This is a genomic window from Rhizobium sp. BK529 (assembly GCF_014194105.1).
Taxonomy (GTDB): domain Bacteria; phylum Pseudomonadota; class Alphaproteobacteria; order Rhizobiales; family Rhizobiaceae; genus Rhizobium.
The window spans coordinates 56148-113818 of record NZ_JACIAU010000001.1; the positions used below are offsets into that span (position 1 = coordinate 56148).

Sequence of the window (57671 nt, forward strand, 5' to 3'; positions counted from 1 at the left end):
TCGATCAGCGCGCGGATTTGCCGCTCATGCACATGAGGACCGGCTCGCAGCACCATAGCGTGCAGGCTGGTCATCAGTCCGGTATCCAACAGACTGGCAGGGTTTACCATGGGCGGCAGCCACTCGTCGGCCAGGCTCTCCATGCTGCGGTGGCCGAGATCGATCATCTGCTGACGCCTGATTTCCTCGCCCTCGCGTTTCGGGTGGTGGCCGGTGTTGGCGAGCACCAATCCTCGGATACGATCCGGCGCGATGCGTGCCATTTCCATGGCTACACGGCCGCCCATGGAATGGCCGACGGCGATCAGGTTGCCTTCAGTGTCGGCGAGAACGCTCTCCGCCATGCCCAATATCGAGGAAGTGTGGGAAACATTGGCCGCGTGCACTGGCATCCGATGCGCTACGGCGTCGGCAAGCGGTGCCCAGACAATGCCGTCAGACACGAGCCCTGGAATGAGCACGAGCGTTGCCATTATTTTTCCTCCCGTAAATCAGACATCATAAATGTATACATCATGTCAAGAGACGGCTGCGTTCTGTTGCGATAAATACTGTTTTGACAGGGGGGTGTTGCTATGATGCATACAATTCTGTGATAGCATGCTGATTTAGGCTGGGGTTTTGTATGCGTTCGCGCTGCTATATACATTTAGCCGGGGATTGGGAGGGCGCTGATGAAGCAGAGTGAAGCCGCAACGCATGGCCGTCGCGCTGTTATCGAGTTGCGGGAAAAGATTTTGAGCGGCGAATTGCAGGGCGGTACGCGGCTCTTCGAAGTTCCGTTGGCGGAGGCGCTCGATATTTCGCGTACGCCGGTGCGCGAGGCGATGTCGCGACTGACTGAGGAGGGGCTGCTGGATCGTCTGCCGAATGGCGGGTTCGTGGTTCGTCGTTTCGGTTTTGCGGATGTGGTCGATTCCATCGAAGTGCGCGGTGTGATGGAAGGCATGGCGGCAAGACTTGCGGCCGAGCGCGGCGTTGCGCCCGATGCGCTAGAAGATATCAAGCGGACCGTGCTCAGGCTCGACGACTGTTTCGGCGAGCAGCTCGACGATGTCGATTTCGACGCCTATTCCGATCTGAACGAGAAATTCCACCATCAGCTCGCCGCGCTCGCCGGCAGCGAGATCATTCGGCGTGAGGTAGAGCGGGCAAGTTCGCTACCCTTTGCCTCGCCATCGGCTTTCCTGCCCGACAAGGCGGATATTGCGGCCTTCCGCCGTTCGCTCCGGTCCGCGCAGGACCAGCACAGAGAGCTCGTCAGCGCGATCGAGGCGCGCGAAGGCAGCCGCGCGGAGGCGATTGCCAGGGAGCATGCCCGCACGGCCCGACGCAATCTTGAATACATTCTGGCGGAAGACCCAGCCCTGATCGAACAGATCAGGGGGCTTGCGCTCATCCATCGCTAATTGCAGGCAAATCGCGATCTGCAGGGGCGGCTTACGGCCGTCCTTTTTCGTTTTCGTCGTATCGATGGCTGCTCGGCCGGCAGAAAATGGACTTGCAATCTGATTGCATTGGGCATTTCATGTATACATTATCGCATACCAATGGGAGGATATCAGGTGGCGAAATCGAGCCTATCAGAAGTTTTGAAGTCGGCCGGTAATACAGTTGAGCTGCTGCGCAATTCCAAAATCGGGATGTATGTCTACCCGGTCGTTGCGGCCGAGTTTTCCAACTGGCGCTCGGAGCAGGCAGCATGGCGCAACTCCGCCGTCCTCTTCGACCAGTCGCACCATATGGACGAACTCACCGTTGAAGGCCCTGACGCGGAGAAGTTTCTTGCCTATCACGGCATCAACTCCTTCTCGAATTTCGATACAAACCGCGCCAAACATTTCGTGCCGGTCACACCAAACGGTCATGTCATCGGTGATCAGATCATCTTCCGCGAGCGTGAGGACAAGTTCATCCTCGTCGGCCGCTCGCCGACATCGAACTGGCTGATGTTCTGCGCCGCTTACGGCAAATGGAATGTCCGGCTGAAATATGATCCACGTTCGCCCTCGCGACCGGAAGGCGAACGTGTGCTGCGTACGCATTACCGCTATCAGATCCAGGGACCGGATGCCCCGAAAATTTTCGAGAAGATGAATGGCGGGCCGATCCCGGATATCAAGTTCTTCCATGTCGATAAGATCAAGGTCGGCTCAAAGACGGTGAATGCGCTGCGCCACGGCATGTCCGGCGCGCCGGGCCTGGAAATCTGGGGTCCTTACGAAGACAAGGCCTATATTCTCTCGGTGATCCTGGAATCGGCGAAGGCAGCCGGTGTCGATCTGGTGCGCTGCGGCAGCCGCGCCTATTCGACCAATACGCTGGAATCCGGCTGGATCCCGTCGCCGCTGCCGGGCATCTATACCGGTGATGGCATGCTGGCGGCCTATCGCGACTGGCTGGGCGCCGACAGCTACGAGGCAACAGGTGCCATCGGCGGCAGCTTCGTTTCCAGCAATATCGAGGACTACTACGTCAATCCGTTCGAACTCGGCTATGATTTCTATATCGGCTGGAAAAAGGACGACTTCATCGGCAAGTCCGCGCTGGAGAAGCTGAAGGGGCAGACAAGCCGCAAGAAGGTGACTTTCGAGTGGAATGCCGAAGATGTCGTCAACGTCATCGCCTCGGCTTTCCGTCCGGGGGAGGATCATTTCAAGTGGATCGATTTCCCGCAGCCGAACTATGCTTCGACCAGTGCCGACAAGATCATGCGTGACGGCAAGATGGTCGGCATGTCGATGTTCAACGGCTACAGCTACAACGAACGCTGCATGCTCTCGCTCGGCATCGTCGATGCCGACGTCAAGGTCGGCGACGTTCTGACGCTCGTCTGGGGTGAACCCGACGGCGGTTCCGGCAAGACCTCGGTCGAGCCACACAAGCAGGCGGAAATCCGCGTGCGTGTTTCACCCACCCCCTATTCCCGTGAAGCTCGCGAGAATTATGCCGACAGCTGGCGTAGCAAGAAGAGCTGAGATTCGACACCACCATCCACGGTGTTCACGACGGCGCCTGGGAGGGCGCCGTTTTTATGCGTTCCTAGGGTAGCCGCCGGTCAATGGCGGCGCTAAAAACAGCCACTCTTTCCCGATCGGCGATCACTTCGATGTCACAATGACAACGCAGATATGCCCTCTGAAAAATCGAATCGAACAAGGATGACATCAGTGGCACAGGCCCAGCCGCATGAGCGAATTCAGTATATCGTTGAAGGCGGGCACCGTCTTGCCGGCGAGATCCAACCGAGCGGCAACAAGAACGCCGCGCTTCCGATTATTGCCGCGTCGTTGCTGACCGACAAGCTCGTGTATCTGACCAACGTGCCGCGCATCCGCGATGTCGAGGCGCTGGTCGAGCTGATCCAGTCCGTCGGCGCGGAGGCACGCTGGCTCGGCCGCAATGAACTCGAAATCGAAGCGAGCGATCTCAAGCCTGCCGATCTCGACCCCGGCCTTTGCGCCCGCATCCGCGCATCCATCCTGCTGGCCGGGCCGATGCTGGCACGCTGCGGCGAGATCACGCTGCCGCCGCCGGGCGGTGATGTCATCGGCCGCCGCCGTGTCGACACGCACTTCTTGGCGCTCGAGCAGCTCGGCGCCGAAATCAACGTCAACGGTTCCTACAGCTTCCGGGCTGAGCGCCTTCGCGGCGCCGACGTGTTCCTGGACGAACCTTCGGTTACGGCGACGGAAAACGCGCTGTGCGCGGCTGTGGCCGCCAAGGGTAAGACGATCCTGCGCAACTGCGCGTCCGAGCCCCATGTTCAGGACCTTGCGCATTTCCTCATTGCCATGGGCGCGAAGATTGAGGGCATCGGCACCAATACTATGATTATCCACGGTGGCCAACCGCTTGCCGGTGCGTCACACCGCATCGGTCCTGATCACAACGAGGTAGGCTCGCTGATCGGCCTTGCTGCCGTCACCGGTTCCGAGATCGTCATTCGTCGGGCAGGTGTGGAGCATCTGCGTTCAACGCTGATGACCTTCGAACGTCTCGGCATCCGCTGCCGCATCGAGAGCGACGATCTCGTGGTGCCGGCCGGGCAGGAGATGAAGATTCAGCCGGATTTCGGCGGGCATATTCCGAAGATCGAAGACCAGCCCTGGCCGGCATTTCCGGCCGATACGATGTCGATTGCCATCGTGACTGCCTCGCAATGCGATGGCGTCGTGCTGATGTTCGAGAAAATGTTCGAAAGCCGGATGTTCTTCGTCGACAAGCTGATCGCCATGGGTGCACGCATCGTGCTTTGCGATCCACATCGCGCGATTGTCGCTGGTCCTTCCAGGTTGCGCGCTGCGCAGGTGGAGAGCCCTGACATTCGTGCCGGCATGGCGATGCTGATCGCCGCCATGTGCGCCGAAGGCACCAGCGTCATCAACAATGCCCAGCAGATCGAACGCGGCTACGAGCGGATCGAGGAGCGGCTGAATGCGCTTGGTGCGCGGATCACCCGCGTGCCGCCGCGCGAGATTTGATTCTTAAAGCGTTGCATGCAACGCTTTAAGCTATTGTTTTCGCATGTTGTTATCGCAAACCGCTGCACACTTTTGCGCGACATGCTTTAGACGCTGAGATGCGCGTCGAGGGTCTCCGGTGAGGCCAGAAGCGCTTCGGACGTATTGCGGTAGGTAACCGCGCCACGTTCGAGCACGATAACCTCATCCGTCAGCGGCAGTACTTTGCGTGCCTTCTGCTCGACGATGATCGCCGACATGCCTTCGCCGGTGACGATGCGGCGAAGTGCGGCCAGAAGCTCGTCGACAATGATTGGAGCGAGGCCTTCCAACGGTTCATCGAGCAGCAGGACTTTTGGATTGAGCATCAATGCGCGAGCAATGGCGAGCATCTGCTGCTCGCCGCCCGAAAGCTGGTTGCCAAGATTGCGGCGGCGTTCCTGCAGGCGTGGGAACATGTGATAGACGCGGGTGACATTCCACGCGCCGGGGCGGGCGCTTGCCGTCAGATTTTCCTCCACCGTCAGCGAACGAAAGATGTTGCGCTCCTGCGGCACCCAGCCGATGCCGAGCGGCGCGCGCTGCTCGGCCCGCAGCCGCGTGATGTCGCGCTGCTGCAGATGAACGGAGCCGGCGTGGTGGGTGGTGACGCCGATGATGGTGTTGAGCAGAGTGGTCTTGCCGGCGCCGTTGCGGCCGAGCAATGCCAGCGAATGGCCTTCTTCCAGCGTGAAATCCACCTTGGCCAGCACATGCGCTTCGCCATAACCGGCGATGAGACGCTCGACCCGCAGCAGTTCGGCCATCAGGCATCCTCCCCGAGATAGATGGCTTTCACCTGCGGATCCCTGGAGATCTCGGCGACGGTTCCCTCGGCAAAAAGCGCGCCGGCGGCGAGCACCGAGATGCGGTCCGCGAAAGAGAAGACGAGATCCATGTCGTGTTCGATCAGCACGACTGTGACATTGGCCGGCAGTTCGCGGACGATGCCGAGAACCTCGTGGCGCTCCTCTTCCGGGACGCCGGCGGCCGGCTCGTCGAGCAGCAACACTTTCGGCTGCATGGCAATCGCCAGTGCGATCTCCAGCAGGCGCTGCTTGCCGTAGGGCAGCAGCGTTGTCTGAGTGCCCATGACATCAAGGAGGCGAAAGCGCTCCAGAAGGGAGGCTGCTTCATCGGCGACCTCGCGGTCCGCTGACAGCGACCGCCAGGCGAAGCGGCCATGGCCTTTGCGCTCGCTGATCGCCAACATGACGGAATCGAGCGGCGTGAAATCGCCGAAGAGCTGGTTGATCTGGAAGGTGCGCGAGAGGCCCTTGCCGACGCGGCGATAGGAAGACAGGCCGGTGATATCGTCGCCGCCGAGCAGGATCTGGCCGCTGTTCGGCGACAGAACGCCGGTCAGCAGGTTGATGATCGTGGTCTTGCCGGCGCCATTTGGGCCGATCAGGGCGTGGCGAGCGCCCTGGCGAACCTGCAGCGAGACATCGTTAGTGGCGACGAAGCCGCCGAAACGTTTGACGAGATGACGGGTTTCGAGGGCGAGCGTCATTTGCTTTCCTCCGCGACGGCGTGCTGTACCCGGGCCTCGCGCTTGCGCGCCGAGCCCGGCAGGAGGGTTTGCCAGCGTGTCAGACGCTCGCGGCCGATCAGAACCATGATGATGAGCACGAGGCCGATCCAGAACATCCAATATTGCGGTGTGATGACTGATAGCCAGTTGCGCAGAATGGAGAATACGACCGCGCCGAAGACGCCGCCATAGAGATAACCGACGCCGCCAATGACGAGCACCAGCAGCACCTCGGCTGAGCGGTGGAAGGCGAGTACGTCAGGCGAGACGAAGCTGGTTGTCTGGGTCAGCAGCGCGCCGGCGATGCCGGCATATACGGCCGAGATCGTGTAAATCGCGACGATGCGACGGGTGGGCGAAATGCCGAGCATGGAGGCGCGGCGCTGGTTGCGCTTGATCGCCTTCAGCGACAGGCCAAAGGGCGAATTGACGATGCGGCGGGCGACATAGATCAGAATGACAAGCACGATCAGGCAGTAAATGTAGCCGGTCCGGCCCCAGAGATCGAATTCGAAATAACCGAGGATCGGGTTCAGCATCACACCGCTCAGTCCGTCGGCGCCGCCGGTGAGCCAGGCTGCCTGATTGACGACTTCAGCGAGCAGCATTGCGACGCCAAAGGTGGTCATGAGGCGCGTCAGATCGGAGCCCCGCAGGATGAGGAAGCTCGTCAGGAATCCGAAGAGGCCACTGGCGAGGCCGGCTGCCAGCAGGCCGATAACCGGCTCGCCGGAGACATGGATGGCAAAGAGGCCGGCCGTATAGGCTCCGAGGCCGAACAAGGCGGCATGGCCGAGTGAAATGATACCGGCATAACCGAGGATGAGATCCAGTGAGATCGCAAAGAGCGCCAGGATAGCTATCTCCGTCAGGATCAGCATTTGCGACGGCAGGACGAAGATTGCGGCAATAGCGACCAGCCAGAGGGCAAATTCCCAGATTTGCCAGCGGTCGGCGCGCATCAAGAGCCCCATGGCTTCCTTGGAGGCGTTGTTGCATTCGCCGCTCATCGGCCGCCCTCCCGGGAGAAGAGGCCATGGGGCCGCAGGATCAGCACAAGGATCATGACGGCGTAGATGATGAAGGCGCCGAGCTGTGGAACGTAATATTTGCCGGCGACATCGGCGATGCCGAGCAGGAGCGCGGCAATGAAGGGGCCAGTGATGGACGAGGTGCCGCCGACAGTGACGACGATCATGAAATAGATCAGATATTTCAGCGGAAAGTTCGGATCGAGGCCGAGCAGTTCAGTGCCAAGCGCACCGCCGAGGCCGGCAAGGCCGGAGCCGAGTGCGAAGGTCAGCGCGAAAATGACGGATACGTTGATGCCCAAACCACGAGCGACGCGCCCGTCATCGACGGCAGCGCGCAGCTGGCTGCCGAAACGGGTGCGGGTGAGCGCCAGTTGCAGCGCGATGGTCAGCACCGCGCAGATAACAATGATGAAGAGCCGGTAGCGGCCGATATCGATGCCCAAAAAGCCAAAGCGGCCGCTGAGTTCCGGCGGCAGATTGATGAGCTGCTGCTGGCCCCCCATGAAATAGTCGATTGCTGCGATCGACATGAAGACGAGACCGATGGAGAAGAGCACCTGATCGAGATGCGATGACGAATAGAGGCGGCGGTAGAGCAGCCGTTCGAGTGCTACTCCGACAAGTGCTGTTACAATGAAGGCGGCTGGCAGGCACCAGTAGAAGGAGATGCCGTAGCGGTTCATCATGATAACGGTGATGTAGCCGCCGGCCATCGCGAAGGCGCCATGCGCGAGATTGACGAAATTCATCAGGCCCAGCGTGACCGACAATCCGCAGGCGAGAACAAAGAGAAGCATGCCATAGGCGATGCCGTCGAACAGGATTGTCAGCATGAGACCTCACTGCATCAAGCGGCGGAATTGCTTCCGCCGCCTGCTTCCTAGGCTTACTTGGAAGCCGTATTCGGATCGTGGATCTTCGGATAAGTCGCGAACTCGACATTGTAGAGCTCGCCATTCTTCTCCTTGACCTCGCGCATGTAAATATCTTGCACGATGTCGCGGGTATCAGGGTCGATGGTGATCGGGCCGCGCGGGCTGACGAACTCCATGCCCTTCATGGCTTCGACGAGCTTGGTTCCGTCCGTATCGCCACCGGTCTTTTCAAGCGCGGCATAGGCGACATGCATAGCGTCATAACCGCCAACCGACATGAAGTTCGGGCGCATGTTCTTGTTGGCCTTGCGGACTTCGGCGACGAAAGCCTTATTTTCCGGGCTGTCGTGATCGGTCGAATAGAAATGACCTGTTATGACGCCCTTGGCCGCCAGGCCCATGCCGTTCAGCAGATCGTCATCAGTCACGTCGCCGGTGGCGATCAGCTTGATGCCGGCATCTGCGAGGCCACGATCGACGAACTGCTTCATGAAGATCGCGCCGACGCCTGAAGGCACGAAGACGAAGAGGGCATCAGGCTTCGCATCGCGCACACGCTGAAGGAAGGGTGCGAAATCCGGGTTCTGCAGGGGGACGCGGAGCGCTTCGACAACCGTGCCGCCTTCCTTCTTGAACTGATCGGTGAAGCCCTTTTCGATGTCGATGCCCGGACCGTAGTCGGTCACCAGCGTGACGACGCGCTTCAGGTTGTTCTGGACGGCCCAGGTGGCGACCGGCACGGCGGATTGCGGGCCGGCCATCGAAGTGCGCACGAAATAAGGCGATTGCTTCATGATGGCGGAAGTCGTGGCCGAGGTGATGATCGCCGGGATTTTTGCCTGGTTGAGAACCGGGGCGACGCCCATGGCAAGCGGCGTGAGGCCGAAACCAACGAGCATCTTGACGCCGTCATTGACGACGAGTTCCTGGGCGATGCGGCGGGTCTGGTCGGCTGTGCCGGCATCGTCGCGCAGGACAAGCTCGATCTTCTTGCCTGCAACCGTATCGCCATTAATTGCCATGTATGCGCGAGCGCCGGCCTCGACTTGGCGTCCGGTCGACGCAAAGGGACCCGTCATCGGCAGGATGACGCCGATCTTCACCGTTTCCTGCGCAAATGCAGGCACGCCGGCAAGCGTTGCGAGTGCCGCGCCGGCTATCAACAATCTTCTCGTAAACGAAATCATGTATACTCCTCCCATTGTTGCGCATCATATCTCTCTCCCGAAGATATGCCCGCGACCAGAACGTTTTTCCTCTCTCCTCCAGAGGAAAAAGCTGATGTCGCGAAATAGCTCAGCAACATCAATGTATACATAAAACTTGACATGGCACAAGCTGCCGCCGCCTGTCAGGTCCGCCATTTGGGTCCGATGAAACGGCCATAAAAGGCCTGATAGGTGGTGTCTTACGCCTCCAGATTTTGGGTTTGGCCGAAGCAAATTTTCGATCGTCGCAACTCTGTCATATAGCTATGGCGAGAACGTGCTTTATCGAGCAAATGGAATAGGGAGCGCGCCATGATCGAAAACACCCAGCTCGACCGTATCAAGAATGAAATTGCCGACAGCTTCGATGAGGAGCTGGAAATGCAGATGGAGGAGGACCGGCTTGACGAGCTCGTTGCCGAGGGGATGTCCGGTCCGGCGGAGCAGACGCTCGACCGCAAGCTCTATTTCCGCGAACTCTTCCGCCTGCAGCATGAACTGGTTCGTCTTCAGGATTGGGTTCAGTACAAGAAGCTCAAGGTTGTCGTCCTCTTCGAAGGTCGCGACTCCGCTGGCAAGGGCGGCGCGATCAAGCGCGTGACCCAGCGCCTCAATCCGCGCGTCTGCCGCGTCGTGGCGCTTCCGGCGCCGACCGAACGCGAGCGGAATCAGTGGTATTTCCAGCGCTATACGCCGCATCTGCCGACGGCAGGCGAAATGGTGCTCTTCGACCGCAGCTGGTACAACCGTGCCGGCGTCGAGCGTGTCATGGGTTTCTGCACGAAGGACGAGCTGGAGGAGTTCTTTCGCTCCGTACCGGAATTCGAGCGCATGCTGGTTCGTTCCGGCATCATCCTTATCAAGTACTGGTTCTCGATCACTGACGAGGAACAGGAATTCCGCTTCAACATGCGTATTCACGATCCATTGAAGCAGTGGAAGCTGTCGCCGATGGACCTGCAAAGCCGAGTCCACTGGGAGGAGTATACAAAGGCCAAGGAAGAGATGCTGGACCGCACTCATATTCCGGAAGCGCCGTGGTGGGTCGTCCAGGCCGTGGACAAAAAGCGGGCACGTTTAAACTGCATCGCGCACCTGCTGACCCAGGTTCCCTACGAGGATGTGCCGAAGGAAGCGATCGTCCTGCCCGAACGCGTGCGCCACGACGATTATCACCGCATTCCGGTTCCGCCAGAAATGTACGTTCCCGAAGTCTATTGATTGAAAAGGCTGCTGCCGGAAACCGGCAGCAGCTTAGACTGAAACGCGTCGCGGTCTTTCAGACTCGCTCGTACGCTCTCTTTTGCGCATGTTCCTATTGCAACGCCGCTGGGCACTTTTGCGACATATACTTCAATGCGCCGACTGTTGCTTGGCGCGGGCGACGATCTGCGTCGGATTGACGAATTGCAGCGCGATGATCAGCCAGAAGAGTGTCGTCACCATATAGACCACAGCCATCGCGTCGATGGACTGGCCGGCCCGCACCCCTGAGGCAAAGACCGCATAATAGAGTGATACGACGAGGGTCTGGGTCTGCGGCCCCGATATCAGGAAGGTCAGCTCGAACATGGCGAGAGTGCGCACGAGCACCAGCAGCAGGGCGGCCAGCATGCCAGGCAGCAGGAGCGGCAGCAGGATGCGGATGAAAAGGCTCGTCGTGCCGGCGCCGAAGACGCGGGCGGCTGCCTCAATCCGTGGATCGATCTGCTCGATGAAGGGGATCATGACGAGCACCACGAAGGGGAAGGACGGCACGAGGTTGATCAGTACCACGCCCCAAAAGGTGCCGCCAAGGCCGAACTGATAGAGCACGGTTGCGAGCGGAATGCCGTAGGTGAGCGGCGGGATCAGCAGCGGCAGCAGGAAGAGCAGAATGATGGCGCGCTTGCCGGGAAAATCGCGCCGAGCCAGCGCGTAAGCTGTCATCACACCAAGAATGCCGGAGATGATGACGACGATGAAAACCATCTCGAAAGTGACGATCAGCACGCTGGAAAGCTGGAACTCGCTCCACGCGCTGAAATACCAGCGGTCGGTCCATCCGCGCGGCAACCATGTCCCGAGCCAGCGCGTTGCGAAGGAATTGAGGATAACGACCGCGATGACGGCAAGCAGATTGAGGACGAAAAGGCTGGCGAGCGCCCAGACGGCGAAGCGCCAGATCTTCGAGGTAAGGCCTTGGTCACGGATCATGGCTCAACCTTTCGTGCCGCCGGCGGGGCCGCGGTAGAAGAATGAACGTGCGCCGAGAACGGCGACGACAACGAAGAGCTCGACTCCACCCATGATGAGGGCGATTGCCGTGCCGTAGGAATGGTCATATTGCTCGAAGGCGGCCTGATAGGCGGCGATCGAGATGACACGCGTCGGACCGGCCGGAGCACCGAGCAGGACTGCCGAGGGGAAGACGGCGAAGGCCTGCACGAAGGATAGGCAGAAAGTCACGGCAAGGCCCGGCACCAGGAGCGGCAGGAAAACGCGCGTGAAGCGCTGCCGCGCATTGGCGCCAAGTGTTGCTGCGGCCTGCTCGATCGCGGGATCAATGCCGGTGATGTAGGAAAGCGTCAGCAGGAAGGCGAAGGGGAAGCCGGTGATCAGCAACGAGGCGAAAACACCCCAGTAGTTGTTGGTGAGTTTGATCGGCGAATCCAGAATTCCGAAGAGCATGAGCGTCTGATTGAACCAGCCTCGTGGGCCGAGATAGGTCAAAAGGCCATCGGCGACGAAGACCGTACCAAGTGTGATCGGCAGCACGAGGATCGTTGTCAGCAGCCGCTGGCGGCGCATCAGGCGGACACGGAAGGCGACCGGGATTGCGAAGGCGAGGTTGACGATCGTCACCGGTAGGGCGAGCCACATGGTATTGGCGATCGTGCCGTATTGGAACTGATCGGAGAAGAACTTCGCATAATTCTCGTACCAGGGCCCGCCATCCTTCGGTATGAGCGAGTCCGCCACCCCATAAACGAAGGGATAGATGAACAGGGCAATCATGAAGATCAGGCCCGGCAGCACGAGCAGCGTCGTGCCGTCGAGGCCCTGCGCGGCGAGCCTGGTTTTCAGGGATGGGCCGCTCATGCCGCTGCCCCCTTGAAGACGAGCGCACGGCCCGCGGCTGGCTGCAGGGTGGCTGAAGAGCCGCGCGGCAGGGCATCATCGGCGCGGAAATAGAGCTCCGATCCATCCTTCGAGCGGGCCATGCCAAAGAAGGCGCGGCCCCGATATTCGGTGCTGGCGACAGTCACCGGGACCCCGGTGCCGTCGATGGTCGCGACGAGGTCTTCCGGACGTACCGAGAGAACGGCGGCATCGCCGACCTTGAGCGTATCGCGCATGGTTCCGCTCAGCCGCGCACCGGCGGCTTCGATTTCGGCTTCGTGGCCGGAGACGGAAATAACGCGACCGGGAATGCGGGTGCGGAAGCCCATGAAGTCAGCGACCTCCAGATTGACCGGACGCTGGTAGAGATCCTGAGGCGTCCCGATCTGCTGGATATGACCCTGGCTCATGACGACGATACGGTCGGCAAGCGACAGCGCCTCGTCCTGGTCGTGAGTGACATAGATGGTCGTCGAGCCGATCTGATCGTGGATGCCGCGGATTTCGGCCCGCATCTCCAGGCGCAGCTTGGCGTCCAGATTGGAGAGCGGTTCGTCCATCAGCACGATCGGCGGGCGGATGACGATCGCACGGGCAATGGCCACGCGCTGCTGCTGACCACCGGAGAGCTGGCCGGGCAATTTGTCCGCCTGGCTTTCAAGCCGCACGAGCGCCAGCGCATCGATGATGCGCTTGTCGGCTTCTGCGCCGCGAATTCCCTGCATGGCAAGACCGAAGCCGACATTTTTGCGCACGCTCATGTGCGGGAAGAGGGCATAGCTCTGGAAGACCATGCCGAAGCCGCGCTTTTCCGGCTCCAATTGGTCGATACGATTACCGCCGAGGCGGATTTCGCCGCCGGACAGGCCAAGCAAGCCGGCGATGCAGTTCAGGGCTGTTGACTTGCCGCAGCCCGAGGGGCCGAGAAGCGCGATGAATTCGCCTGGTTCGATCGCGAGATCGATGCCGTCGAGGGCATTGTAGGCGCCAAAGGATCGCCTGATACCATCAAGCTCAAGTCGCGCATTCTTCCGCGATGACAGCGCTGCTGCGTTTTGAACCGGCAAAGTCAATACAATCTCCATTTATCGGCGGTCATAGCCGATAGAGCCTCTCCGTCTTTTTGAGTGGCGGAGATGCTCCATCTCTTTTCAAGCAATTCCGGATGCAAGACCGCTGCACATGTTTGCCGGAACTGTTTCAGAAATCCGGCGCCGGAAGCCGGCGCCGGGTCGTTTCGACAATCAGCCCTTCTTGGCGCCTATCTTTTCGTCCCAGATGCGGAAAGCCTGGACGAGCTGTTTCGGCTCGAGCGGCACTTCCAACGGGCTGCCGGCAATCCAGTCAGCATATTCCGGCCGGCCGAATTCCTTGATGGTTTCCTGGCTTTCTGTCGGTGCCATTTCGAGCGTGACATCCTTCACCGCCGGGCCGGGATAGAAGTACCCGGCGTCATAGGCGATGGCCTGCTGTTGCGGCTGATAGATAAAGTTCAGCACATCGAGCAGAACGCCGACCTTCTCGTCGGAGACACCCTTCGGGATCGCCGCATAGTGAGCGTCGGTAACCCAGTGGAAGCCATCAAGCTTGCCGACCTTGGCTTCCTCGGGAACGATCCCGAGCGCGCGCGGATTGATATCCCAACCCGTCGTGGTGGCGACGATGTCGCGTGTGCCTTCGCCGAGTTCCTTGAAGACCACAGCGGTGCCGGTCGGATAATATTCAATGTTTTCGCCGAGGGCTGCCAGATATTCCCAGGTCTTAGTCCAACCGTTGACCGGGTCGCGCGGGTTACTGTCGCCGAGGAGATAGGGCAGACCCATCAGCAAGGTGCGGCCGGGGCCGGAGTTTGCGGGACGGGCATAGAGAAACTTGTTCTTGTTCTGCTTCGTCCAGTCGAGCAGTTCCTGCGCGGTCTTCGGCGGGGTTGCCACCTTGTCCGGCATATATTCGATCAGCGGGCCGGACGGGTAATAGGTAATGACAACGCCCTGATCCTTGGCGAGCGCCTGCATCTTGAAGGCCTGTGGCAGCAGGATGCTTTCGAGGTTCGGAAGGGCGGATTTTTTGCTGGACATGTCGATCCAGAGACCCTGGTCGACACCAGCGGACAGTGCGTCCGTGCCGGTCAGAACGAGATCGATATCGACCTTGCCGGCAGCCTGTTGGGCCTGGATCTTGGCCGGCAGTTCAGGGGCGGGGGCCTTGGTAAAGGAAAAGCTGGAAACGAATTCCGGCTTGGCCTTGGCATAATTTTCGAACATGCCCTGTGTCAGCGCCAGATTGCCGGCGACATCGACGATGGTGATGGTCACCGGGCTTGCAGGCGCCTTCGCCTGGGCGAAGGCGCGGAGCGGAAGCATTCCGGCCGCGGCGACGCCGGCAGCTCCGCCGACAAATGTTCTGCGTGTGATCTTCATTCTATCCTCCTCTTTTGCGGCGGTGCCGGCCTTTGCCCCGAGCGCCCGCCCGTTTGCATCGAAATGCACGTCTCAAGTCTCGACGCGCCGGTTTCTCGGCGACATCAAAATGCCCGCAGCTGGAAGCTTTTCCTCCGGGTGCAATGCCGGGCCGCTGTTCTCCTCCGCGGCGTCTCTTGGCAACAGAATTCAATTGATATACTAGTATGCACGAAAGTGTCAACGTCCTGAGACTATGCATGCAGCACGCTTCCGACTCTGAAATCCTCGCTTTCCCGGCGCCGCGCGACGCCGCCGGGAAGATCCGCCGCGTGACGACGGCGGCGGCTATCCACGAGCGGCTGCATGCCGATATCGTGTCGCTGAGGATTCCACCGGGAACGGCGCTGCAGGAAAAGCGGATTGCCGAGGATTTCGGGGTCAGCCGCACGCCGGTGCGCGAGGCGCTGCTGAGGCTTTCCGAAGGCGGGCTCGTCGATATTTATCCGCAATCAGGCACAGTGGTTTCGCGGGTGCCGGTTTCGGCTATTCCGGAGGCGGTGGTCGTGCGCAAGGCGCTCGAAGGGACGACGGTTGAGACTGCGGCCGGCATTGCGACGGAAGCTGATATTGCGCGGCTCGATGTGATCATCGCCCGGCAGAAGACTTATGCGGCCCTCGGCGATGCCTCGAGCTTTCATGAGGAAGACGAAGTCTTTCATGAAGCGATCGCGCAGATTGCCGGTTATCCCGGCATCTGGACTATTTTGAAAACGGTGAAAGTGCAGATCGACCGGGCGCGGCGCCTGACGCTGCCGGTGCTCGGCCGCATGGACAATGTGGTGCACGAGCACATGGTGATCCGCAACGCTATCGCGGCGCATGACGTCGAAGCGGCGCGCGAAGCCATGATCCATCACCTGGGGGCCGTTATACCCGATGTGGCGGAGCTGCGCTCGCAGTTCCCCGACTATTTCTGCTGAGAACACGAGAGATCAAGGGAGAGAGACGAAATGCGGCAAGGTTGGAGATGGTTTGGGCCGGAGGCGCCGGTGACGCTGGACGAGGTGCGCCAAACTGGCGCGACGAACATTGTTTCGTCGCTGCATCAGGTGCCGATCGGCCGCGCCTGGACCGAGGCGGAAGTGCGCGAGCGTCAGTCACTAATCGAAACGACGCCGGCCGGCCGCTCACCGCTGATCTGGAGCGTCGTTGAAAGCATTCCGATTCCCGATGCCGTCAAGCGCAAGGGTGGACAGGCCAAGGCCGAGATCGAGGCCTGGATTGCCAGCCTGGAAGCTGTTGCGGCCTGTGGCATCCCGATCGTCTGTTACAACTTCATGCCCGTCGTCGACTGGACCCGCACCGACCTTGATTATGTGACGCCGACCGGCGCAACCGCGATGCGCTTCGACCATGAGCGTTTCGCGGCCTTCGAGCTCTTCGTGCTGCAACGCCCGGGCGCCACCGAAGAATATTCGGAGCAAGACAGGGCGCGGGCCAAGGCCGTCTATGAGAGCATGACGGAAGCAGAGATTGCGGAGATTACCCGCATTATCACTTCCGCCCTGCCGGGCTCGACAACCGAGCCGCTGACCATTCCGGCTTTCCGTGAAAAGCTCATCGCTTATCAGGGTATCGATGCGAAGAAGCTCCGCCAGCATCTCATCGAATTCCTGGAAGCCGTTGTACCGGTCGCAGAAGCACGCGGCGTGAAGCTGACGCTGCATCCCGACGATCCGCCGCGTTCGCTTTTCGGCCTGCCGCGTATCGCTTCGACGGCTGAGGATTATGCCGCGCTTTTCGATGCCGTACCGGCGGCCGCCAATGGCATGTGCTACTGCACCGGCAGCCTCGGCGTGCGCGCCGATAATGATCTGCCGGCGATTGCGCGTCGCTTTGCCTCGCGCATCTATTTTGCCCATTTGCGTGCTACGACCCGCGAAGGCGATGGCCGCACCTTCCACGAAAGCGCACATCTGGAAGGTGATGTGAACATGGTTGCGGTGCTGAAGGAGCTGGTTGCCGAGGATCGCCGCCGCAGCGCGGATCTGTCAATCGTCTTCCGCTCGGACCACGGACACCGCATGCTCGACGACCTGCAGAAGAATGTCACGCCCGGCTATCCGGCGATCGGCCGTCTTCGCGGCCTCGCCGAACTGCGCGGCATTTTGTATGCACTCGACGCAGTGCCGACCTGATTTCCTTATTTTGATGCAATTCCGGCAAAGCCTGCGTGCTTTTGCCGGACTTGTTCAGTCTCGGCGGCTTGCCGCCGAGAGCTGCCACAGCGCTTCGACGGCCCGTTCGGCATCGGCTGAGGGCTGGTATTCGCAGACAGGATTTTTCAGCTCCAGGCGCAAAAGCGCGCAGCGGAACTTGTAATCGGCGCCGGTTGAGTAAGCAATATCCGGAGACCACGTGGTGGGATCTTACGGCTTCAAAGCGATTTCCAGATAGTTGATGAGGGAATCGAATTCGACTGGCTTGCCCAGAAAGGCCAGCGCACCGCCTTCCATGGCCGCCGTGCGGGTTCGCTCGTCGCGATAGGAGGTCATGAAGATCATCGGCGGCTTCTCAGGTTCGCCGTTGAGGATTTCCTGCAATTCGATGCCGCTGAGGCCGGGCATCTTGACATCGACCAGCATGCAGTCGATTGCCGCCCTGTCGTCAAAGGCCAGAAATTCTTCCGCCGAGGCAAAAAGCCTGCTCTGGTAGCCGCAGGACTGGATCAGATCATCAAGAGCCTCCCGGATGGCCTGGTCGTCATCGACGACCGCGATTGTGGATGTATGTGACACGAGATTAGTAGCCTTGCTTATTCTTGCATTATGCTGCGTTCATTATGGAGGGCCGTACCGTCTCGCGGTACCATACAAGGGTCTAGGTTCCGCTATCTGCCTTCCAGCATTTCGGCCTTGCGAACCAGATCGGCCACCGAGCGGACCTGCATCTTGCGCATGACATTGCCGCGATGCAGCTTCACGGTGATTTCGCTGATGCCGAGATCATAGGCGATCTGTTTGTTCATCAGGCCCTTGACGACGGCGGCCATCACTTCCCGCTCGCGCGGGGTCAGCGTATCGACCAGCGAGGCAACGGCATCGCTTGCCGCCATTTCGCGCCGGCGGGTCATGTCCTTTTCGATCGCGACGCCAACGGCATCGAGAATATCCTGGTCGCGGAAGGGCTTGGTCAGGAAGTCGACGGCACCGGCTTTCATGGCGCGCACGCTCATTGGAATATCGCCGAAGCCTGTCATGAAGACGATAGGCATCCTGCTGCCAATCCGTTCCAGATGAAGCTGGAAATCCAGGCCGCTGAGGCCGGGCAGGCGCACGTCGAGGAGGATGCAGCCAGGTCGGCGCAGATCGGCTTTGTCGAGAAAGGCGGTCGTGGTGGCGAAGGAAGCGGCCTCCATCTGGATCGACCGGAAGAGGTCGACCAGCGACTCGCGGATGGATTCGTCATCATCGACAACATAGACGATCGGCATTGTGGACTGAGCGGCTGCCTTCGATGCGGCACTAGTGTCGGTCATGGTCGTCCTCAATCGGTATGATCATTTCGAAGATGGCGCCGCCTTCAGGATGGTTGCCGGCCGTAAGCTGGCCGCCGCGAGCCTCCAGCGTGCTGCGGCAGATGGAAAGCCCCATGCCCATTCCAGCCGCCTTGGTCGTGAAGAAGGGCGTGAAGAGCTTTGTCATGGCCTCCTCGCTGATGCCAGGGCCAAAATCCCTGACGGAGAGCGTCACGAATATATCATCCTTCCTGGCGAGCGAGATCAGAATCTTGCGCTGGTCGATTGCCGTTTCGCGCATGGCCTGTATGGCGTTGGTGACAAGGTTGATGAGTACTTGCTGCAGTTCGATGCGGATCGCCTTCACTGCGGGCTGCCTTTCGGTCAGGTCGACCTCGAAGGTCACCATGTCGCGCTGGAAATCGTGCTCCATCAAGGTGCGCGTTTCCTCGATCAGCACTTCGAGATCGACATATTCGGGCACGCGATCGGTCTGCGTCAGCATCGAGCGCGTATTGTGAATAATCTCGCTTGCGCGCTGGCTATCGCGGATGATGCGCTCGGCCGAACGACGTACGGCGGCAAGATCCGGCGGTTCGCGGTTCAGCCAACGGAGCAGCGTTTGGGCGTTGACGACGATGGCGCCGAGCGGCTGGTTCAGCTCATGGGCGAGCGAGGCGGAAAGTGTGCCGACGGTTGCGGCGCGCGAGGCGCGAGCAAGCTCATCCTGAGCCTCGCGAATGGCCTTCTGCATCATTTCCCGCTGAGTGATATCCACCATGCCGACGACGACACGATTAAAGGCGGCGGGATCCTCAGGAAAGCTCATGCTTATAATGACAAGTCTGGTCTCGCCATTTTCGGCGATCAGATCGCCCTTGCCCTCGAAATGCCGTTCGCCGCGGAAGATGGCATTCAGCAGGTCCAAAAAGGCGTCGTCGTCAGGAGCGATGTGGCGGCGCATCGTGTGTGAGGGCAGGCCGCCGGCGACATGGCCAAGCAGCTCGAGAGCGGCGTCATTGGAGGCGATGGTGCGGATGAGACCCGTGCACGTGGCGATGATGCCGGGATTGGTGCGGTAGTATTCCTTGAGATCGTTCACGCCTTCTGCCTTCAAGGACATCAGGAAGGCGCGCACTGCGGAATAATCGCGCTCCCAGAGCGCGATGCGGCTGTGTTCGAAAATATAGCGGTAACGTGTCTCGCTGTCGCGGAGGTGCAGGTTGGCCTCGATGAGACCGGCTCGCGCGGTTTCGTTGCGGAGAATGAGAGCGCAGGTGATGGTGATGGCGGCCAGGGAAACCGCAAGGCGCAACTGCGCTGGGACATCTTCCCCCAGGCCGTGGGAGTAGAAATAGGCAAAAAGTGTGAGGGCGGTGCAGATGAGCGCGAGCAGCGTTGTTCCGATCCTCGTCAGCATTTCGGCAGCCAGCAGCAGCACGATGACATAGAGAACCGCGATGGCGCTTTGGATCTCGGTGAAGGCATCGACATAAAATACGGCGGCGCCAAGCACGAGTGCGATCAGGCCAAGTGTGATTTCATGCGAGAGTGTTCCTCGCGGGTTGATCAGCTTCCACAATACCGATGATCGCATGCCCCCTCGCTGGCTCCGGCCTTCACTTCCGCCGACTAATTCTGGCGTAGCTTAATGCGGTGTCTGACGGCGCAAAGCTATACAAAAGTGTTGGAAGTACAGGACAAATAATTCCGACGATCCGAAAGGAAAGACCGTCCCGGGCGGCGGGACGGTCTCTGGCGGATGGGAGGATCCGCGGGGCTTTGGCGGAGGGGAACGCCTGCCCTGAAGGTGGCAGGGGCGGTGCCACCAGCTGAAACCTTGAATGGTCAGGTCGGTTCCAGCTGAGGAGAAGATAGATCCAGGCTTGCTCAGGCAAAACTATACTTAGGTTTCGGTTCGGCCATACAAAGCGGCAGGTCGGTTTCCTGGACGAATGGCTGCGAAACTCGTCTGTGCGGAGGAAGGTACGCCATATCTCATTTTGAGATAGCCGCATCGAATAAACCTATTTGTCACAATAGTGTCGCCACGGCATAGTCCTAACAGGGAGAAACACTTTTAGGACATTGCTGTGGAATATGTGCGCTTTGGCCAGACCGGCCTGAAGGTTTCGTCGCTTTGCCTCGGTACCATGGGTATCGGCTCATCCAAGTGGAAGGGTTGGGTGCTCGATGAGGAGAAGTCGGTGCCGATCCTCAAAAAGGCGCTCGACGTCGGCATCAATTTCTTCGACATGGCAGACTGGTATTCAACCGGCGTCAACGAGCAGGTCGTCGCCCGCACGTTGCTGTCGCTGACGGATCGTGAAAAGCTGGTGCTCGCCACCAAGGCCTTCTATCCGATGAGCGACGATCCCAACGACAAGGGCCTGTCGCGCAAGCATCTGATGGCCTCAATCGACAGGTCGCTGAAGCAGATGGGCACCGACTATGTCGACCTCTACATCATCCACGCCTTCGATCCGGAAACGCCCGTCGAAGAGACGATGAGCGCGCTGCATGAGATCGTGAAGTCGGGCAAGGCACGCTACATCGGCGCTTCCACCATGTATTCCTGGCAGTTCGCCAAGATGAACCATGTCGCCGACAAAAACGGCTGGACGCGGTTCGTCAACATGCAGTGCCAGTATTCGCTGCTCTATCGCGAGGAAGAGCGCGAAATGATGCCTTACTGCCAGGAAGAGGGTATTGCAGTGACGACCTTCTCGCCGCTCGCCCGCGGTTATCTCGCCGGCGGCGGTTCGGCGCCGCGTATCGCACACGACCTCTATCTCGATTGGTTCGGCGACGAGATCGACCAGGAAATTGCCAAGCGCGTCAACGAAGTCGCCGCCAAGCGTGGCAAGACGGCAAGCCAGATCGCCCAGGCCTGGGTCATCGGTTCCGGCAACAGCACGGTTCCGATCGTTGGCACGGAAAGCCCCGAGCATGTCGTTGCCGCAGTCGAGGCTGCGGCGATCGAGTTGACGGCAGAAGAGCGCGCGTTCCTTGAGGACCCCTACCGCCCGCGCGACATGATCAACGACTATAACCCGGTTCGTCGTCCGCGTGCCCTTTCGAAGGCATAATGGGTCGACCCGCATCGTTACTGGAGAATTTAATGCTTTATATCGGTGAAGGCTTCGAGGGTTCCGGCCCGAATGCTGCTCATATCAACCTCTATCTCGGCCCGAAGAACGGCCCGATTTCCGGCGCGCTTGCCGGTGCGGCCGCAAGCCCCGGTCCCGGCCATCTGCCGTTCCAGGCGGTCCTGAAGCCGAATCTGCCGGCCAAGCCCGTGACGCTGTTCATCGCCAAGGCGGTGATGGAATCCGGCTCGTCGCATGAGCTGATGACCTGGGGTCCAGCACAAGCTGGTGTTGCTGCCGGCATTACGGCAGCCCTGCTTGACGGCTCGCTGCCGGCCGCGGCCGAGGATGACTGGGTCGCGATTGCCGCCGTCTGGGTCAATCCGTCGGCAAATGATGCCGAAGAGGTGTATCATAATAACAAGGCTGCGACGCATCTTGCAGCCAAACGCGCGCTGATGAAAGGTTGGCCCTCACGTGCCGAGCTTGCCGAAGGCGTAGCAACGGTCGGCAATCCATTCTTCACGCCTAAGGTCGCCTGACATGAAACTCATCGAAGATAATGCGCTGATCGGCGGAGGCTGGGGAAGTGCGGCTGACAGCAAGCGCTTCACCGTGCTGAACCCCGCGGACGGCAGCGAGCTTGCGACCGTGCCGGATTGCGGCGCGGCGGAAGCTCAGCGGGCGGTCGATGCCGCCGCTAAAGCCTTCAAGACCTGGCGCAAGACGCTCGCCTCGGAGCGCTCTGCGGTGTTGCGCCGCTGGGCCGAGCTAATGATTGCCAATCAGGAAGATCTGGCGCGGCTGTTGACGGCCGAGCAGGGTAAGCCACTTGCTGAAGCGCGTGGCGAAGTCGCCTATGCAGCGGGCTTTCTGACCTGGTTTGCCGAAGAAGGCCGCCGTTCGCATGGTGGCGTCGTGCCGTCTCACAAGGCCGACGCGCGTATCGTCGTAATGAAAGAGCCGGTTGGGGTCGTCGCGGCAGTGACACCGTGGAACTTCCCGCTGGCGATGATTACCCGAAAGGTTGGCCCGGCGTTGGCTGCCGGCTGCACCATCATCATCAAACCGGCCGAGGACACACCGCTTTCGGCGCTGGCGCTTGCCCGTCTCGGTGAGCAGGCCGGTGTTCCCGCTGGTGTCGTCAGCGTTGTGACGACGAAGTCGCCCGCCGATGTCGTCGGCGTCTGGATGAAAAGCCCTGTCGTACGCAAGTTCTCGTTCACGGGATCGACGGCGACCGGCAAGCTGCTGATGCGCCAGAGCGCCGATACGGTAAAGCGGATCAGCCTCGAACTGGGCGGCAATGCGCCGCTGATCGTCTTCGACGACGCCGATATCGATCAGGCCGTTCGCGGTACCATCGCCTCCAAATTCCGCAATACTGGACAGACCTGCGTCTGCGCTAACCGCATCCTTGTCGAGGATGGCATCTATGACCGCTATGCCGAGGCGCTTGCCAAAGCTGTCGCGGCGATGAAGGTTGCGCCTGGCGTGGAGGATGGCGCGGCGCAGGGACCGCTTATCAATGCACCGGCGCTGACCAAGGTCGAGCGGCATGTGACCGATGCTGTCGAAAAGGGTGCCAGGGTTTTGACCGGCGGCAAGCCGCACGAGCGCGGCGGCCTGTTCTACGAGCCGACGGTATTGACTGGCATGACGACCGATATGGCGCTTGCGACCGAAGAGACCTTCGGCCCGGTTGCCGGCCTTTTCCGCTTCAAGGGCGAGGAAGAGGCGATCGCGCTTGCCAATGACACGGAAACCGGCCTTTCCGCTTACTTCTTCACGCAAAATCTCGGCCGCGCCTGGCGTGTGGCCGAGGCGCTGGAAGCGGGTATGGTCGGCATCAACGAGGGCGTGATCTCGACGGAAGTGGCACCCTTCGGCGGCGTCAAGCAATCCGGCCTCGGCCGCGAAGGAGCCAGCGAAGGGCTCGATGAATACCTAGAGAGCAAATACGTCCTGTTCGGCGGGCTTGCGGGATAATGACGGAGGATCGCTCCCCCCAGACGAAGAAGGAGCCGGCAGTCGATCGCCGCCGGCTGCCGCTGAATGCGCTACGGGCCTTCGAGGCGGTGGCGCATCATGGCAGCTTCACGGCGGCAGCTGCCGCGCTCAACATTTCGCAGAGCGCGCTTTCGCGGCATGTCATCGGTCTGGAAGAGAGTATCGGGCGCAAGCTTTTCGAACGTGCGCACAAGGCTACGACGCTGACGGATGCCGGGCGCTCGCTCGTTGCGGGCATCGGCAAGGGCTTCGATCGTATCGAACAGGCGATGCGCGAGGTCTGTGCGCCGGATGAACAGCGCCAGCGAAAGCTGCGCATCAACCTCCCGCCGAGCTTTGCCATGAAGCTCACCGTACCGCTGCTGACCGATTTCCGGCGCAGCTTTCCGGATGTGCTGCTGGAGGTTTCGACGCCCTATGGGGTGCCGGATAGCGAATTCGATGTGGCGGTCGTCTATACGCGACCGGCCGTCGATGAATGGGTCACCGACCTGCTCTGGGAGGAGCGGCCGACGATCCTTTGCCATCCCGATCTGGTCGGGGGAGGGGTTTCGGATATCGCGGCCTTTATCGCCGCAAACGAGATCATCCACATCAAGATCGTCGATATGGAGCCCTATCTCACCTGGCAGCGGTTCCTTGTTCAGAACGGTCTTGGCGGGGTTTCGGTGGCGCGCGGCGTGACCTTCGACAGCGCCAGTCTTGGGGTTCAATACGCATTGTCGGGGCAGGGCCTGGTACTGGCAGATCCGGCGCTGTTTCGGGAGGAAATAGAAAGCGGCCGCTTGGTTGCGCCGGTCACCGCACACTATTACGAAGGCTTCGGGTATTACCTGAAGACCGATGCGGAAGGGCTGGTGGATCCTCTTATTGCAGGGTTTCGATCCTGGATCATCAGCCGCTTCAGCAATCGCATGGTGAACGAAGGGGAAAAGCCCGCCCTGCGCATCGTGTCTGGCACAGAGGGTGCCTGAAACGAATTCACTGCCATTCAAGGAGGAGGCAGATTATGACTGAATTGAAGACCAATAGCGGCAATCCGCTGCATCCCTCGGTGCCCGAACTGTGCGAACAGGTCCGCGCCGGCAAGATCGACCGCCGCGGCTTCCTGCGTGCCGTCGCCTGGCTCGGTGTGACGGCGGCCTCCGCCAGCGCCTTCCTTGGTGAGAGCAAGCCTACCCTGGCTCAGGAGACACCCACGGATGGCGGTACGCTGCGTTTCGGTTGCCAGATCCAGGAACTGACCGATCCGATGATGACGAGCTGGATCGAGGCTTCGAACCTCTATCGCAACAGCCTCGAATTCCTGACCTATGTCGATGCCGATAATGTCACGCATCCCTATCTGGCCAAGAGCTGGACGCCGTCTGCCGATCTGAAGACTTGGGATTTCGAACTCGACGAGCGCGCCAAATGGTCGAATGGCGATGCCTTCACGCCTGAAGACGTGATCTTCAACATCCAGCGCTGGATCGCTCCGGACTCCCAGTCTTCCAACAAGACCGCTTTCTCGGCCGTCGAGAAGGTGGAGAAGACTGGCGACCATACCGTCCGCATCACGCTGTCGCGCGCCGTTTCCTCGCTGCCGGAACAGCTCTATTCCTACACCTGCCCGATGCTGCACCGCGATTTCGTCAAGGGCGGCGCCAACTGGCCGGCCAATCCCATCGGCACCGGTCCATTCAAGCTGGAGAGCTATGAAGTCGGCCGTCAGGCCGTCTTTTCCAAGCGCGCCGATTATTGGGGCAAGCCAGCGCATCTCGATGGCATCCAGTACATCGACCTCGGCACCGATATCACCACCCATCTCGCTGCGCTTTCGAGCGGCCAGATCGATATCATCTACCGCGCGACGATCGCCGAATACGATCTCATGAAGTCGCTGCCGAATATCCAGATTCTGACCGGCAAAGCGGCCCATACGTTGGTCATGCGTATGCAGTCCGACCAGAAGCCGTTCGACGACATTCGCATCCGCAAGGCCGTGCAACTTGCCGCCGACAACAAGCAGATGCTCGAGGTCGCCTATCGCGGCGAGGGTGAAGTCGGCGCCAACTATCACGTTTCCCCGGTTCAGCCCGATTACTACGCGCTGCCGGCCGTGCCCCGCGATGTCGAGAAGGCCAAGGCGCTGCTTGCCGAAGCCGGCCACAAGGATGGCCTCGATCTGGAATTGACGCTCGGCAACACACAGGGCACCTGGGAACAAGATACCGCGCAGGTACTGCAGCAGAATTTGGCCGAAGCCGGCATCCGGCTGAAGCTCAATGTGCTGCCGGCCTCACAATACTGGCCGATCTGGGACAAGGTTCCTTTCGGCCTTACCTACTGGGCGCACCGCCCACTCGGCTCCATGACGCTCGATCTCGCCTACCGCTCCGGCGGCGCCTGGAACGAGAGCCATTTTGCCAGCAAGGACTTCGACGCCGCGCTCGACAAGGCGATGGCTGTCGTCGATCCGGCCAAGCGCCCTGAAGCCATGAAGGATGTTCAGCAGATCCTGCAGGATTCCGCCGTCATCGTTCAGCCCTACTGGCCGAACCGCTTCAGCGCCGCAGCCACCACCGTCCGCGGCTTCCAGCTCCATCCGGCGGATTATTTCCGCATGGACGGCGTCTGGCTCGCCAAGGCTTGATCTTCGGCAGGGGCCGCCGAAAAGGCGGCCCCGACCCGGCAAAGAGGTGGTTCGTGGCCGTTTTTCTTTTCATTCTTCGTAAACTGGCAAGCGCACTCGCGGTGATGTTCACCGTGTCGCTGCTTGTCTATCTGGCGCTGGAGGTCAATGTCGGCGACGTCGCCGTCAAGGTCCTTGGCCAGTTCTCGACGCCCGCTCAGCGCGCCCAGTGGCTGACCGCCAACGGCTACGACGATCCTTTCATTCTCCGCTATGGCCGCTGGCTCTGGTCCTTCGTGACCGGTGACTGGGGCATGTCCACCTACTATCGTGCACCGGTTGCGCAACTGGTTCCGGACCGGCTTGCGGCCTCCGGTATCCTTGCCGGTGGTGCACTGCTCATCATCGTCCCCGTCGGCCTCTTTGCGGGCATCGTTGCCGGTATGCGGCCCGGATCGCTGCTTGATCGCGTCGTCTCCTTCATCGCGATTATCACAACCTCGATCCCGGATTTCGCCTCCGCCGTCTTCTTCTCGGCCGTCTTCGTTTTCTGGCTGCACTGGCTGCCCGGCGCCAGCACGATGCTAACTGGCTTTACGCTGCAGCAGATCATCCTGCCGGTGATGGTGCTCGGTTTCTATTCCACCGGCTATCTGGCGCGTGTTACCCGCGCCTCGATGCTCGAAGTCATGGGCACGCATTATATCCGCACCGCGCGGCTGAAGGGTGCGAGCACCGCGCGCATTGTCTGGCGCCATGCGTTGCGCAATGCGCTGATCACCCCCGTCACAGTTATCATGCTGCAGCTTCCATGGCTCTTGTCCGGCGTCATCGTCGTGGAGGTTTTCTATGCCTATAAGGGCTTCGGCACGCTTCTCTACGACGCTGCGCTCAACAGCGATATCCGTCTCGTCGAGGCCTGCGCGATGGTGAGCGTCGTGGTCGTCGTCGCAACGCAGATCCTTTCCGATCTTGCCTATGGCTGGCTCAATCCGCGCGTCTCGCTGCTCGATGCAGCCAAGGGACGGAAGTGAGGGCGCCATGCGGAAAGCTGTAATACCCTATTTTTCCAATCCGGTCGTCCTGATCGGCGGTTTCCTGACGATCGGGTGGCTGCTGGTGGCGATTTTCGCACCTATCCTTGCACCCTATGATCCGATCCGCACCCTGCTGCCGCTCGCAAAGCCCGGCACAGTAGCCCCCTCGGGTGATGTATTCTGGCTTGGCACAGACAAGCTCGGCCGCGATATCCTCTCACGCCTCATCTACGGCGCGCGCACGGTCGTGGTGTTCTCCACACTTGCGACGATGACGGCCTATGTGGTCGGCGTGGTGCTCGGGCTTATTGCCGGCTACTGGCGCGGTTGGGGCGATGCGCTGCTGTCCTACATCGCCAATGTAGTGCTCTCCTTTCCGGTGCTGGTGCTCTATATCGTCATCATCGTCGTAGTCGGCTCATCGCCCTTCAACATCGTGCTTGCCGTCACCTTCGGCAGCGCGCCGGCGATCTTCCGTATCGTGCGTGGCATTACCATCGATGTCGCCAGCCGCGACTATGTAGCGGCGGCGGTGACGCAGGGCGAAAGCACCTGGCGCATCATGCTCTTCGATATTCTGCCCAATGCCAGCGGGCCGCTTGCAGTCGACTTCTGCCTGCGCCTTGGCTACACGGCCATCACCATCGGCACGCTCGGCTTTCTCGGCCTCGGCCTGCCGCCACCAACGCCGGATTGGGGCACAATGGTGAATGAGGGCCGCGCCATGGCGATCGCCTTCCCGCATCTCGTGATTTTTCCATGCCTTGCGATCTCGTCGCTGATGCTGGGCTTGAGCCTGCTGGCGGACGGATTGCGGGAAGTCTCGGAAGCGCAAGGGAGGCGCGCATGAGCAGCAACGAAAGCCAGCCGATCCTTCGGGTCGAAAATCTGAGCGTCGCGCTGCCGAAGGGCGCCGATCGGCCCTTCGCCGTGAAGGGCGCGAGCTTCGATCTGAAGCCGCGGGAGATCCTCTGCATCGTGGGCGAGTCCGGTTCGGGCAAGTCGGTGCTATCGAGCGCACTCATGGGCGCCGTGGCCGAGGGGCTGAAGGTTACCGGCGGCAAGGTCGTGCTCGGCGATACCGACCTCGTCCGCCTCTCCGAGCGGGCGTTCCGCGCTATCAGAGGCAGTGATATCGCGATGATCTTTCAGGAGCCGATCGCTTCGCTCAATCCGGCGATGACGGTTTCGGCGCAGATCGAGGAAGTCTTCGAGCTGCATTCGGATTTTGATGCCGCCGAGCGCAGGAGGCGCGCCCGTGCGCTGCTCGAATCCATGCATCTGCCGAACCCCGATCGCATCCTGCAAGCCTATCCGCATGAGCTTTCCGGCGGTCAGTGCCAGCGTGTCGTCATCGCCATGGCGCTTGCGATGAACCCACGCGTGCTGATCGCCGACGAGCCGACGACGGCGCTCGACGTGACGACGCAGGCGCAGGTGCTGAAGCTGGTGCGTGAACTGCGCGACGTACATGGTCACGGCATCGTCTTCATCACCCATGATTTCGGCGTGGTGGCCGATATTGCCGATCGCGTGGCGGTCATGCGCCATGGCGAGATCGTTGAGATCGGCGAGGCGAAGCAGGTGCTGACGGCGCCGAACCATCCCTATACGAAGGAGCTGATCGCCGCCGTTCCAAGCCTGACGCCGCATGGCCGTCCGGCGGCGCAGAGCGGCGAGGAGCCGGTGCTTGCAGTGCACGATCTCCAGCATTCCTACGGCAATGTGCAGGTCTTGAAGCATGTGGAACTCAGCCTGTTGCCGGGTCGTGTGGTTTCCATCGTCGGCGAATCCGGTTGTGGCAAGTCGACTCTTGCCAAGGCGATGATCCGGCTGATCGAGCCGAAGAGCGGTCGGGTGGAAGTCGCGGGTGCTGATCTTCTCGGCCTTTCGCCGGCGCCGTTGCGGGCGCGCCGCCGGTCGATCCAGATGATTTTCCAGGATCCGTTCGGTTCGCTCAATCCACGCCGCCGCGTCGGGCCGATGATTGCTCGCTCCGCCCGGCTTGCCGGTATCGAGGCTGGCGAAGCGCGCCGCCGTGCAGAAGAGCTGCTCGATCTCGTCGGCCTGCAGAAGAGCGCCTATTGGCGCAAGCCGTCGGCTTTCTCCGGCGGGCAGCGTCAGCGCATCGGCATTGCCCGCGCGCTTGCCATGCGGCCGGATGTGCTGATCGCGGATGAGAGCGTTTCGGCGCTCGACGTGTCGGTACAGGCGCAGGTTCTGAAACTGCTTCGCGAACTGCAGGAGAAGCTGCAGCTCGCCATCGTCTTTATTACCCACGACCTGCGCGTCGCTGCCCAGATCAGCGACGAGATCGTGGTGATGCAGAAGGGTGAAATCGTCGAGCGCGGCAGTGCGGCCCAGGTGCTGCAGGCGCCGACGCATCCCTATACGAGAACACTTCTCGACGCGGCGCCGGGCCGCAGCACGTTCTAGCCGCCGCTTCCGGGCGACGGCACCTGTTTCGTTTCAACGCATGGCCGGCAGAGGCCGGCATGCGCGTGGTTTGCTATTGCACTGAGGATACCGTCATGACGGAATATCGCAATTTCATCGCCGGAGAATTCCGGTCTTCTGGCACGCTGGTGCCGGTGCTCAATCCTGCAACGGAAACCCAATTCGCCAAGGTACCGTCGGCAACGACCGAAGAAGCCGCCGAGGCCGTCGAAGCGGCAGCGAAGGCGCAGAAGGAATGGCGGGCGCTGCCAGCCATTGCCCGTGGCGAGGCCCTGCGCAAGTTCGCTGCGGTTATCGAGCAGCGGGCGGAAAAGATCGGTGCAGCGCTGGCACTGGAATCCGGTAAGAGCCTTGCCGATGCGACGGGCGAGGCGATCTATGGCGCCGATCTGATGCGCTATCATGCCGAATGGGCGCGCCGCATCGAGGGCGAAATCATCCCGAGCGACAATACCAATGAGACGCTGCTTCTGAAGCGTGAGGCAATCGGCGTCATCGCCTGCCTGATTCCCTTCAACTTTCCGATCTACACGCTTGTGCGCAAGATCGCGCCGGCACTGATCGCCGGTAATGCCGTGGTTGTGCGTCCCAGCAATTCGACGCCCACTTCTGCTTTCGAGATCGCCGAAGCCGTGGTCGAGGCGGGTCTGCCCGCCGGGCTGGTCAACATCCTCACCATGTCGCATGAGGTTGCGGCGGCACTCTGCACCCATCCGAAGATCGGGATGATCACCCTGACCGGCAGTCTGCAGGCTGGCCGCGTCGTACTCGACTATTGCAAGGCGAACATTGCCAAGCCCTCGTTGGAGCTCGGTGGCAAAACACCCGTCATCATCGAGCCGGACGCCGATCTCGATGCCGTTGCCGCGCAGCTCGTCGCCGCCAAGACCAATCATTGCGGCCAGCTCTGCACCGCACCGGAGCGTGTCTATGTGCATCGTTCCATCCATGACGCGCTGCTTGCCAAGCTGAAGGCTGGCTTTGCCGCACGCACCTTCGGCGACCGATCAGTGGATGCGTCCCGCGTCGGGCCGCTCGCTACCAAGTCCGCGCAGACCAATGTGCACAAGGCCGTCCTGAAGGCCGTGGAGCAGGGTGCGCGCATCGAAGCCGGGGGCATCCTGCCTGAAGGGCCTGGCTTCTTCTATCCGCCGACGCTGCTTTCCAATTGCCGTCAGGAGATGGAAATCATCACCGAAGAGATTTTCGGGCCAGTTCTGCCTGTCGTTGCCTACGAAACGACGGAGGAGGCGCTGGCGCTCGCCAACGATCACCAGTTCGGTCTGAGTTCAGTGCTTTTCACCAACAATCACCGCACGATCATGCGCTTTTCCGACGTAATCGAGGCTGGCGAATTCTACGTCAACCGTTTCCCGGCCGATCCCTATCAGGGCTATCACGCCGGTTGGAAGCGCTCCGGCCTCGGCGGCGACGATGGCAAACATGGCATGCTCGAATTCACCCAGACGCGCCTCGTCATACTCAAGCATTGAGGATCACAACCATGCAGATCGCATCGCTTTCCACCCATGTCGTCGCCGTTCCGCCACCGCATATCGGCGGCATGTACTGGATCTTCGTGCGGCTGACGACGGCCGACGGTATCGAGGGCGTCGGGGAGATCTATTCGACCGCCTTTCATCCGCAGGCGCTCGTGCCGCTGATCGAGGATGTTTTCCAGCGCTATCTGCTCGGCCATGATCCGCATGATATTGAGCGCTTCTGGCGGCTTGCCTATTCGAGCGGGTTCACCCAGCGCCCGGACCCAACGATGATGGGCATCGTCTCGGGCCTGGAGATCGCCTGCTGGGATATTATCGGCAAGGCGGCCGGCAAGCCGGTGCACAAGCTGATCGGCGGGCGCGTGCACGAGAAGCTGCGCGCCTATACCTATCTCTATCCGAAGAACGCCGCCGGCGAATATGACTATAACGATCCGGATCTTGCCGCCGAATGCGCGGTGAAGATGGTCGAGATGGGCTTTACCGCCGTCAAGTTCGACCCGGCCGGCCCCTATACGGCTTATTCCGGCCATCAGGTTTCACTCGGTGTCATGGACCGCTGCGAGGAATTCTGCGCCAAGATTCGCAAAGCTGTCGGAAGCAGTGCCGATCTGCTGTTTGGCACGCATGGTCAGATGGTGCCGTCATCAGCGATCCGGCTGGCGCAGCGGCTCGAGAAATATGATCCGCTCTGGTTCGAGGAGCCGGTGCCGCCCGACCAGGAAGAGGCGATGGCGGAAGTCGCCCGCAAGACCTCGATCCCGATTTCGACCGGCGAGAGACTGACGACGAAATACGAATTCCAACGCGTGCTGGAAACCGGTGCAGCCTCGATTCTGCAGATGAACGTCGCGCGCGCCGGCGGCATTCTGGAATCCAAGAAGATCGCCGGCATGGCAGAGGCTCATTATGCGCAGATCGCGCCCCATCTCTACAATGGTCCTATCGGCGCTGCGGCCAGCATTCAGTTGGCCGCTTCCTCACCGAATTTCCTGATTCACGAGGCAATCGTCGATTTCTCGGGCTTCTATGCCGAAATCCTCAAGACGCCGCTGCGTTTCGAAGATGGCTACCTGATCCCGTCAGACGAACCGGGACTGGGCGTGGAGCTCAATCTCGATGTCGTGGTCAAACACTCGCCTTACGCGGGGCAGCGATTGCATCTGCAAATGGATGACAAGCCCGCCGATGTGAAGGCTTTCGCGCCGGCCCGCGGCTGAGAACGAAGATGACAACATACGACTATATCATCGTCGGCGCCGGTTCGGCCGGCTGCATTCTGGCCGCGCGCCTCAGCGAGAGCGGCAGGCACAACGTGCTGCTGATCGAAGCCGGCGGCAATGACAATTCGCCGTGGTTTCGCATCCCGGTGGGCTATGCGCGCTCCTACTACGATCCAAAGGTCAACTGGATGTACTGGAGCGAACCGGAGGTCGCACTCAACGGCCGGCGGATCTATGCGCCGCGCGGCAAGGTTCAGGGCGGTTCGGGTTCCATCAATGCGATGATCTTCGTGCGCGGCGCGGCTGACGATTTCGACGACTGGAAGGCGGCCGGGAATCTCGGCTGGGGCTATGAAGACGTACTGCCCTTCTTCCGCAAGCTGGAGACCCATGCGGGCGGCGAGAGTAAGTATCATGGCGGCGCCGGGCCGATCCACGTCACACCGATGCGTGGCCAGTCGCATGCGATCACCGACCGCTTTCTGGAGGCCTGCGCCGAGTTGCAGCTGCCGCTGAATGGGGATTTCAACGGCGAGAGCATCGAAGGCGCCGGCATATACGACATCAATACGAGGAACGGTGTGCGCTCTTCTTCGTCGCTCGCCTATCTGCGCCCGGCACTTGGGCGCCCCAATCTGGCGATCCTGCGCCATAGCCGTGTGCGCCGCGTTCTCGTTGATGCGGAAGCCCGCGCAACCGGTGTCGAGGTGATCGGACCGGGCGGCATCACCAGCTATTCGGCGCGGAATGAAGTGATCCTCTCGGCCGGTGCGGTCGATACGCCGAAGCTGTTGCAGCTTTCGGGTATCGGCGACGGTGCGCATCTGCAATCCCTCGGGATTCCGCTCATCCGGCATCTGCCGGCGGTCGGCAAAAACCTGCAGGATCATCTTTGCGCCAGCTTCTATTATCGTTCCACCGTACCGACGCTGAATGACGAACTCGGCACGATCTTCGGGCAGGCGCGGCAGGCCTTGCGTTATATCCTGACACGACGGGGGCCGCTGGCGCTTAGTGTCAACCAGGCAGGTGCCTTCCTGCGTGGGAGCCCGGAGGAAAAGCGGCCGAATATCCAGCTCTATTTCAACCCGCTTTCCTATCGCATCCCGACGGATCCGAAGGCAGGGCTGAAGCCGGAGCCCTATTCGGGCTTCCTGCTGGCCTTCAATTCCTGCCGGCCGACAAGCCGCGGTTCGATCAACATCGTCTCTCCCGAACTTACGGATGCGCCACAGATCCGGCCGAACTACCTCGGCACCGTCCATGACGAGGAAGAGGTGATCCAGGGCAGCAGGCTTGTGCGGCGGATCATGGAAGCGCCGGCGCTCCGGGCCATTACCAAAATGGAGATGCCGCCTTCGGCAGAGGCTCGGACCGACGAGGAATTGCTGACTTATTTCCGGGGCAATTCCGGTTCGATCTATCATCTTTGCGGATCGGCTGCGATGGGGCCGGATGAGACGACATCCGTCGTCGATGCTTCCCTGAAGGTGCACGGCATCAGCGGGCTCAGGATCGTCGATGCCTCGGTCTTCCCCAACATCACGGCAGGCAATATCAATGCGCCGACGATGATGGTGGCCGAGAAGGGCGCGGCGATGATCCTCGCCGCAGCCTGAAAACCTACGCTTAATGCCGGTGAATCGGGTCGATCCACGGCACGTTTTCTGGCTTCTCGGCCGGTTCAATATCGAGATTCACGACGACAGGTTCCTGGCCTGAGCGCACGAGCACGCATTCCAGCGTCTCATCGCGGCTGGCATTGATTTCCTGATGCGGCACGAAGGGCGGCACATAGATGAAGTCGCCGGGGCCGGCTTCGGCAGTGAATTCGAGCTTTTCGCCCCAGCGCATGCGGGCCTTGCCCTTCACCACATAGATGATGCTTTCGAGATCGCCGTGATGATGAGCGCCGGTCTTGGCATTGGCATGGATCGTCACCGTGCCGGCCCAGATCTTCTCGGCGCCCGCGCGTGCATTGTTGATCGCGGTCGCGCGGTTCATGCCCGGCGTCTGGGCCGTATTTGGATCGAGCGCATTGCCGGGGATGACTTTGACGCCGTGTTCGCGCCAGTCGATGTGCTTGTGGTCGTGATCGTCGCCCATGCCGCTTCTCCTGCTTTGAGGGCAATCTAAGCAAGGCGAGACCGGCGGCCAAGGGCTGCCGGTCCGTTATCATCATTCGCGAATCAGCACATGGTTTGCTCTCAGCCAGAATGGCGGCAGATAGAGTGGCGCATCCGAAAGCGGCAGGATGCTGTCTTTCAGAGCAACGCCGAGCTTGTTCGCCATAAAGGCGCGGCGGGCGATGACGCGGGCATGCATTTCCGGATAGCGAGTGCGGATGGCATCGCGTAGATCGGCATCGGCAAAGGCAATCGTATCCTCGCAGTTCAGCGCCCAGCCGGCGGGCATCGGCACCGGAATGACATCCACCTGGAAGGGCATGCCGGAGCGCAGGCGTTCGGTCGAGCCCGGGCGGGTAGGCGAATGCAGCCATTCCTCATGGCTGCCGAGATGGCCGGGGTTGAGGGCCGAATTCAGGCCGGCGGATTTCAGTTTCTCGGTGACCGCGGTGAAGAGATCGCCTCCGGTCGTGCCAATATCGGCCGTCTCGTACCATGTGATCAAAGCTTCGAAATAGGCCTTGGCGGGTTTGAGGAAGACCTCGTCATGATCGGTCAGCAGGCCGGCGCGAGAGGAGAGGGCACCCCAGTAACCGAGTGCTGTCGTGACGCCGTCGCCCTTCTTCATCCTTCGCGCCGTCGGGCTGCGCAGGCCAACGATGCTTTCGCCCTTACTGACGGAGGCGAACATGGTGTGGACATTCAGTGGATCGCCTTCGTAGCCGAGCCGGCCGAGCGCTTCGAATTCACTGTCGCCTTCGCGAACGCCTGAGACGACGCGCCAGAGCGCGCGCGAGCAGCGGACGGAGGCCCATTCGAAGGCGGCGAGTTGATCGACATCGACGACCGAGCGCAATCCGTTTTCCGGATGCATCAGGACAGACGTTGCATCAGTGACGCTACCGGCGAGGCGCCGCAGGACGGAGACGATGAAATCCGGCACGAAGAAGCAGTTTGCGTGGTCTTCGTCCTCTTCCGCCGACAGATATTTCCAGCCAACGAGGCCGATGCTGTCGCCTTTACCGACGCCGGCATCCCTGAGACGGTCGGCAAGGCGTGGGTTCTGCGTTCTGTCTTGACCCATCAGACTGAAGGTCTGGGCGCGCAGCACCTCTATGCTTGGCAGGCGGGCAAGCACCGTATAGCTCTCGGATTCATTGCCGGTAATGATCACCCGCTTTCCCTTGGGACCCAGCAACAGCAAGGCTTCCTCGAAGCGCGGCTCGAAGCCGGAGAGGAACATGATGTTGCCGAAGTGCTCGCGGTCGGCGTAGACGACGAGCCAGTCGGTTCCGGCGGCCTTCAGCGCGGCATCGGCGCGGGCGTCATAGGTTCGTGCTGGGGTCTGTGGTTGTTCGGCGGCGATTGGTCCGAAATCGGGCAGGGCTACGGGTGAGAGGGTGATTGCCATGCGGTTCCTCCATTCAAACTGGCATCGAGTCGAAAAGTGGCGTTGGCACCGGTTTCAGTGCCAGGAAAGTGGATGATTGCAAGTTTCCGATAGCGAAGATGCGCTTCTCTGCGCTATCACGCCATGACAGGTTGGGAAGTGCTCGAATATGACACAGAACAATGGCCGCGATGCCGCTCCGACAATTGCCGATGTTGCACGGCTGGCCGGGGTGTCGCGCGCGGTTGCCAGCCGGGCGCTGTCCAACGAGCCGCGGCCAGTTTCTGCCGACAAGCGCGAACGCGTAGTCGAGGCGGCCGCCCAGCTTGGCTACAAGCCGAATCTCCTGGCGCAGAGCCTGACGACCAAGACAGTCAACCTCGTCGCCGTCGTGGTCAACCATATCCATGATCTCTCCGACCTCGACCTTTTCGACAGGCTGCTGGATCAGATCCAGTCGATCGGCAAGCAGGTCATCATGATCCGCATCGGTTCGGTCGCCCGCGTCGAGGAATTCCTGCGCAATGGTGTCGCCTATCATGTCGATGCGGCGCTGGTCTTTTCCGATTTTGCGGATGCACCCACGGTCCGGCGCATGTTCCGCTCTGATCTCGTCGTCATGCTGAACGGTCTTCATGACGATCTCTCGCCCGTCGTCATTCCCGATGAAGACAGCGGCATCGCCGAGGCCGTGGCCGATGCGGCGGCAAAGGGCGTGAAGCGGGCGGGGCTTGTCACCGGACGTTCGTCCTCGCCGATGGAGCAGGCGCGCATCGCCTCCTACAAGCGGGCCTTCGCGAAGAACGGCATAGAACTGGTGCGCACGGTGCAAGGCGACTATTCCTATGAGAGCGGCCATGCGGCCGCGGCAGTACTGACGGGTGCGGATTGCCCGGATGCGATCTTCTGCACGTCGGATGCGATGGCCATGGGCATTCTCGATGTCTGCCGGGCCGATTTTCCCGGCAACCGGCCAACGCGCTTCCGGCTCTACGGCTTCGACAATCTGTCGCTCACCGATTTCGATGCGTATCCGATCTCCTCGATCGGCTACGACAAGGGCGCCTATGTGGAGCAGATGGTGGATTTCATCGCCAATCCCAGCGATTTCCGGTCCGGCCAACCGCCGGTCATCGTGCCGACGACCTTTTTTCCCCGCCTGACCTCCTGATAACAAACAGGCCGCCCTGAGGCGGCCTGTCAGATCACCTTACCACTGCGGATTCAGAGCCGGCGGGTTGGCTTCGGCACCCCACCACTTCTTGTAATTGGCTTCGTAGGCGCCCGACTGGATGTAGTCGGAGACGAACATGTCGAGCCAGCGAACGAATTCCGGATCGCCCTTGGCAACGGCAATGCCGATCGGGTCGTTCGAATAGAGGCCAGCCAGGGTGACCAGCGTCGGGTTCTTGGTGGCTAGGTAGTCGAGCAGCGAGGAATCCTCGATCGCGGCATCGACGCGTTTCTGCTGAAGCTGCAAGACGCCATCGGGGGCAAACTGGTCGACATAGACGAGCTGTGCATTTGGAACGGACGACTTCAGGAAGGTTTCACCCGTTGTGCCGCGGCCGACGACGACCTTCTTGCCTGCGAGATCCTTCAATTCCTTGATGCCGGCGTCTTTCTGGACGATGACGCGCAGGCCGGCGCGGTTATAGGGGATCGAGAAGTTGACGACCTTGGCGCGCTCGAGCGTGGCCGAGGTATTGGCGATCGCCACGTCGATCTGGCCGGAGACGAGCATGGAGATGCGGGCGTCACCCGAGACGTCGGTGAACTCGACCGGTACGCCGAGTTTTTCAGCCAGACGGTTGGCAACATCGACATCATAACCGACCGGATTGTTCTGCGCGTCGCGGAAACCGATCGGCTCACCGCCGAGCGATACACCGATGCGTACGACGCCGCGCGAGCGGATGTCGTCGATCATGCCGGCAAAGGATGGAAGCGCAGAGCCGGCAACGACGGCCAGCGCGGCAATGGCTGTGAGAATGCGTTTCATGGTTCCATTTCCCTCTCTTGATTATGCCTGTTTCGCTGCCCGGAGTTCCGGTTCGGGCATCGAGTCCTCCCAGAGCCAGTAGCGGATCTCGCCCTCGCATCTGAAATTCACGACCTCGTGGTTCCCCTTGGCATCGACGGCATGGATGACCACGCCAGCCAGGAAACCGGAGGATAGTTCCCTGAGCTCCTCGACAGCCAGCTTGACGGCGTCGGAGAGCGAATAGCCGAATTTGAGCGCCAGGACGACGGTGCGTGCGGTCGAACAGCGCATGGTCATCTCGCCGGTATGGGTGCAGGCGGCCGCGCCATAACGGCTATCGGCATAGAAGCCGGCCCCAGGAATGGGGCTGTCACCGAGGCGGCCCGGATATTTCCACGCCCAGCCCGACGTCGATGTTGCTGCGTGAATGCCGCGCGTCCGGTCAGCGGAGAGGAAGACTGTGGTATCACGCACGCGCTCGGGGTCGGTGATGGCGCGGCTCAGCGGCGCCAGCGGAATATCGGGAAATTTCGCCAGTTCTTCCGGCGACAGTTCCTTTTCCAGCCTTTCCCACCACACGCGCTTGCTGTCTTCGAAAAGCACGTCATCTTCGGAGAACCCGATTTCACTGGCGAAGCGTCGGGCTCCGTCGCCGGTCAGCATCACATGCGGCAGCCGCTTCATCACTTCATGGGCGAGACGGGCGACCGGCAGGGTGTTCGGAACGGCGCCGACGGTGCCGACATCACGGGTATTGCCATCCATGACGGCAGCGTCGAGCTCCATGTTGCCTAGCATATTCGGCCAGCCGCCGTAACCGACGCTGCGCACCTGGACTTCGCTTTCCACCTTGCTGATGCCGGCGACCATGGCGTCGAGGCTGATGGCGCCCTCGCGGAGCATCTGCACCGTCGTCGGGAAACCGGGCCAGGCTTCTTTATTGGCCAAGAGCAGCATGAATACCTCTAATCTTTACGCATTTTGGACAGGAACTGGGCGATACGCGGGTTAGCCATGCCGCCTTCGGCGGCGAAGAAATCCGCAGTCGGTAGATCGACGAGCAGCTTGCCCTTGTCGAGGAACACGATGCGGTTGGAAATCTGCCGCGCGAATTCGATCTCGTGGGTGACGAAGAGCATGGTGGTGCCCTCGGCCGCAAGCTTGGCGAGGATCGCCAGCACTTCGGCCGCCATCTCCGGATCGAGCGCGCTGGTCACTTCATCGAGCAGCAGATAGCGCGGCTGCATGGCGAGCGCGCGGCAGATGCCGACGCGCTGGCGCTGGCCGCCGGAAAGCTGGGCGGGATAGGCATCCGCACGGTCACCAAGGCCTACGGATTTCAGCAGCGCGCGGGCCGTGGTTTCGGCTTCGGCGCGCGGTTTCTTCAGCACCTCGATCGGCGCCAGTGTGATGTTTCCGAGCACCGTCATATGTGGGTAGAGATTGAAGAGCTGGAAGACGGTGGCCGAGCGTTTGCGGGCTTCGGCCAGTTCTTTCGGCTTGCCAACGTCAAAATCATCGACGGTGATGTGGCCGCCGTTCAACTTCTCCAAGCCGTTGATGCAGCGGATCAGCGTCGATTTGCCGGAGCCGGAGGAGCCGAGAATGGAGACGACCTCGCCGGGATTGATGGTGAGGTTGACGCCGTCGAGAACGGTAACCGGACCGAAGGCCTTTTTGACATTTTCTACTTTGAGCATATCAGAGCCCTCTCCAGGCGGCATGCGCTCTGAGGCGGTTTTCGAAGCGGGCGCCGAGCCATGCGAGCAGCTTGGCGCAGACGTAATAGAGCAGGCCGACTACCGTCCAGACGATGAAGGGTTTTAGCGTACGCAGGTTTAAGATGTTGCCGATCTTGGTGAGATCGACGACGCCAATGACCGAGATCAGCGAGGTCACCTGCAGCTGGTTGACGAGCAGTGCCGTCATCGGGCCGATGGCGAAGGCCATGGCCTGCGGCGCCACGACATGGCGCAGCACCTGCCAGCGGGTGAGGCCGAAGACACGGGCTGCCTCGATCTGGTCGCGGCCGATGGATTCGATTGCCGAGACCGCGATGACATAGACGAAGGCTGCCGTATTGGCCGAGAGCGTGATGGTCGCGGCCGTCGTCGGCGTGATGCGGATATGGAAGAGGCCGGGCAGGCCGAAGAAGACGAGGAAGAGCTGCACCAGCACGGGCGAGTTCTTCAGGAGTTCGGCAAAGAAGGTGATGATCGAGGTCAGTACCGGTACGCGGTAGAAGCGGCAGATTGCCCATGATGTGCCGATCAAGAGGCCGATCAGCGACGTCGAGAAAAACAGGCCGAGGCTGACGCCGAGACCCTGCAGCAGCAACCAGATATCGAAAGGCGTGAAATCGGAAAAGCGCATCAGGCAACGGCCTCCATCATGTCGCGATTCAGGCGGCGATGGAGGAAGGCGATGCCGAGCGAGACGAGATAGGTCAGAAGAGCATAGACGACGAGCAGCACGACATAGACCTCAAAGGGCCGGTAGGTCTGCGAAACGACGATCTGCGCCGAGCCGGTCAGCTCGTTGAGCGTGATGGTCGAAAGGATCGACGATGTGAGAATCATGTTGATCAGCACGGAGCCAAGCGGACGAACCGAGGTTCTGAGCGCGATCGGCAGCACGATCTTGGTGAAGGTCACCCTGCGCGACAGGCCGCTCACTTCGGCGGCTTCGATGATGCCCGGATCGATCGCTAGAATGCCGGCACGGATCACGTCGGACGCATAGGCGCCGCCGGCAATCGATAATGCCACGACACCCGTCGTGAAGGCATCGATATAGATGCCAATCTCGGGCAGGCCGTAATAGAAGAAGAACAGCTGCACGATGAAGGGGACGTTGCGGAAGATATCGACGTAGACGAAGGAAATCCTGCGCAGAAGGGCAGATGAAGAGGTACGGGCAATGGCGACGAAGGCGCCCATGACGACGCTTCCGATCAATGCCAGCACGCAGGCTTCCGCCGTCAGCAGAGCGCCTTGACCAAGAAAGCCCAGATGGGGCAAGAGGATCGAAAGGTCGAACCGCACGATCACTCCCTATGTACGATTGAAACCGGTTTCATCGTGTCGTTTGTGCGCGCTGATGTCAAGAATGTCGAATACGAAATGCTGATATATCTGTGGGGAAAAGTTCGTTTGTGCGGTGTCCCGGCAGGCGGAATATTTTTCGTCAAAAGGCTGAAAAGCTGGATGAATATGGACTGCACAATATCTTGCCACCTCGCTAGCCTCCTATCGCACAAAGAAAGAGCAACCCGCATGAGCCAGCTTCCGCAGATCGATTACGATACCGCTTCCGAAGAGATTCGGGTTGCGCACGATGAGGAAATGCGTGTTCGTGGCCGCATGACCAATATGAAACGGACATTGCTGCATTCGCCGGCAGCGCACCGTATCTACGCCGAATGGTTCACATTGCGGGCTGAACTCAACCCCGCCGTTAACGATCGCGAGATCTGGATCTTCTCGCATTCGATCTCCAAGGCGTTGAAGTCCGATATCGCCATCACCTTCTTCCGCCGGGCGCTCATCAATAGCGGCTTTAACCCAGATGCCCTGGAACTGAGCGAGACCGAATCTCTGCTTAAACGTTTCGGCACAGCCATCGTCGTCGATTCCAATGCCATTCCTGCCGATCTCTGGCCCGAATTGAAGGCGCGCTACGACACCAAGGTGCTCGTCGATCTCGTCGCCTTTGCGGGCATCATGATTGCCACTGCCGTTTTCAATAATGTCATCGAGGTCGATTTCGATCCCGAGCTTGAGGCTTTTGCCGAAGGCGCTAACTGAAGTTTCATCACCCGAGGGGAGTTTTCCATGTCCATCATCACCAGCCGTGCCAAGCTGCTCGGCACCGTTTTCAGCCTGGCGCTGGCTTTCAGCGCGCCGGCCGTTCACGCTGAAACGCCGCCGAACGTACTCGTCGTTGCCCAGTCGATCGACGATGCCGTCAGCTTCGACCCCGCCGAAGGCTTCGAGTTGACCACCGTTCAGTCGTTCAACAACCTTTATCAGCGTCTGGTGCAGTCCAATCGCGACGACGGCACGAAGATCGAGCCGGCACTTGCAGCTTCCTGGGAGGCCGGCAGCGATGGCAAAAGCCTGACCTTTACGCTTGCCGATGCCAAGTTCGCCTCCGGCAATCCGGTTCGCCCTGAGGACGTGATCTTCTCGCTGACGCGCGCGGTGAAGCTCAACAAATCGCCGGCTTTCATCCTCAACGAACTCGGCTGGAAGGCCGAGAACGTCGATGCTGGCATCACCAAGGTAGACGACAAGCACGTCAAGCTCACCTGGACGGCCGACGTCGGCTCCGGCTTCGCGCTGTCGATCCTGACGGCGCCGATCGCCTCCATCGTCGATGAAGAGACAGTTTCGGCGCAGTCCAAGGACAATGATTTCGGCAATGGCTGGCTGAAGACCAATTCAGCCGGCAGCGGCGCCTACACGATCGCCACCTACACGCCGCATGAAGCGCTGGTGCTGCAGGCCAATGCGAATTCCTCCGACAAGCCAACCCTCGAAAGTGTCATCATCCGCAACGTGCCTGACGTCGGCGCCCGCCGCTTGCTCGTCGAGCAGGGCGATGCCGATATCGCTCGTGGCCTGTCTGCCGATCAGATCGAAGCGCTGAAGGACAAGAGCGGTATCAAGGTGCTCTCCGTTCCCTCGGCCCGGCAGGACTATATCCTGCTGAACAGCAAGGCGAACCCGACGCTCGGCAACCCGGCTTTCTGGGAAGCGGCACGTTATCTCGTCGATTATGACGGCATCACAAAGAACCTGCTGCGTGGCCAGAGCAGCGTTCACCAGGCCTTCCTGCCGAACGGTTTCCCCGGCGCGCTCAGCGACACACCCTTCAAGCTCGATGTCGAGAAGGCCAAAAAGATCCTCGCCGATGGCGGTATCAAGACGCCGTTCAAGATCGAATTCATCGTCTTCAACGACCAGCCATTCCTGTCGATCGCTCAGTCGCTGCAGTCTACCTTCGCCCAGGCCGGCATCACGCTCGACATCCAGCCGGGCGTGGCGAGCGACATCTATGCGCGCGGCCGCGCTGGCAAGTTCGAAATGACGCTGCGCTACTGGATCCCGGATTATTTCGACGCTCACTCCAATGCCAGCGCCTTCGCCATCAACAAGGACAACTCGGCCAACACCGTTGCGAAGCAGGCCGGCTGGGTGATCCCTGAACTGACAGACGAGACGCTTTCAGCCGTCAAGGAGCAGGATGCCGCCAAGCGGGCCTCGCTCTATCAGGATCTGCAGAAGAAGATCCAGGCAAGCTCGCCCTTCGTTTTCATGCTTCAAGGCAATGACCAGGTCGTGCTAAGCGACAAGGTGAAGAACTATGCCCAAGGTCTCAATGCGGACCAGGTCTATTATGACAAGGTAGCAAAATAAGTGCCGCAACCGGCAACGATCGATAAAGCCGACATGAGCAACTCCCGCCAGCGCAACAGCTGGCGGGAGTTGTCGTTCGTCTGGCCGCTTTCGAAATGGCTGTGGTCATTTGTGCTGACGCTCTTCGGGCTGGCGCTGGTCACCTTTGCGATGACGCGGCTTTCGCCGATCGATCCGGCACTGCAGCTCGTCGGCGATCATGCCAGCCAGTCCACCTATGAGCAGGCACGACTGGAGCTTGGGCTGGATCAGCCGCTGCCGGTGCAGTTTTTCCGCTATGTCGAGACCGCTCTATCCGGCAATTTCGGTCAGTCCATCTCGACCGGCCAGCCTGTGGCAAAGGATATTTCCCGCACCTTTCCAGCAACCATCGAGCTTGCGACAGCGGCGATCATCCTTGGCGCGGGCATCGGGCTTGCGCTCGGCATTGCAGCCGCCATGCGGCAGGGGACATGGCTTGACGGTCTTGCACGTTTCGTTTCGCTCTTCGGCTATTCCGTGCCGATTTTCTGGCTCGGCCTGTTGATGCTGCTCCTGTTTTATGCACACCTGCATTGGGCACCGGGACCGGGTAGGGCCGATGTCGTGTTTCAATATACCGTCAAATCCGTCACCGGCTTTGCGCTGATCGATACGTGGATCTCCGGCAAGGCGGGAGCTTTCCGCGATGCGATGGCGCATCTGGCGCTACCGGCGATCGTACTTGCCTTCCATGCGCTCGCTGCGATTTCGCGGCTGACGCGCGCTGCGATCCTGACCGAGCTTGGGCAGGAATATGTGACGACCGCGCGGGCCAAGGGCGCGAGTCTTGGCCGCATCGTCTTCGTTCATATCCTGCCGAATGTCTCCGGCACGCTGCTTACCGTGATTGCGCTTTCCTATGCCAGCCTGTTGGAAGGTGCTGTCTTGACTGAGACGGTATTTGCATGGCCGGGCATCGGCCGCTACCTGACGACGGCGATGTTTGCCGGCGACATGCCGGCAATCCTCGGGGCCACGCTCGTCGTCGGTGCCTCCTTCGTGCTTCTCAACGCGCTGACTGATCTCGGCGTGGCACGGCTGGAAGCGGGGAAGAAGCGATGAGCGTGATCGTCCAGGCGCCGCTCGGCGGGCCATCATTCCTGCGGCGCGTACTCCATTCTCCCTCGGCCGCGGCGGGCAGCGCAGTGGTTCTCGTCATTTTGGCGCTTGCCCTGCTGGCACCCTTGATTGCGCCCTATGATCCGAACCTGCAGGAAACTGCCAATCGACTGATGCCGCCGAGTGCTGCGCACTGGCTCGGCACGGATGGCTTCGGGCGGGATATTCTGTCGCGGATCATCTACGGTGCGCGGCCGACGCTGCTGCTCGTGCTTGTCGTGATGCTACTGATGGCGCCGCTCGGCATTCTCGTCGGCATCCTCTCGGGGTTCTTCGGCGGCATCACTGAGCGCCTGCTGATGCGGCTCACCGATATCGTCATGTCCTTCCCACGCTTGCTGCTCGCTTTCGCTTTCGTCGCCATCATGGGGCCGGGATTGATCAATGGCGCGCTGGCACTGGCGCTGACAAGCTGGCCAGCCTATGCCCGGCAGGCGCGCGTCGAGACGGCGGCGCTGCAGCGCAGCGATTATCTTGCGGCTGCCGAGATGGTCGGCATTCGCGGCGTGCGGCTGCTCTGGGGGCATATCCTGCCGCTGGTGCTGCCTTCAGCGATCATCCGTCTGGCGCTTGATCTCTCGGGCATCATCCTTGCTGCCGCTGGTCTTGGTTTCCTGGGGCTTGGTGTTCGTCCACCCACGGCGGAATGGGGCTCGATGGTCTCTGAGGGAACGCAGGTGATTTTCGATCAGTGGTGGGTGGCGGCTGTACCCGGCTTTGCCATTCTGATTACCTCCTTCGCCTTCAATCTTCTGGCCGACGGCCTGCGCGATATTCTGGATCCGCGTAATGACTGAGCCGCTGCTTTCTGTCGAGGATCTGTCGATCGCCTTTCCATCAGAGACTGGGCCCGTGCGCGTCGTCGACGGTATCTCCTTTTCGGTCGGGCGTGAGGTCGTGGCGCTCGTTGGCGAATCCGGCTCTGGCAAGTCGATGACGGGGCGAGCGATCATGGGTTTGTTGCCGCGCCGGGCGGAAGCGCGCGCAAGACGTCTCGTCTTCGATGGGCAGGAGCTGATGACGCTTTCTGCCTCCGGCTGGAACAGACTGCGCGGCAGCGGCCTTGGCTTGATCCTGCAAGATCCGAAATATTCGCTGAACCCTGCGCATAAGGTTGGTCGGCAAGTGGAAGAGGCGTTGCTTCTGCACACGGAGCTTTCTGCCGCCGAGCGGCGCGAGCGGGCGCTCGACATGCTGGATAAGGTTGGGCTGCTCGATCCAAAGCGGGTTTATTCGAGTTATCCAGCTGCCCTTTCCGGCGGCATGGGACAGCGCGCAATGATCGCGGCCATGCTGATTAACCAACCGAAGTTACTCATCGCCGATGAACCCACCTCGGCGCTCGATCGCGGCCTGCAGGACCAGATTCTCACGCTGCTGCGGTCGCTTACCGAAGAACTCGGCATGGGACTATTGCTCATCAGCCATGACCTGCAGCAGGTCTCTCGCTATGCCAACCGCGTCATGGTCATGCGTCACGGAAGGATCGAGGAGCAAATGGCATCGGTCGATCTTGCCAATGCAAAATCGGATTATACGCGGGCACTCTGGGTGGCTCGGCCGTCTGCCGCGACCTACGGAACACGCCTGCCGGTTTACGGAGACGAGGCATGAGCGCACTTGCCGTTTCCGATCTCTCGGTGAGTTTCCAGGGCAGCAGCAAGGGTTTCACTGCCGTGCGTAGCGTAAGCTTCGCGGTTGCGCCTGGAGAGACATTCGGGCTGATCGGTCCCTCCGGCTGTGGCAAGACGACGGTGCTGCGTGCCGTTGCCGGACTGAATACCAATTGGCAGGGCTCCATCACGGTTTTCGATGAGGCATTGCGGCCGGAGCACAAGATCACCGGGGCCTTGCGATCCAACATTCAAATGGTGTTTCAGGATCCCTATTCTTCGTTGCATCCGCGCCATCGGATCTCTCGCATTCTTGGCGAGCCCTTGTCGCTGCGTGGCACCCGCCATGTCGAGGAAGAAGTGCGCATCGCGCTTGATCAGGTTGGCCTGCCGGCCGCCGCAGCGGGGCGCTATCCGCATCAGCTCTCCGGCGGGCAGCGGCAGCGCGTGGCAATTGCTCGCGCTCTGCTTCTGAAGCCGAAGCTGCTTTTGCTCGATGAGCCGACCTCGGCGCTCGATGTTTCGGTTCAGGCTGAGATCCTGAACCTGCTGAACGACCTGAAGGCCTCGCATGGCATGACCTTCGTGCTCGTCAGCCACGATCCCGGCGTTGTCGCGCATATGTGCGACCGTGCCGTGCTGATGCAGGCCGGCCGCATCGAGAGCCAACTCGACCGAACCGCGCTTTCGGAAGGCGGTTGGGTCGAGCAGCTCGCCGCCCGCTAGTTACGCGAGCGGCAGGATCAGTACGTCTCGGGCCGGCACCTCAATACGATTTACATCGTAGCCGTATTCCACTGGCCAGGCGGGCTTGCTGCCGGAGAGTTTTCCTTCGGCAAGGCTGACTGTTGTCGTCTGCGCCTTGCGCGTCGGGTTGACCAGCCAGAGGAAGCTGCCCTTCTCGCCCTTGTGGATGCGGGCGAAGACCGCGTCGTTGGATAGCGTCACATGACGGGTCCTGCCGCTCCATTTCACCAATTCGGCGAAGAAGGCGGCATTGGCCTTGCCGTCGGTGCGGTAGAAGGCGACCGAGGGGTTGGTGCCGATCAGCAGGGTGCGGCCCTTGCCGAAGCGGTTTTCGACGACGGCTAGACGGCCGCCATCGAAAGTGCCGCGGCCGGTGCCGCCGGTCAGGCGGTAGGACTGGAGGAGACCGCCACCGTCAACAGCCGTATCATCGAACTTGAAGTGGATGCGGTCGCCGATATCGGGCATGAATTCCACTTCTTCCTCACGCGCACCGAAGACCTCGTCGAGCCCCATATTCGGCTGCACTTGGCCGACATGGCCGCGGTCACCGAAGTAACCGGGGCAGGCTTCGGCAATCAGCGTGCCGCCCTTTTCTACCCAGGCTTTCAGGCGCGCCGCCTGCTCGGCGGTGAACATAATCGGGTAAGGGAAATAGAGGAAGTTGTAGGCATCGATATCATCGATATGCACCCAGTCCGGTTGCAATCCCTGGCCGAGGAAGGCGCGGTAGGCGCCCCACATGGCTTCCGGATAAGGCTTTTCCTTGCGGTCGTAGTTCAGCAGGTAATCCCATTCCTGCGTTTCGGGGACCACGAGAATGCCGACCTCGCCTCGCACCGGCTTCGCGTCCCAGAGTGCCTTTTGCGCAGGGTCGTTCGCCCATTTCGCCATGGCGCTCTGCATGTCGGAGCGCGGCGTGCGGCTGCCGTCCATACCATAGGCGCCAAAGGCACCGAAGAGCGGGCCATCGAGCAACGGGCGCCAGCGCAGGTTCAGCACACCACGCGCGCCGCCGGCAAAGGAGGTCATGCTCCAGATGCGGATATCCTCGGGCTCGGCGACACGGCCGTCTTCCTTGTCGCGGCCAATCACTTGCGGCTGCAGCCAGAGCGGACCGCCCTGACGCTCTGCGTGCCAGAAGGGCTTGCCGCGGGCGGCGGCGCGGTTGATATCGACGCCGTACCAGGTCTTCCAGGGTTCGGTGCCTTTGCGGGCCTGGATCCAGGTGAAGCCGTAGATTTCAACCTTGGAGGCGGCGAGCCAGTCATCGCAGCCATTGGCGGCCATGTTCGGGATTGCGCCAGAAATGCCGTGAGCGGCGATGACATTCTTCTGATCGACCGCGCGGATCGTATCAATGCGCCACTGCATTTGGTCATAGAAATTGTCGCGCTTGAACTGCAGCCAGTCGATGCATTCAGGGTAGGGCGCCATATGGACCGGCGGCTCGATATCCTCCCATTCGGCATAGCTGTAGCGGTGCCAGGCTTTGGCGAGAACTTTCAGGCCGCCGTATTTCTTCTCCAGCCACTTGCGGAAGGCGGCCTTTGCATAGCTGCTGTAGTCGACATCGGCGGAATAATTGACCTCGTTCCAGACGTCGTAGCCGTAGATCGCCGGATGGTCCTTATAGCGGGTGGCGAGCGCGGTGAGGAACTTGCCGGCTGCTTCCTTCACCTCCGGGCAATTCAGCGTCAGCGCACCGGCGCCACCGCCATTATTGGAAAAGCCGCCGGTTGCGGCCGAGACGCCCATATAAGAGCCGAGCTTGGTGCCGTCGGCATTGACCTGCAGTGCATCGGCATATTTGCGCACCGCCCAGTCCGGCACGGCATGGATGAGTTCGGCGATAACGGTCTTGATACCGTTCCTGGCGGCGAGATCGAGCTGGCGATCATACTCTTCCCAGTCGTAGACGCCGGGGGCCACTTCGATCGCGCTCCACATGAACCAGTGGCGGAAGATGTTGAGGCCGTCTTCGCTGGCGGTTGTGTAGTCGCGTTCCCAATCGTCGCGCGGCGGATTGGATTTGCGGAAATAGACGGCGCCGAAAGGGAATTGGATATCGTTTCTGAGCATTGTGCTGTCCTTCTCTATCGATGTCCGGACATGGCTTCGCCGTCCGGAGAAAAGGCTCCGGCAGGAGGCAATCGAAGATGTGGTCCGGGTGTTCTAGGTGGTCGTGATCTAGCGCGGCCCTCCGGCGAGGAGCTCAAGCGTGCGGATAAGGGCGGAATGGTCGCGTTCACCGTCGCCATTAGCGATCGCGGCATTCATGAGTTGTTGGGTGGAGGCCGTGTTCGGCAGCGAAAGATCGAGCGCGCGGGCGGCATCGACGGCAAGCGTTATATCCTTGCGGTGCAAGCGGATGCGGAAGCCGGGGTCGAAGGTTTCCTTGACCATGCGCTCGCCATGGACTTCGAGAATCCGGGAGGCGGCAAAACCACCCATCAGGGCAGCGCGCACCTTGGCGGGATCGGCGCCGGCGCGTTTGGTAAAGAGCAGGGCTTCTGAGACGGCCTCAATGGTGAGACCGACGATGATCTGGTTGGCGACCTTGGCCGTCTGGCCGTCACCGACACCGCCGACCAGCGTGATGTTTCTGCCCATCTTTTCGAAAAGCGGCCGGGCGCGCTCGAAAGCCTGCTCCTTGCCGCCGATCATGATTGTCAGCGAGGCGGCCTTGGCGCCGACCTCGCCGCCGGAGACGGGCGCATCGAGATAGTCGCAGCCGAGCGCTTCGATGCGTTTAGCAAAATCCTGAGTGGCGACAGGGGAAATCGAGCTCATGTCGACAATCAGCTTGCCGGCGGACAGGCCGGAGGCCACGCCATCTTCGCGGAAGAGAACCGCTTCGACATCAGGCGTATCCGGCAGCATCAGAATGATGATGTCTGAGGCTTCGGCGACAGCCTTGGCGCTATGAGCGGCCTTGCCGCCCTTGCTGACGAGATGCTGGGAGGCCTCCTTCACGCGGCTCAGATGCAGCGTGTGGCCGGCATCAATCAGGTGTTCCGCCATCGGGCGGCCCATGACGCCCAGTCCGATAAAACCGATATTCATGTTACGCTCACTTCCGATAGGGTTTCATCCAGCCGAGCCCTTCGCTGGTACCGGCCTTCGGCTTGTATTCGCAGCCGACCCAACCGTCGTAGCCGAGGCGGTCGAGTTCGGAGAGGATGAAGGTGTAGTTGATCTCGCCCGTGCCGGGTTCGTTGCGGCCGGGATTGTCGGCGATCTGCACATGGGCGATCTTGTCCTTCAGCCGGATGAAGGTCGGGATCAGGTCGCCCTGCATGATCTGCATGTGGTAGAAATCATACTGGATGTAGAGATTGTCGGAGCCGACCTTTTCGAGAATGCGCTCGGCGTGATCGGTGTTCGACAGGAAGAAGCCGGGAATATCGCGCAGATTGATCGGTTCGATCAGCAGCTTCACGCCGGCATCGGCCGTGCGTTCGGCGGCATACTTCAGATTTTCGACCAGCATCTTTTCCAGAGTTTCGAGATCGGCACCATCAGGCACGAGGCCGGAGATGACGTTGACCTGCGGGCAGGCGAGCGCCTTGGCGTAGTCGAGCGCCAGTGAGACTCCATTGCGGAATTCCCCTATACGGTTCGGCAGGCAGGCAATGCCGCGCTCGCCACCGGCCCAATCACCCGAAGGCACATTGAAGAGCGCCTGTTTCAGGCCGTTTGCCTGGAGCGCATCGGCGACCTTTTCCTTCGGTTCGGCATAGGGGCCGAGATATTCGAGCGCGCCAAAACCGTCCTTTGCGGCGGCGGCGAAGCGGTCCAGGAAGGAAAGATCCTGATAGAGGAAAGAAAGATTGGCGGAAAATTTCGGCACTGGAACATCCTCAGGCATTAGCTGGAGCGATGAAGCGATGCCGGTGCAGCATGCGCTTGTCGCGTGGGTCGGGATTGGGAACGGCTGAAATGAGGCTCTTCGTATAGGCTTCCTGCGGCGCGGTGCAGATCTGCTCGGCCTCGCCAAGTTCAACGATCTTGCCGCGATGCATGACGGCCACGCGGTCGCAGAAGTAGCGTACCACGGAGATATCGTGGGAAATGAAGATGAAGCTCAGGTTCAGCCGCTGACGGATATCAAGCAGCAGGTCGAGGATTTGGCTGCGGATGGAGACGTCGAGCGCCGAGGTTGCTTCATCGGCGATGATGATGCGTGGATCGAGGGCAAGGGCGCGAGCAATGCCGATGCGCTGACGCTGACCGCCCGAGAAGGCATGGGGATAACGCTCCATGCCCATCGGATCGAGGTCGACAAGGCGCATCAGTTCGGCGACACGGTCCTCAAGAGCCTTGCCCTTGGCAAGCCCGTTGACGATGAGCGGGTCGCCGATCACTTCCTTGACGGTCATGCGCGGATTGAGTGAGGCGAAGGGATCCTGGAAGACGAGGCGGACTTCGCGATGGAAATTACGCAACTCCTTCTTGCCTATCTTGGTGACGTCGGTCTCGCTGCCATCCTTGCCGCGGTAAAGCACTGTGCCGGTCGTCGGCTCCACAGTGCGCAGGATCAGGCGGCCGAGCGTGGTCTTGCCGGAACCGCTTTCGCCGACGATACCGAGATTTTCGCCGGGATAGAGGTCGAAATTGGCGTCATCGACGGCGCGCAGCATATTGGCATTGCCGTGCCAGCCGAAGGTCTTGCCGAGATTACGCACTGACAGGATTGGTTGCGGTGCTTCCGATGAGAGAGCGATGGCTGGAAGCTTGCCTTCGATATGATGGGTGAGCTTCACAGTCGAGGCCAGCAGTTGGCGCGTATAGGGATGGGTAGCGGCGTGATAGATCGCATCGACCGGGCCGCGCTCAACAATATGGCCGAAGCGCATAACGGCGACTTCATCCGCCACTTCGGCCACAATGCCCATATCGTGGGTGATGAGCAACATTGCCATGCCGCGATCGACCTGCAGGCGCTTGATGAGATCGAGGATTTCGGCCTGCGTGGTCACGTCGAGCGCGGTGGTCGGCTCGTCGGCGATCAGGATATCGGGATTGCCGGCTAGCGCCATGGCGATCATGGCGCGCTGGCGCATGCCGCCCGAGAACTCGAACGTATAGCGGTTGGCCATCTTCTCGGGATTGGGTATTTCCACCTGGCGCAGCAGTTCGACCATGCGGGCGCGGGCCGCCTTCTTGTCGAGATTGCTGTGCAGGCGGATTGCCTCGACGATCTGCGAGCCGATCGTATGGACCGGCGATAGGGAGCTCATCGGCTCCTGAAAAATGAGGCCGATACGCCGGCCGCGGATCTCCCGCATGGCGCGGCTGCCGGGCTGTAGTGTGGCAATATCGGTGATCTCGCTGCCACTGCGCAACAGGATGCGGCCGCCGACGATGGTACCGGGCTTGTCGACGATCTGCAGCAGCGAGCGGGCCGTGACACTCTTGCCGGAGCCGCTCTCCCCGACGAGGCAGAGCGTCTGGCCGCGCTTTAGCTGGAAGCTGACATCTTCGACGGCGTGCAGGATATGTGTGCGCAGCCGGAAATCGATCGAGAGGTTTTCAACCGAGAGAACAACGTCATCAGGAAGATCGGTCATGGCTTCCTCCTCAATTGTCATAGGGATCGGCTGCATCGCGTAGGCCGTCGCCGAAGAAGTTGAAGGACAGGACGGCAATTACGACAGCGAGCGACGGCCAGATCAGCAGCCAGGGCGCGGTTGCGACCGTGCGGATGTTCTGGGCGTCCTGCAGCAGCACGCCCCAGCTGACGACCGGCGGCTTGAGGCCTATGCCGAGGAAGGATAGCGAGGTCTCGGCGACGATCATCGTCGGCACGGCAAGAGTGACCACGGCGAGGATATGGCTCGTCAGCGAGGGCAGGATATGGCGGAAGATCAGCCTTGCTTCGCTTGAGCCGTCGAGTTTCGCGGCGGTGACGAAATCCTCACTGCGCAGCGCCAGAAAGCGGCCTCGCACCTCGCGGGCAAGGCTAGTCCAGCCAAGCAGCGAGACGATGACGGTGATGACGAAGTAGACGTTGACCGGCGACCATGTGAGCGGGATCGCTGCTGCAAGGCCGAGCCAAAGCGGGATGGTCGGCATGGCGCTCACGACCTCGATCACGCGCTGGATCAGCGTATCTACCCAACCGCCGTAGAAGCCGGAGATGGAGCCGAGGACAACCCCGAGCACCAGTGACATGGCGACGCCGACGAGACCGATCGACATTGAAATGCGGGTGCCATAGATCAGCCGCGTAAGCACATCACGGCCGAGACGATCGGCGCCGAGCAGGTACATGGGATCGTTGGGATTGATCGGACCGAAGAAATGCGTGGTCATCGGGATCAGGCCCCAGAGATAATAGGCCGGACCTCTGACGAAGAAGCCGACCGGTACGACCTTGGTGTCATCGACAACGAAGGTGCGCCGCAGCGCCACCTTGTCGATTTCCACCTTGTAACCCTTTACGTGGAAATTGAATTGGGAGCCGCCGTCCGGCTTGGTGACGAAGAAGCTGAGGCCCTGCGGTGGCGCATAGGTATATTGCGGTTTGGAGGTCGCGGGCAGAGACGGAGCCAGGAATTCGGCAAAGAGGCCGATGAGATAGAGCAGCAGGATGATCACGCCGGCGAACATCGCCACCTTCTGGCGGATCAGCTTACCGGCAATCAGCCGCCAGGGACCGACGGCGGCGGTCGAGACGGTTTTGCCCTGTTTCAACGGGCTGATCGACGGACCGTCGGCGGTGACGTTCAAAGGACCTTTATGGGTTCCGAATGTTTCGTGCGTCATCGGCGCCTCCTCAATTGAACCGGATGCGCGGATCGAGCAGCGCGAGCAGCAGGTCCGATAGGAGCATGCCGACGAGGGTCAACGCCGAGAGCAGCAGGATAAAGCTGCCGGCGAGATACATGTCCTGCGAGACCAGCGCGCGGAAGAGCAGGGGACCTGCGGTCGGAAGGTTCAGGACGATGGCGGTGATCGTCACACCCGAGACGAGGTGCGGCAGCACCCAGCCGATTGCAGAGACGAAGGGGTTGAGCGCAATGCGTACCGGATATTTCATGATCACCTTGTATTCGGGCAGGCCCTTTGCACGCGCGGTGATGACATAGGGCTTGTGCAGCTCGTCCGTCAGATTGGCGCGCAGGATGCGGATAAGGGCAGCCGTGCCTGAGGCGCCGATGATGATGATCGGGATCCAGAGATGAGCGAGGAAATCGCCGACCTTGGCAAGACTCCAGGGTGCCTCTGCAAATTCGGGGGAATTAAGCCCGCCGACGCTTTGGCCGAGGTAGCGATAGGCGATGTACATCAGCGTCAGCGCCAGAATGAAGTTCGGCACCGCAAGGCCGATGAAGCCGAAGAAGGTGAAGACGTGATCGCCGACCGAATGGCGGCGCACGGCCGAATAGATGCCGATCGGCAGGGCGACGATCCAGACGAAGAGGAGGCTGAGCAGTGAGATGACTAACGTCGAGCCCATGCGCGCCCAGATGAGGCCGGAGACGGGCTGGTTCCATTCGAAAGACCAGCCGAAATCGCCACGGCTGACGATGCCCCACATCCATTTGAGATACTGGATATAGAAGGGATCATCGAAGCCGTAGATCTCTTTCAACCGCTCGATCTGCGCCGGATCGACGGCCTGGCCGCTATCGCTCATCGTCGCGATCATCGAGGTTAGATAGTCGCCCGGCGGCAGCTGGATGATCAGGAACGAGATCAGCGACATGCCGATCAGGGTCGGGATCATGTAGAGCACGCGCTTGAAGATATAGCCAAGCATCAGATTGTTTCTCCTCCCGTTGAGAGCGCCCGGCCAGGCGCTTCCTTCGGATCTCCATCCGCTTTCGGCCCCTCCAGGCCGAAAGCGCTCCTCCTAGTCTCCTCACCTCATTTCCAGGTAAGGTGCAGCACCTCCAGCCGCTCGATGCCCGGCACCTCCACCTGCGCGCGGCCATCCCTGACGCTGAAGTTTGCGGCGCGGTCGGTCACGACAAGCCATGCCTTTGCCACCGATTTGCCCCGAGGAATTTCCACTGAAACCGTCTGGGTCGCCAGAGGGTAATTTTCGCGTATTGGGCCCTTCATCATCATGGGATTGGTGAGATTGAAGAGGCTGACCGCAATGCCTTCGGCATTTTCACGAAGCGCCATGTCGATGACGCCGGGGCCTTCCACGGTGACGCGTGAGGTCTTGCCTAGTGCCCAGCGGACAGCATTGGCGATCAGCCTCCCGTGGTCGACGGCAAAGACTTCCCAGAAGATCTCGCCGATATTCCAGGGAATGTAGACCGTACGGCCGCCCTTGCCGGTTTCGCGGGCGATGACGCCAGCGCCTTCCGGTGCCTTGCGCGGATAGACTTCTTCCATCGGCAGGTCCGGGAAATCGGGCACATAGAGAAATGGCGTCGTCGCATTGCCGGTCGCGTCGGCATGGATGAGGCGCGTACCGCCCATGATGCGCTCGGCGCCTTCGTAGCCCTGATTGATCGGGTGATCGCCCGAGAGCGCGACGTAGGTGTTCTTGACGATGCCGCGCGGACCGGAGACGAACCTGGCGCCGAGCACATCGGACAGGCCGAATTCGCTGCGCTTCTTGCCGAATTCGTCGCGAAGCGAGGTTTCGTAGGATGCGACAACGCTGCCGCCACGCTCCACATAGGCGCGGATCGCCTCGTTCTGTGCATCCGATAAGCAGGAGGCATTGGCGAGGATGATCAGCTTGAAGCGGTCGAGATTTTCCTTGGTCAGAACCTGGTCCGAAAGAAGCTCGAAGGGGAGGCGGGCTTCGACGAGGGCATGATAGAAACCGAGATCATGTTTTTCGGCGCCGTGGCGCTCTTCCGGCGCCCAATGTCGGAGCGTCGTCGAGGGGTCGATGACGGCGATTTCGGCGGTTGGGTGCATGCTTTCGAGAATCGGTTCGACGGCGGCCTGCAGGGCGAAGGAGTCGGCGACCGGTTCGACCCAGCGCTTGTCCGGCACGACACCGTTGAATTTGGTGAACCAGGCGTAGAGGCCATGGGCCGTGCCATCATTGATCCAGAGCTGCATTTCCTCGCCGGAGGTGACGGCATCCTTCCAGCGATATTCCTCTTCCGGACCGATCGAGGTGATGAGGACCACCGGGCGGTCGGGGAAGGTGGCGCGGATGCGCTTGCCATTGCGGCCGGCCGACCAGCCGAGCTCGAGGCCCTTGCGGCCCTGATGGTCGACGACGAGAAAAGGGCAATGTCTGGCGATGACCGAGAGGTCGAATTCCATCAGCGAAGCGCCGCCCATATTCGGGATGAAGCTCGCATGCGGCCGGATCGCTTTGACCGCATCGTCCCACTGGGCGATCATGTCGGTCAGAACCCGGCGGCGCCACTGCACCCAGGCTTGCCAAGCCGGGTCTTCGGCATTCGGCGTCTTTGGCAGATCATGGCCGAACATATCTCTGAAGCGGCGGGCGCTATCTTCGCTGTAATCGACACCATGGCCCTGCCAGCGATTGGCGAAGATGGCGTCGATGTCGTATTTGCGCACGATTTCCTTGACCACTTCCGGCATGAAGACGGTGTTGTAATCGCCATAGGCATTGGTGACCCAGACATCGGGATAGGCCCAATGGCGGCGCGGCGTGCCGTCGGCATTGATCATCACCCATTCGGGGTGCGCCTTGGCGGCATCATCGTGAATAGCATGCGGGTCGACGCGGGCCATGACATGCATATCGAGCTTACGGGCGGCATCGACGAGCGCGCCGAAAATATCCTTGTCGCCGAGATATTTGCTCACATAGTGATAGGGCACTTCGCTTGGATAATAGGCGATGTAGCCGCCGGCGCTGAGGCACACGGCGTTGGATTTGGTGCGCTTGAAGACATCGACCCAGAAGGCCGGATCGTATTTCTCAGGATCGTCCTCTACGAAAGTGAGCTGGGTCCAGCGCGTTGCGGTCTTGAACCAATCCGGTGTGCGCAACGTGTCGGTATTCTGTCTTCTGGCGTCGAGCATCGACTTCATCCAATCATTGGCAAAAGAGGGGCCTTGGCGCCGGCCGATGGGACCGGCGCCTGCAATGCATCAAGCTATTTCAGGCCATCAGACCTTGTAGAACTGCTCCGGCATGGTGGGAGCGGGCGTCGGCCAGCCGAAGGAATTCGGCATGGTCTTGGTGATGTTCTTCATGTTGTTCTTGACGATGCCGTAGCCATCCGGTGGCAGGGAAATGCCGAAGACGTAGAAGTTGTCGGCGGCACCCTGCAGGATTTGTTTCATGATCTCCTGTTGACCCGCTGGGTCGGAGGTCGATTTCAGCTTGTCGTAAAGCTCGAGCTGCTTCTTCGTCTCCTCCGGCGGTTCTTCCGCATTGGGATTGTTGCGGTCGAGATACCAGAGCTGCCAGGCCGGGGCATACATGGCGTTTGAATCCGTCGGCACATAGTAGCGTGGGTCGAGCATGGCAGCTACGCCGCCATTGGCACCGAACTGGTGAGCCGTCGCATCGAAATCGCGGCCCTGGCGGACACGGGTCTCCCAGAGCGAACGGTCCATGGTGCGCATCTGCGCATCGATACCAACAGCCTGGAACATCGGTATGACCAGCTGGAAAAGATCGAGGAAGACGGCGCGCGCCTGGTCGATCTCGAAGATCACCGTCAGGCGACGGCCCTTCTCGTCCAGACGGAAGTTCTGGTCGTCACGCTTCGGGACGAGCGTGTCGAGCATGGCGTTTGCCTTGTCGACGTCGTAGTTCGTGAACTGCGTCGCGAGCTGCTCATTGTAGAGCGGATCGCCCTGCTTGATCGAAGGCTGGGCAGGCGCACCCTGGCCGACGAGAACGGCATCAATCAGTGCCTGGCGGTCGAGCGCCATGGAGAGTGCTGCGCGGAAATCCTTGTTGCGGAAGAGCTTTCGCTTGGTCTCGTCATTGTGGTTCAGGTTGAAGATGAAGTTCATCACGTTGGCTTCGGTCGAAGTCAGCGTGTAGAAATCATATTTTCCCTGCTCGCGCGCATCATAGAGCACCGACTTGTTGTTCGGTGTCGCGATATACTGATCCATCAGGTCGATTTCGCCCTGCATGGCCTTCAAGAGCAGCACCTGCGGGTCGGCGACCATCTGATAGACGATGCGGTCCATATAAGGGAGCTGGTTACCTTCCGTATCCACCTT

At 60.7% G+C, this 57671-nt stretch carries 52 protein-coding genes (2 of these 52 cut by a window edge); 24 read left to right on the forward strand and 28 right to left on the reverse strand.

Features of this window, described 5'->3' with window-relative positions; genetic code table 11:
* Positions 1-473, reverse strand: partial view of an alpha/beta fold hydrolase gene (locus FHX08_RS00290; protein ID WP_132653291.1) — the 5' portion only. It extends 238 nt beyond the left edge of the window; 473 of the gene's 711 nt are visible here — the first part of the coding sequence; it begins with the start codon at positions 471-473; its stop codon lies beyond the left edge, outside the window.
* 201 nt (positions 474-674) lie between these two features.
* Between FHX08_RS00290 and FHX08_RS00295 the strand changes: the two genes are divergently transcribed.
* The 3 genes from FHX08_RS00295 to murA all read left to right on the forward strand — a co-directional run bounded on the left by FHX08_RS00295 (position 675) and on the right by murA (position 4484).
* Positions 675-1409, forward strand: coding sequence for a GntR family transcriptional regulator (locus tag FHX08_RS00295; RefSeq protein ID WP_132653292.1), 735 nt, complete (start codon positions 675-677; stop codon positions 1407-1409).
* Positions 1410-1565: 156 nt separating this feature from the next.
* On the forward strand, positions 1566-2978 hold the full coding sequence (locus FHX08_RS00300; RefSeq protein WP_132653293.1) for an aminomethyltransferase family protein: 1413 nt from the start codon (positions 1566-1568) through the stop codon (positions 2976-2978).
* 192 nt (positions 2979-3170) lie between these two features.
* The gene (murA, locus tag FHX08_RS00305) at positions 3171-4484 is read left to right on the forward strand and encodes a UDP-N-acetylglucosamine 1-carboxyvinyltransferase (RefSeq protein WP_312862090.1); all 1314 of its coding nucleotides are present in this window, start codon (positions 3171-3173) and stop codon (positions 4482-4484) included.
* Positions 4485-4570: 86 nt separating this feature from the next.
* Here murA and FHX08_RS00310 read toward each other — a convergent pair whose 3' ends face one another.
* The 5 genes from FHX08_RS00310 to FHX08_RS00330 are packed head-to-tail and all read right to left on the reverse strand — an operon-like array spanning position 4571 to position 9132.
* Positions 4571-5269, reverse strand: a complete 699-nt coding sequence (locus tag FHX08_RS00310; protein ID WP_132653295.1) for an ABC transporter ATP-binding protein — start codon at positions 5267-5269, stop codon at positions 4571-4573.
* The gene (locus FHX08_RS00315; RefSeq protein ID WP_132653296.1) at positions 5269-6015 is read right to left on the reverse strand and encodes an ABC transporter ATP-binding protein; all 747 of its coding nucleotides are present in this window, start codon (positions 6013-6015) and stop codon (positions 5269-5271) included. The genes FHX08_RS00310 and FHX08_RS00315 overlap by 1 nt, the downstream gene beginning before the upstream one ends.
* Positions 6012-7046 (reverse strand): branched-chain amino acid ABC transporter permease, encoded by a 1035-nt coding sequence (locus tag FHX08_RS00320; protein ID WP_132653297.1) that lies wholly within the window; start codon positions 7044-7046, stop codon positions 6012-6014. Before FHX08_RS00320 ends, FHX08_RS00315 begins: the two co-directional genes overlap by 4 nt.
* Positions 7043-7903, reverse strand: a complete 861-nt coding sequence (locus FHX08_RS00325; protein ID WP_132653298.1) for a branched-chain amino acid ABC transporter permease — start codon at positions 7901-7903, stop codon at positions 7043-7045. Before FHX08_RS00325 ends, FHX08_RS00320 begins: the two co-directional genes overlap by 4 nt.
* Before the next feature lie 53 nt (positions 7904-7956).
* The gene (locus tag FHX08_RS00330; protein WP_132653299.1) at positions 7957-9132 is read right to left on the reverse strand and encodes an ABC transporter substrate-binding protein; all 1176 of its coding nucleotides are present in this window, start codon (positions 9130-9132) and stop codon (positions 7957-7959) included.
* A gap of 333 nt (positions 9133-9465) precedes the next feature.
* Here FHX08_RS00330 and ppk2 point away from each other — a divergent pair, with 333 nt between their 5' ends.
* Positions 9466-10374 (forward strand): polyphosphate kinase 2, encoded by a 909-nt coding sequence (gene ppk2 / locus FHX08_RS00335; protein ID WP_132653300.1) that lies wholly within the window; start codon positions 9466-9468, stop codon positions 10372-10374.
* A 132-nt stretch (positions 10375-10506) separates the two neighbouring features.
* Here the strand turns inward: ppk2 and FHX08_RS00340 are convergent, their stop codons facing one another.
* The 4 genes from FHX08_RS00340 to FHX08_RS00355 form a co-directional block, all read right to left on the reverse strand.
* On the reverse strand, positions 10507-11349 hold the full coding sequence (locus tag FHX08_RS00340; RefSeq protein WP_132653301.1) for an ABC transporter permease: 843 nt from the start codon (positions 11347-11349) through the stop codon (positions 10507-10509).
* A gap of 3 nt (positions 11350-11352) precedes the next feature.
* Entirely contained in the window at positions 11353-12234 is an 882-nt protein-coding gene (locus tag FHX08_RS00345) for an ABC transporter permease (protein WP_132653302.1), read from the reverse strand.
* Positions 12231-13340 (reverse strand): ABC transporter ATP-binding protein, encoded by a 1110-nt coding sequence (locus FHX08_RS00350; RefSeq protein ID WP_132653303.1) that lies wholly within the window; start codon positions 13338-13340, stop codon positions 12231-12233. The genes FHX08_RS00345 and FHX08_RS00350 overlap by 4 nt, the downstream gene beginning before the upstream one ends.
* Positions 13341-13499: 159 nt before the next feature.
* On the reverse strand, positions 13500-14675 hold the full coding sequence (locus FHX08_RS00355; protein WP_132653304.1) for an extracellular solute-binding protein: 1176 nt from the start codon (positions 14673-14675) through the stop codon (positions 13500-13502).
* A 239-nt stretch (positions 14676-14914) separates the two neighbouring features.
* Between FHX08_RS00355 and FHX08_RS00360 the strand changes: the two genes are divergently transcribed.
* Entirely contained in the window at positions 14915-15637 is a 723-nt protein-coding gene (locus FHX08_RS00360) for a GntR family transcriptional regulator (RefSeq protein ID WP_132653305.1), read from the forward strand.
* Between the two features lie 30 nt (positions 15638-15667).
* Positions 15668-16855: a mannonate dehydratase gene (gene uxuA / locus FHX08_RS00365; protein ID WP_132653306.1), complete on the forward strand. Its 1188-nt coding sequence runs from the start codon at positions 15668-15670 to the stop codon at positions 16853-16855.
* A gap of 231 nt (positions 16856-17086) precedes the next feature.
* Here uxuA and FHX08_RS00370 read toward each other — a convergent pair whose 3' ends face one another.
* The 3 genes from FHX08_RS00370 to FHX08_RS00380 form a co-directional block, all read right to left on the reverse strand.
* A complete protein-coding gene (locus tag FHX08_RS00370) occupies positions 17087-17455 on the reverse strand; it encodes a response regulator transcription factor (protein ID WP_132653307.1) in 369 nt (122 codons plus the stop codon).
* A gap of 92 nt (positions 17456-17547) precedes the next feature.
* Positions 17548-18195 (reverse strand): response regulator transcription factor, encoded by a 648-nt coding sequence (locus FHX08_RS00375; protein WP_132653308.1) that lies wholly within the window; start codon positions 18193-18195, stop codon positions 17548-17550.
* Positions 18182-19771 carry a sensor histidine kinase gene (locus FHX08_RS00380; RefSeq protein WP_132653309.1) on the reverse strand — a complete coding sequence of 530 codons (1590 nt, stop codon included), beginning with the start codon at positions 19769-19771 and terminating at the stop codon, positions 18182-18184. The genes FHX08_RS00375 and FHX08_RS00380 overlap by 14 nt, the downstream gene beginning before the upstream one ends.
* 496 nt (positions 19772-20267) lie before the next feature.
* Between FHX08_RS00380 and FHX08_RS00385 the strand changes: the two genes are divergently transcribed.
* The 11 genes from FHX08_RS00385 to FHX08_RS00435 all read left to right on the forward strand — a co-directional run bounded on the left by FHX08_RS00385 (position 20268) and on the right by FHX08_RS00435 (position 33725).
* The gene (locus FHX08_RS00385) at positions 20268-21263 is read left to right on the forward strand and encodes an aldo/keto reductase (RefSeq protein WP_132653310.1); all 996 of its coding nucleotides are present in this window, start codon (positions 20268-20270) and stop codon (positions 21261-21263) included.
* A 32-nt stretch (positions 21264-21295) separates the two neighbouring features.
* Positions 21296-21805 (forward strand): formaldehyde-activating enzyme, encoded by a 510-nt coding sequence (gene fae, locus FHX08_RS00390; RefSeq protein ID WP_132653311.1) that lies wholly within the window; start codon positions 21296-21298, stop codon positions 21803-21805.
* A gap of 1 nt (position 21806) precedes the next feature.
* Positions 21807-23252, forward strand: coding sequence for an NAD-dependent succinate-semialdehyde dehydrogenase (locus FHX08_RS00395; protein WP_132653312.1), 1446 nt, complete (start codon positions 21807-21809; stop codon positions 23250-23252).
* Positions 23252-24247: a LysR family transcriptional regulator gene (locus FHX08_RS00400; protein WP_184326762.1), complete on the forward strand. Its 996-nt coding sequence runs from the start codon at positions 23252-23254 to the stop codon at positions 24245-24247. Before FHX08_RS00395 ends, FHX08_RS00400 begins: the two co-directional genes overlap by 1 nt.
* 35 nt (positions 24248-24282) lie before the next feature.
* Entirely contained in the window at positions 24283-25908 is a 1626-nt protein-coding gene (locus tag FHX08_RS00405) for an ABC transporter substrate-binding protein (protein WP_132653314.1), read from the forward strand.
* A 53-nt stretch (positions 25909-25961) separates the two neighbouring features.
* Positions 25962-26921, forward strand: a complete 960-nt coding sequence (locus tag FHX08_RS00410) for an ABC transporter permease (protein WP_207896872.1) — start codon at positions 25962-25964, stop codon at positions 26919-26921.
* Positions 26922-26928: 7 nt separating this feature from the next.
* Positions 26929-27774 (forward strand): ABC transporter permease, encoded by an 846-nt coding sequence (locus FHX08_RS00415; RefSeq protein ID WP_132653315.1) that lies wholly within the window; start codon positions 26929-26931, stop codon positions 27772-27774.
* Positions 27771-29360: an ABC transporter ATP-binding protein gene (locus FHX08_RS00420; protein WP_132653316.1), complete on the forward strand. Its 1590-nt coding sequence runs from the start codon at positions 27771-27773 to the stop codon at positions 29358-29360. The genes FHX08_RS00415 and FHX08_RS00420 overlap by 4 nt, the downstream gene beginning before the upstream one ends.
* 95 nt (positions 29361-29455) lie before the next feature.
* Entirely contained in the window at positions 29456-30874 is a 1419-nt protein-coding gene (gene aldA / locus FHX08_RS00425) for an aldehyde dehydrogenase (RefSeq protein ID WP_184326763.1), read from the forward strand.
* 11 nt (positions 30875-30885) lie between these two features.
* Entirely contained in the window at positions 30886-32103 is a 1218-nt protein-coding gene (locus FHX08_RS00430) for a mandelate racemase/muconate lactonizing enzyme family protein (protein ID WP_132653318.1), read from the forward strand.
* An 8-nt stretch (positions 32104-32111) separates the two neighbouring features.
* A complete protein-coding gene (locus FHX08_RS00435; protein WP_132653319.1) occupies positions 32112-33725 on the forward strand; it encodes a GMC family oxidoreductase in 1614 nt (537 codons plus the stop codon).
* A 10-nt stretch (positions 33726-33735) separates the two neighbouring features.
* Here FHX08_RS00435 and FHX08_RS00440 read toward each other — a convergent pair whose 3' ends face one another.
* Positions 33736-34212 carry a cupin domain-containing protein gene (locus FHX08_RS00440; protein ID WP_132653320.1) on the reverse strand — a complete coding sequence of 159 codons (477 nt, stop codon included), beginning with the start codon at positions 34210-34212 and terminating at the stop codon, positions 33736-33738.
* Between the two features lie 72 nt (positions 34213-34284).
* A complete protein-coding gene (locus FHX08_RS00445) occupies positions 34285-35643 on the reverse strand; it encodes a M24 family metallopeptidase (protein ID WP_184326764.1) in 1359 nt (452 codons plus the stop codon).
* Between the two features lie 148 nt (positions 35644-35791).
* Between FHX08_RS00445 and FHX08_RS00450 the strand changes: the two genes are divergently transcribed.
* Positions 35792-36793 (forward strand): LacI family DNA-binding transcriptional regulator, encoded by a 1002-nt coding sequence (locus tag FHX08_RS00450; RefSeq protein WP_132653322.1) that lies wholly within the window; start codon positions 35792-35794, stop codon positions 36791-36793.
* A 39-nt stretch (positions 36794-36832) separates the two neighbouring features.
* On the opposite strand, the gene FHX08_RS00455 is transcribed toward FHX08_RS00450, so the two are convergent.
* From FHX08_RS00455 to FHX08_RS00475, 5 genes are read right to left on the reverse strand one after another with little or no spacing between them, the layout of a single operon-like run.
* Entirely contained in the window at positions 36833-37624 is a 792-nt protein-coding gene (locus FHX08_RS00455) for a transporter substrate-binding domain-containing protein (protein ID WP_132653323.1), read from the reverse strand.
* 21 nt (positions 37625-37645) lie between these two features.
* Positions 37646-38563, reverse strand: coding sequence for a N(4)-(beta-N-acetylglucosaminyl)-L-asparaginase (locus tag FHX08_RS00460; protein WP_132653324.1), 918 nt, complete (start codon positions 38561-38563; stop codon positions 37646-37648).
* A gap of 8 nt (positions 38564-38571) precedes the next feature.
* On the reverse strand, positions 38572-39306 hold the full coding sequence (locus FHX08_RS00465; RefSeq protein ID WP_184326765.1) for an amino acid ABC transporter ATP-binding protein: 735 nt from the start codon (positions 39304-39306) through the stop codon (positions 38572-38574).
* A 1-nt stretch (position 39307) separates the two neighbouring features.
* Entirely contained in the window at positions 39308-39979 is a 672-nt protein-coding gene (locus FHX08_RS00470; RefSeq protein ID WP_132653326.1) for an amino acid ABC transporter permease, read from the reverse strand.
* Positions 39979-40650 carry an amino acid ABC transporter permease gene (locus FHX08_RS00475; RefSeq protein ID WP_132653327.1) on the reverse strand — a complete coding sequence of 224 codons (672 nt, stop codon included), beginning with the start codon at positions 40648-40650 and terminating at the stop codon, positions 39979-39981. The genes FHX08_RS00470 and FHX08_RS00475 overlap by 1 nt, the downstream gene beginning before the upstream one ends.
* A 231-nt stretch (positions 40651-40881) precedes the next feature.
* On the opposite strand from FHX08_RS00475, the gene FHX08_RS00480 reads away from it, so the two are divergent.
* The 6 genes from FHX08_RS00480 to FHX08_RS00505 are packed head-to-tail and all read left to right on the forward strand — an operon-like array spanning position 40882 to position 46505.
* A complete protein-coding gene (locus tag FHX08_RS00480) occupies positions 40882-41412 on the forward strand; it encodes a hypothetical protein (RefSeq protein WP_132653328.1) in 531 nt (176 codons plus the stop codon).
* Positions 41413-41439: 27 nt separating this feature from the next.
* Positions 41440-43026, forward strand: coding sequence for an ABC transporter substrate-binding protein (locus FHX08_RS00485; RefSeq protein WP_132653329.1), 1587 nt, complete (start codon positions 41440-41442; stop codon positions 43024-43026).
* Positions 43027-44109, forward strand: a complete 1083-nt coding sequence (locus FHX08_RS00490) for an ABC transporter permease (RefSeq protein WP_132653330.1) — start codon at positions 43027-43029, stop codon at positions 44107-44109. It begins immediately after the preceding gene.
* Positions 44106-44963 carry an ABC transporter permease gene (locus tag FHX08_RS00495; protein ID WP_132653331.1) on the forward strand — a complete coding sequence of 286 codons (858 nt, stop codon included), beginning with the start codon at positions 44106-44108 and terminating at the stop codon, positions 44961-44963. Before FHX08_RS00490 ends, FHX08_RS00495 begins: the two co-directional genes overlap by 4 nt.
* On the forward strand, positions 44956-45780 hold the full coding sequence (locus tag FHX08_RS00500; RefSeq protein WP_132653332.1) for an ATP-binding cassette domain-containing protein: 825 nt from the start codon (positions 44956-44958) through the stop codon (positions 45778-45780). The genes FHX08_RS00495 and FHX08_RS00500 overlap by 8 nt, the downstream gene beginning before the upstream one ends.
* Complete coding sequence (locus FHX08_RS00505) at positions 45777-46505, forward strand: ABC transporter ATP-binding protein (RefSeq protein ID WP_132653333.1); 729 nt, start codon at positions 45777-45779, stop codon at positions 46503-46505. The genes FHX08_RS00500 and FHX08_RS00505 overlap by 4 nt, the downstream gene beginning before the upstream one ends.
* Here FHX08_RS00505 and FHX08_RS00510 read toward each other — a convergent pair whose 3' ends face one another.
* From FHX08_RS00510 to FHX08_RS00545, 8 genes are all read right to left on the reverse strand, one after another.
* Positions 46506-48608 carry a beta-galactosidase gene (locus tag FHX08_RS00510; RefSeq protein ID WP_132653334.1) on the reverse strand — a complete coding sequence of 701 codons (2103 nt, stop codon included), beginning with the start codon at positions 48606-48608 and terminating at the stop codon, positions 46506-46508.
* A 108-nt stretch (positions 48609-48716) separates the two neighbouring features.
* Positions 48717-49592 carry a 2-hydroxy-3-oxopropionate reductase gene (locus FHX08_RS00515; RefSeq protein WP_132653335.1) on the reverse strand — a complete coding sequence of 292 codons (876 nt, stop codon included), beginning with the start codon at positions 49590-49592 and terminating at the stop codon, positions 48717-48719.
* Between the two features lie 7 nt (positions 49593-49599).
* Positions 49600-50379 carry a 2-oxo-tetronate isomerase gene (gene otnI, locus FHX08_RS00520; protein WP_132653336.1) on the reverse strand — a complete coding sequence of 260 codons (780 nt, stop codon included), beginning with the start codon at positions 50377-50379 and terminating at the stop codon, positions 49600-49602.
* A 10-nt stretch (positions 50380-50389) separates the two neighbouring features.
* Positions 50390-52099, reverse strand: a complete 1710-nt coding sequence (locus FHX08_RS00525) for an ABC transporter ATP-binding protein (protein ID WP_184326766.1) — start codon at positions 52097-52099, stop codon at positions 50390-50392.
* 10 nt (positions 52100-52109) lie between these two features.
* Positions 52110-53297: an ABC transporter permease gene (locus FHX08_RS00530; RefSeq protein ID WP_132653338.1), complete on the reverse strand. Its 1188-nt coding sequence runs from the start codon at positions 53295-53297 to the stop codon at positions 52110-52112.
* 10 nt (positions 53298-53307) lie between these two features.
* Positions 53308-54294, reverse strand: coding sequence for an ABC transporter permease (locus FHX08_RS00535; protein ID WP_132653339.1), 987 nt, complete (start codon positions 54292-54294; stop codon positions 53308-53310).
* A 107-nt stretch (positions 54295-54401) separates the two neighbouring features.
* Positions 54402-56510 carry a family 10 glycosylhydrolase gene (locus FHX08_RS00540; protein WP_132653340.1) on the reverse strand — a complete coding sequence of 703 codons (2109 nt, stop codon included), beginning with the start codon at positions 56508-56510 and terminating at the stop codon, positions 54402-54404.
* 87 nt (positions 56511-56597) lie between these two features.
* A protein-coding gene (locus FHX08_RS00545) for an ABC transporter substrate-binding protein (protein ID WP_132653341.1) crosses the window boundary here: on the reverse strand, positions 56598-57671 show its 3' portion. It continues 852 nt past the right edge of the window; the window shows 1074 of its 1926 coding nt (coding positions 853-1926); its start codon lies off the right edge, out of view; its stop codon occupies positions 56598-56600.

Excerpts from the sequence above, each read along its gene's own strand:
- FHX08_RS00405 (WP_132653314.1), top strand. The coding sequence starts at position 24,283 with ATGACTGAATTGAAGACCAATAGCGGCAATCCGCTGCATCCCTCGGTG.
- aldA (WP_184326763.1), top strand. The coding sequence starts at position 29,456 with ATGACGGAATATCGCAATTTCATCGCCGGAGAATTCCGGTCTTCTGGC.
- FHX08_RS00345 (WP_132653302.1), bottom strand. The coding sequence starts at position 12,234 with ATGAGCGGCCCATCCCTGAAAACCAGGCTCGCCGCGCAGGGCCTCGAC.
- FHX08_RS00505 (WP_132653333.1), top strand. The coding sequence starts at position 45,777 with ATGAGCGCACTTGCCGTTTCCGATCTCTCGGTGAGTTTCCAGGGCAGC.
- FHX08_RS00450 (WP_132653322.1), top strand. The coding sequence starts at position 35,792 with ATGACACAGAACAATGGCCGCGATGCCGCTCCGACAATTGCCGATGTT.
- FHX08_RS00295 (WP_132653292.1), top strand. The coding sequence starts at position 675 with ATGAAGCAGAGTGAAGCCGCAACGCATGGCCGTCGCGCTGTTATCGAG.
- FHX08_RS00320 (WP_132653297.1), bottom strand. The coding sequence starts at position 7,046 with ATGAGCGGCGAATGCAACAACGCCTCCAAGGAAGCCATGGGGCTCTTG.
- ppk2 (WP_132653300.1), top strand. The coding sequence starts at position 9,466 with ATGATCGAAAACACCCAGCTCGACCGTATCAAGAATGAAATTGCCGAC.
- FHX08_RS00445 (WP_184326764.1), bottom strand. The coding sequence starts at position 35,643 with ATGGCAATCACCCTCTCACCCGTAGCCCTGCCCGATTTCGGACCAATC.
- FHX08_RS00400 (WP_184326762.1), top strand. The coding sequence starts at position 23,252 with ATGACGGAGGATCGCTCCCCCCAGACGAAGAAGGAGCCGGCAGTCGAT.
- FHX08_RS00510 (WP_132653334.1), bottom strand. The coding sequence starts at position 48,608 with ATGCTCAGAAACGATATCCAATTCCCTTTCGGCGCCGTCTATTTCCGC.
- FHX08_RS00485 (WP_132653329.1), top strand. The coding sequence starts at position 41,440 with ATGTCCATCATCACCAGCCGTGCCAAGCTGCTCGGCACCGTTTTCAGC.
- FHX08_RS00480 (WP_132653328.1), top strand. The coding sequence starts at position 40,882 with ATGAGCCAGCTTCCGCAGATCGATTACGATACCGCTTCCGAAGAGATT.
- FHX08_RS00360 (WP_132653305.1), top strand. The coding sequence starts at position 14,915 with ATGCAGCACGCTTCCGACTCTGAAATCCTCGCTTTCCCGGCGCCGCGC.
- FHX08_RS00350 (WP_132653303.1), bottom strand. The coding sequence starts at position 13,340 with ATGGAGATTGTATTGACTTTGCCGGTTCAAAACGCAGCAGCGCTGTCA.
- FHX08_RS00440 (WP_132653320.1), bottom strand. The coding sequence starts at position 34,212 with ATGGGCGACGATCACGACCACAAGCACATCGACTGGCGCGAACACGGC.
- FHX08_RS00340 (WP_132653301.1), bottom strand. The coding sequence starts at position 11,349 with ATGATCCGTGACCAAGGCCTTACCTCGAAGATCTGGCGCTTCGCCGTC.
- FHX08_RS00540 (WP_132653340.1), bottom strand. The coding sequence starts at position 56,510 with ATGCTCGACGCCAGAAGACAGAATACCGACACGTTGCGCACACCGGAT.
- FHX08_RS00310 (WP_132653295.1), bottom strand. The coding sequence starts at position 5,269 with ATGGCCGAACTGCTGCGGGTCGAGCGTCTCATCGCCGGTTATGGCGAA.
- FHX08_RS00500 (WP_132653332.1), top strand. The coding sequence starts at position 44,956 with ATGACTGAGCCGCTGCTTTCTGTCGAGGATCTGTCGATCGCCTTTCCA.
- FHX08_RS00380 (WP_132653309.1), bottom strand. The coding sequence starts at position 19,771 with ATGCGATCATCGGTATTGTGGAAGCTGATCAACCCGCGAGGAACACTC.
- FHX08_RS00495 (WP_132653331.1), top strand. The coding sequence starts at position 44,106 with ATGAGCGTGATCGTCCAGGCGCCGCTCGGCGGGCCATCATTCCTGCGG.
- FHX08_RS00315 (WP_132653296.1), bottom strand. The coding sequence starts at position 6,015 with ATGACGCTCGCCCTCGAAACCCGTCATCTCGTCAAACGTTTCGGCGGC.
- FHX08_RS00515 (WP_132653335.1), bottom strand. The coding sequence starts at position 49,592 with ATGAATATCGGTTTTATCGGACTGGGCGTCATGGGCCGCCCGATGGCG.
- FHX08_RS00535 (WP_132653339.1), bottom strand. The coding sequence starts at position 54,294 with ATGCTTGGCTATATCTTCAAGCGCGTGCTCTACATGATCCCGACCCTG.
- FHX08_RS00375 (WP_132653308.1), bottom strand. The coding sequence starts at position 18,195 with ATGACCGACACTAGTGCCGCATCGAAGGCAGCCGCTCAGTCCACAATG.
- FHX08_RS00395 (WP_132653312.1), top strand. The coding sequence starts at position 21,807 with ATGAAACTCATCGAAGATAATGCGCTGATCGGCGGAGGCTGGGGAAGT.
- FHX08_RS00435 (WP_132653319.1), top strand. The coding sequence starts at position 32,112 with ATGACAACATACGACTATATCATCGTCGGCGCCGGTTCGGCCGGCTGC.
- FHX08_RS00460 (WP_132653324.1), bottom strand. The coding sequence starts at position 38,563 with ATGCTGCTCTTGGCCAATAAAGAAGCCTGGCCCGGTTTCCCGACGACG.
- FHX08_RS00325 (WP_132653298.1), bottom strand. The coding sequence starts at position 7,903 with ATGCTGACAATCCTGTTCGACGGCATCGCCTATGGCATGCTTCTCTTT.
- FHX08_RS00415 (WP_132653315.1), top strand. The coding sequence starts at position 26,929 with ATGCGGAAAGCTGTAATACCCTATTTTTCCAATCCGGTCGTCCTGATC.
- FHX08_RS00355 (WP_132653304.1), bottom strand. The coding sequence starts at position 14,675 with ATGAAGATCACACGCAGAACATTTGTCGGCGGAGCTGCCGGCGTCGCC.
- FHX08_RS00430 (WP_132653318.1), top strand. The coding sequence starts at position 30,886 with ATGCAGATCGCATCGCTTTCCACCCATGTCGTCGCCGTTCCGCCACCG.
- FHX08_RS00470 (WP_132653326.1), bottom strand. The coding sequence starts at position 39,979 with ATGCGCTTTTCCGATTTCACGCCTTTCGATATCTGGTTGCTGCTGCAG.
- FHX08_RS00525 (WP_184326766.1), bottom strand. The coding sequence starts at position 52,099 with ATGACCGATCTTCCTGATGACGTTGTTCTCTCGGTTGAAAACCTCTCG.
- FHX08_RS00330 (WP_132653299.1), bottom strand. The coding sequence starts at position 9,132 with ATGATTTCGTTTACGAGAAGATTGTTGATAGCCGGCGCGGCACTCGCA.
- FHX08_RS00530 (WP_132653338.1), bottom strand. The coding sequence starts at position 53,297 with ATGACGCACGAAACATTCGGAACCCATAAAGGTCCTTTGAACGTCACC.
- FHX08_RS00455 (WP_132653323.1), bottom strand. The coding sequence starts at position 37,624 with ATGAAACGCATTCTCACAGCCATTGCCGCGCTGGCCGTCGTTGCCGGC.
- fae (WP_132653311.1), top strand. The coding sequence starts at position 21,296 with ATGCTTTATATCGGTGAAGGCTTCGAGGGTTCCGGCCCGAATGCTGCT.
- FHX08_RS00420 (WP_132653316.1), top strand. The coding sequence starts at position 27,771 with ATGAGCAGCAACGAAAGCCAGCCGATCCTTCGGGTCGAAAATCTGAGC.
- FHX08_RS00465 (WP_184326765.1), bottom strand. The coding sequence starts at position 39,306 with ATGCTCAAAGTAGAAAATGTCAAAAAGGCCTTCGGTCCGGTTACCGTT.
- uxuA (WP_132653306.1), top strand. The coding sequence starts at position 15,668 with ATGCGGCAAGGTTGGAGATGGTTTGGGCCGGAGGCGCCGGTGACGCTG.